Below are 57,671 nucleotides of genomic sequence, written 5' to 3'. Positions count from 1 at the left end.
ACATAAGGCGTGCGGATTCTAACGTTACCGCCAGCAGCAGCAGCATGACTGGCATCACAAGGCCAAACTCGACAAGGATTGCACCGTCGTCATTCTTGGCGAAGTGTTTGAACGAAAATTTGCGCCTAAAAATCATGAACAAACGCCCTTATCGATACAGCTGTACGACGTCGCGGAAGATGCCACCGAAGCCATTGCCACCGTTTCCAACACCCGAAACATCCGGAAACCCTACGATCTCACCGTGAATGTCGAAACTTGGTGGCGAGCTTCCATCGTCGCCCACTGGTTCCGTCAGGAAGACGGCGACAAACTTTGTAACGGGAACCCCGGTCGTCGAACCGGAAACAGGGTTTTGTGCGCAATCAATGCCGGCTGCGGTTACAACGCGCCGTGCCGGATTATTCGACATATGGCTTGAACACATTGGGCGGCCGGTCTCGGCAAGCGAAGGATCGAGTATGGCGTTTGCGTTGGGCGCTGAGTAAGGGTTTGTATTTCCGTAAGCAATTTCCCGCAGATACATTCCGTATCGAGTGCCCGCGAATACTGAGTTTGACGCAGACAATTCGGGCAGGTGAGCATCTGTGCCAATGCCGTCCGCTAAACCATCAGCCAAATCGTGGTTTTTGTTTAAGTAACCGGTCCGGTCCCAGTTCCCATCGCCGAAACGGTTGTTTCCACCACAGGTACCTGCCGCCATACAAAGGTCCCGTCCAAGGCCAATTGTGTCAGGCGTTGGTTGCTCGTTACCTTGTATGCAAGATCCACCACTGTCCTTTTCAATGCCCTTGATTACGTTTGGTGCAGGAGCGAAATCAATGTTGTTTTTCTCGCCGTTGAGGACCGACCGGTATATGTCAAACCGCACGTTGAACGCGGCGTTTGTGATGCCGACTTTCTGTCCCGGTTCCGTGTTCAGTCCGTTCGTGAGAACACATTGTGTGATCTGGCTCTGAGCCGCGATGAGGCAAGCCAGTTTGTTGCCACCTTCGTCTGCACACACTCCCGACGAGTCCTGAAAGTTCGCCAAATCGATAAACCCAAAGTTGCCAGGCCCCCAGGCAGTATCTTTACCACCGCTACGAAGCAGAATTTGGTCGCCGACAGTCAAAGTGGATTCCCAATTCGGAGGAAGGCAGAACATCAGAGGTGAAACATCGCACGCGGCTTTCGAATATCCAGCTACTGCCTCGGCAGAAACGCTTGCCGCCGAAAAGCCGCTTCCACCAAGCATCTTGTCCAAAGCAGAAGCAAGGCTCATGCTAAGCGACTTTGGTGTTAACACGACTTGCGCGAACTTTGCTTTTCGCGGATTGGTGGTCAGATCGGCACCAAGGGGCGTAAGATCTGAAGCTGGAAGTGCTGAATGAAATGTCAATGTATAGTCTGACGAACCTGAAAGGGTGGCACTCCCGTTCGCAAATGTTTGACTATCGCTTACCAGATTTGCCGCAGCGTTTGTGGCCCGCGAAATTGCATCTGGTTGTCCGTCCAACTCAGCCGCTGCAGCCAACGAAACATTGTCAGCAAACGATTGAAGTTCCGCGTGGGTGGAGCTCAATCGGCCAACATCCAGGGTGATCGCAAAGAAGCCAAGGAAGGCAACAAAGGCGGTTCCCCATAGGATTGCAACCGTGCCATGATCATCTTTGGCAAAATCGGATATGATAGCACTTGCTCGCATGACGGTACTTATTGACTGGGTGCCTGGCTGATTTTTACCGGCCGGGTGCGAGGTTTGACCCGCGGTGTCGCGGACGCTGGTGTAAGACGAACATCCTTTTGGGTGTTGGGCTCCAGTTCCGTAGCAGGATCCGCCTCTATGTTTTCTTCAGTCTCATCGCGCTGTCTTTGAATAGTCACAACTTCGGTCTCGGTGCCCCGGCGCAATTTTACAGTGGGTTGGGCTTCAACCTTTTCCACTGGTCCTTCTTCTTGCAAAAGATCGCGCAGGCGAACCATTTCCATGGGCTCGTCTTCAACACTGTCCAGAGTTCTTAGTGTGAGGCTCAGCGTTCCAGCTTTTTGTGCTAAAGCTAGGCGTTGCCCTTGCTGAGGTGTCACCTCAACTGTTATCGTTCGGGCGATCTCAGGCTGGTCACTGAGCTCTTCAGACTGCTGATCTACGCCAATAACCCGGATGTTCTGTAAAATGGTTACTGCGCGTAGTTCCTGCTTCGCACCTTGTGTCAAAACGATGTCGACATGATCTCCCGGGGTAACAAACCCACCTACGGCAGTTACAGCATCGACTTCGATCGCCATTGCGCGTGTGTTTTCGCCCAGCTTCTGAACTAAGGTGACTTTTTCTCCAAAGTTTGAAACCTTTGAAAGAAGCATTACCTCGCCGGGGTAGAACCGACCCTTGGCTCGACGCAGTTGGCGACGATTGTCGGGAACAAGGACATCAATGTCCGTGAAAACTCCGGCCGGAAGGGCTTCACGCGGCCAGGGGTGAAGCGTCACGTGATGAGATTCAATCGTTTGACCAAAGGCGATTTCCGACCGGGCTACATAAATTTCAACCAGGTCTGCATCAGACGATACTCCAGCGGTGTTGGTCTTGAACTGAATATGATCCTTCGCCAGGTAAACGGAACCGGAAGCTATCGCTATTCCAAACAGTGTAGAAATGACTGGTCTGATACGCATATCTCTCTCCAAAAGTTACGCTGTAAATACGGAACTTCGGTTTCCTGTCTTGCGAAATTCCTGGCGGTCAACTCTGCGCCGCCACATTGTTGTGAGGCGCAGAGTTCTGTTATTTTCTGAACGATTTTCGTTCAGCAGGTTGCGCTGCCCAAGGCGGCGCAGGCACCGGTCACATTTGTATTGGTAGTAGTGCCCAAGTACGAGAATGCTCCGACTGCAATCGATGCGACCACCAAAAGAGCTAGGCCGTATTCGACAATCGCCGCGCCACTTTCATTCTTGGCAAAATTCTTCATAAACTTGATCATCATTTCCCCCAAAAGGTTAACTTGGTTTCACCGCTGCATGGAATTGCAACGTAAGCTTGGCAAAATGCATTAGCTTGGAATCAGAATATCGATTGAGAAGTAGGTAGCCTTCATTCAAAGATATAAAAAATACAATCAAGAAAAGTTAAAGTTATAAAAACTTCAACTCAAGGATGATAATGATTAACCGAAAATTAACGAGTAATTAATGTATGAGGGAATCGTTTGGTTCGTAAACAATTGGGTGGATGATGCTGGAACTGTGAACTGATTGAGTGCCAATTTTGCAGCTTTTGATTTTTTCAGATGAGCTCATTTTTTTGAGAGGGGAAAATAATAAAATACATTAAATTAGATAGTTATAAGTGATTTTTCCTTATTCGACTGGAGGGGTGGTTACGTCGATTTTGTTAAATCGTTTGATGAAGCACCACCAGTGGAACAAGTTTGAGACCATAGTTCGGAAGTGTTCTGTTCGACGTAATATTGTCTAACCTGGTTGTGAGTTATGAGTGTCAGTTTTTTTAAGAGTGCTCATGCGAAGAAAAGCTTTGACTTCGTAATGGAGTGGACAAAGGCCGTAAACAATAATGGATCTCTTTTGAAGGCAGCAAAAATGTTGATGCATTTGTTAAATGCTGATGCACTATTGGTTGTTAGAGCTTCGAAAAATGAGCGGAAAATAAAACATATTGCGCGTTGCTGTATCCAGCAGGGAAAAATATGGCCTTCGCAGCCTCAAACTCAAGCGGAGTTGATTTTTGGGGCAATCATTTCAACAGCAAAGCAAGGGTCAGTCTGGAAATTGACGGACACTATGCTGTCCGGCACCGAGCCGAAGTCACGCTATGAGTATCATAAGCCTGAAGGATTGGTTGAAGTCATTGTAATTCCGCTTGAGAAATACGAAACACATATCGACTTCATAGAACTGCATTACAGTGTCAGCCCGTTGTGCTCGGATCTCGATTTATTAGCGATTTTGACTTCCACACTTTCAAATGGGTGGAGAAACCGCTTGCCGGGTATGATTTCAGCCCGAACTGAGCGTCCCAGAAGCCATCGGCTTGTCGGCGGAAGTGGCGACGAAAATGTTCCCATCCTTGATCCTCAAAATCCAGCGGCTCTTAGTAGGAGCGAGTTCCGGGTGTGTGCGATGCTGAGGGAAGGAATGACCGTAAAGTTTATCTCTGAAAATCTTTCGGTGGGCCCGGCTACTGTTCGTTCACACCTTAGCTCAATATTCTCGAAAACAGGTGCTTCCAACCAAGTCGAACTTCTCCATCTTCTCAATCGAACCTTCGAGGCTCGAGGAGGTTCGTGTCAGAAGAACATTGCTTGAGCGGGTTAGGGGTGTTGCGAAGCTTTTGCTCATGACCAGACCTGCCTTTTTCAAATACTTTAAAACCAGGCCCGAGATCATCTGCCTTGCGGTGATGCTGTACATCCGTTTGGTTCTGTTGCAAAATTTCTTGCTGAGTGCAGGTACCGCGCTGCCCCTGCGGGTTAAGCAGCCAATTCCGCAAATTGACGGAACGGACAGATTCCAGGCGTGAACTGACCTTTGCGGATCATGTGCGACACTTCGATCCCTGCAATAGTTGCGGATGCAGATGCAAAGGACTTGAAGCCGAGCATCGGGCGTGTTCGTCTTTTGATGAAACGATGGTCCTGTTCTACGATGTTGTTCAGATATTTCTGCCTGACCATCTCTATCGGGATGGGGCAACCAAACCCTTTCAACATCTTGTTTATGGCCTTGATGCCAGCCGCGTTAGCTCCGCTTTTGTCGATGACAATCTTTCTCGGAAGGCCGTTTACCTCCAGCATCCGGCCGAAGAATTTGGTGGCGGCGGGTTTGTTTCGACGCTGGGAAAGCATAAAATCAAGCGTCTTGCCGTGCTTGTCGACGGCCCGATAGAGATAGACCCAATTGCCTTTCACCTTGATGTAAGTCTCGTCCATTCTCCAGGAGCGGTCGCACGGTCCCTTTCGACGACGCGCCGCTTCAGCGATTGCGCCTGCATACCGTGACACCCAGCGGTTCAGCGTAGTGTGATCCACCGCAACGCCTCGCTCATGCATGATTTCTTCCAGATCACGATATGACACGCCATACCGAACATAGAAGAAGACCGCGAACAGGATGACGTCCCTTGGATATTGTGCGCCTTTGAACGAGATCATGAACCAGCTTTCGACCATAAATTAGAGCGAGCTATTCGCTCCCTACATCCATGACCGTCAATGGTCAAAACTTTGCAACAGAACCCCGGGACGCGGCTACTGAAATACGCACAACGGATTTCGTCCTGTTTTCTTGGAGATACCGGCCTCGAGAAACTCAAGGTCAACAGGAAACTTGGAGAAGTGGCGAACTGAAGACCGCGCCACAGCAGATTGTAACGACGGCAGACGCCCCACATCCCGCCACAAACGGGTCGCACAAACCTTCTGCGATATTCAGTTCAAGCCAAGACGGACTGACTTAACAGCAGTCACTCCCTTTGACCTTCAAGCCCAGGACAATCTCTTTGACGCACACGCCATCGATATCCTGTTTGATTCCCAGACAATCGGCCAATTTTTGGGCCTGGTCGGTACAGTCGTCAGGTTTGCCACCGGCGCGTGAACCTGGGCGCTTGTCTTTCAAATCGTTGAAGGGACGTTTGATCGATGGGTCCAGCCGATAGGTCATTCCGCCGACCGAATTGTCATCATGCAGGACTTCAATTCGTATGTCGCGGTCTTTAATCGCCTCGATTTCGTCGGCGGTAAAGTTATTGCCGGGATGTAGCTTCAGGAATACCTCGCGCCGTTCACCGGACTTGAGAACCACCCCTTCGCGAAGACCCTCGATCTCCAGACGCCAGCCCAGTTTGCGCAGTATACGGGGAAGGGTGATGTCAAAAGTAAACCGCCCGCGAGCAGGGTTGGGGTTGCCGACAAAGAAGCTGATCCCACTCAAACCAGCCATTAGCCCATCCTCGCCGCCTCCGCCGGGTACGAGATTCACGTTGCGCTGAGCGACGTTATTGTCATTGGGGACAAGCCGCCATTCGGGGATTGTTTCGCCTGCGGTAAAATTGTCGATATTGGCTGGATCGCCATCCGAACTGACAACCATCAGAACACAATCATGACCGTGCGTATTTACGTTAGGCGTCCACTCGAAGGGGCCAACCAGAACTTCTTCGGAGTCATTCGGATCTAATGTACCGACAGGCAATTGCGCTGTGGTTAGCGGATCGAAATCCGCTGGCCAATTCAATCCGGCACCCGGTTTGGTGTGGAATCCCCGAACAACGACATTTTGTGCTTGCGAGGTGCCCCGGTTCTTGACCTTGCAATACATGTAGTTTGTCTCACCAAGAGCGGCCTCTTGGTGGCTGTGGATGCCATCGGGATCGCGCCGGTTCCAAACGTTGGGACACGCCCAATGGACACGCTGGAATTCGTATCCACCGGCCCGACCGTCATCGATATACACATCAAATTCAGGCGGATCACCTGCAGTGGTTACACTACCGCTGGTGGCATTTGTGATCAGCGGTGTTTGGTATTCACCCTGTTGTTCAAAAACCCACCGGACGACCTTGGAATAAGCACCGCCGAAGACTCCTTCTGACGTCCAGTTCAGCTGATCGGTTGTCATCATCTGGGCGGCGAAATCTCTCGCGTAGTCGGGGTCAGTCGCAGGCGTCAGATCACCAATCGCGCGGATGATCAGGTACATCGCCATACGCGATGCGAACTGGCGGCGACCCAGATTTGGATGATCTCCGCCAATTGAGCGATAGAAGTTGAAGAGCGTGGTCAACAGTATTTCTTCTGACCCGTAGCCTGAATTGTCGCGCGATCCACCCCAGGCCCAACCGGCCGCCACATCCCTATCGGCGCGGCGGTCCAGCGACGGGTGCCACGGCACGTAGGTAAAGCGCAAATCGCCCGGTTTGTTGACGGGTGTTCCATCAACGCCCCAGCATTGACTGTCGGGATCGAAATAAATCAGAGACAGCGAGTCACCGGCGCTGTGCGTGAAATTCATATTGGCGCTATCGACCGCTTCATAGAGAATGCCATGGCCGAGAACTTCATGCAGGTGAACCCGAGGATCGCAGGCGCGGCCCAAAGGATTGGCGGTATCCGTTGTGTCCATCAAGCCATAGCCGACATGATCAATCCCCCCCATACCATCACCGACACAATGGGCATTTACGTTATTGAAACAGCGAATATCGACGGGGACCGGGAAATTGGTGTTGGCCATATAAGTGGTCACATTGAAACCGAGGTCCTCAATAGTCCGGAATATCCGGTCGACGTGGAAATACCCGCTGGTCGAAGCAAAATTGTTGGTACGCACATCGTAATCGAAATCCGTGCCGCTGCTTTCCACGGGCGGCGCAATATTCGCACCCTCTTCCTGACCGACAAAGGCCCAGGTTCCGGACAGGTTCTGATTGCCCCCGCTTGGCGCATCCAGATTTTGCAAGACCACATCGTCGCGATGAGGATTGAGCGTCATCGAGTCTGACGTGCTGTCCAACGACGTGTCTCCGGTTTTGGTAATCGGGTCGTTTTCAAAAACCAGACCATCCACACCTGCGAAGAAGGGCTCAACATAAAGAATAGCGTTTGTTTCAAGTTCTACGAGAACGCGCCAGATATGCTTGTGACTGCCATGCATCAACGCAAGGGTCACCTCGGCCACGACGTAGTCCTTTCCATGCTGAATCGAGTCCGGCACAGCCGGAAGCTTGAACGGCAGATGCATATGACCGTGCACTTCGCCGCCACCTTGCGGGTCCTCAAGCACGTGAGTGTCCTGATCAGGGTGCTGATGCGCATCCATGCTCAGGCGTCGTTTCGCGTCGTAGCGATAAATCCAGAATCTGCCCCTGATAATCCGAGATCGAGACACAGCGGCCGCTTCGCCGTCATCTGAAGGTTTCAGGAACTTCGTGAGGAACTTGGCCTCATCCGGCGCGCTTTCGGCTTCTGCCTCTTTGGCTTCAACTGCCCGAAGTGAGAGATCCTGGTTCGCCTTGATGGCGCGCTGGCCGAGACTTCGCTGATTGGCAGACAAAAGTGCTTTTCGTGCGGCATTCAGGACCCGAGTTGACGGTAGGGTGACATCAACATCGCGCAAGCTCGTATCAACGGATGCCACAACACGGTTAGGCCCCTGTTTTACTGTCACTTTCATGCCTTTTCGCCAGACGGGTAAATTGTGTACAGTCTGATAAAAGCCGAAGACCCCGGCGTCGAAATGGTGTTTTTCCTCACCCAGACGGTATTCTTCGCCCTGCTCTACCGGATCGACATAGCTTACTTTGGTTCTGGCGTTGTCCAATCGTCTGGTTGGAACTTCATACGTATCTGCAAAGCTCCGCAGATAGGCGATCGCGGTATCAAGCGCACCTCCGGTGCGATTTGGGCTTTCCCAATACTCGTCCGAGTGTCGGATCGCACGGACCTTGGCCTTGGCATCAGCTTGAATATGTGCGCGAAGGTCGGAACTGTAGAATTCCTTCATGACTTGGTGCTCCCTTTACCGGTTGATTTGGGCTTCCTTCTGCTCTTTCTTTTGGGTCGTTCGATAATGCGAATAGAAACCGTAATGCCACCGACGATGGTGCCGTCCGCGTTACGCTGCACCAGATCGACATCCATTCGGTCTCCGGGTCGAGTTGTCTTGGGGGCAACTAGGCGCAACCGGGTGCGGATGACTTCACCCGGGCGCAGACCAAGTTCGATCCCACTGGCGTCATGGTCAGAAAAGGCAACCGCAGACGCGCCGTCTTTTGTTTCGATCAAACGTGCCGTCAGCGGTGCCAGTGGGCGTTGAAACACCGGCTGACGCCCACCTGCAGGTTGTTTCGCCCGCATGTCAAGTTGAGAGCCAGGGGCAAGATCAAGGATCATGTCATCCCCATCGTTTGAGGCGACCCCCAGAATCTCAACACGGGACTGGTCGATGAACCGAAGCGACACGGGAGAAGGGCGTCTTTTCACAATCGGGTCTCTTTGGATCTTCCTGGCACGCATTGCTGCATTGGCCAAAGCACGTGGCACATGACCTGACAGATGTGCTCCCAGCTTGGGGCCCCTTCTGGATTGCCAGAACTCCAGTATCGTGAACTGATCCCGCAGCACGGCACGAGCGCCGATGGCCACCATCATTTCAGCTTCGCCGCCCGCTTCCATTTCAATGATCGTCAGGTTTTTCTGGGCAAGGTTGTTTGAATCCCAGACATGCGCAGGGGTCGCGATCGCGTCGCCGTTAATGATCGCTGCAGATGTCCAGCATGCATGCGTGCCCTCAGCCGGCACCTGATCCGCGGGCCAAACCACCTTTGCGACAGTGCTTTCACCGGGATCAACCTGTGCGCCGGTCAACGCTGTGTAAGGCCAATAGTCATCCGGATATACGAACTGAGTACCCGCCCACTCCTGAACTTTGTGCCATATCAATACGTTGCGCGCGATGCCGACTCCGCGGTTGTGAACTCTTGCCATGAACCAGTTGTCTTGCCCCGCGATTGGGTTCTGATGGCTGAATGCATCATCGTTCTGGTTGCGGACCCACAGATCGGGCGAGTTCCAGAATGCGCCACTGGAGGGTTCATCCCCGTCATCTCCGGTATTATCGCGCATGAAGACATCGATAGCCAGCGGCGGAAACAAATCGAGCAATTCATCCAGCGTTTCGATGCACTCACCCGAAGCAGATGTGCATGAAGTTCCGAAAGGCTTGTGAATGGCGCGCCAGCCCAGCGTTCGAGCAGCCTCGATGTGATCAAGTGTTTCGGTCACAAAAACCGTCTGGCTACTGGCCGATGTATGCCCGGCTTTGGTCAACGCGGTTTGGAATATCTGTGCATCAGGTTTGTAGATCGGTGGACTAAATTCTGAGCTAATGGTGATCACGTCGAAGCGAAACTCCTCCAGACCATAATCCGTAAGCTTCAAACGGACATCAGCGATAGTCGTCCCCGGGGACTGATCAGACAAAAGGCCGATACGATAACCGCGCAGCCAAAGTGCTTCGATTGTTACAACGGCATCAGCGAACGGTGTCTTGTCGCCGGTTGGGCCAAAAACCAGTGTGTTGCCGAGATCGAAATAGATTACCGGAGCGGGCATTACTTGGTCCCCCTTTTTAGCTGGTTGTTCAGGATGATCGTAAAGCCACCTTGCATGCGGCCTCGGTCATTGAACTGCACGACATTAAAGTGTTGGGGTTTGCCTTTGGTGTTTGGCATTCGAAAGCAAAGTTCGAACCCCAGGACCTCACCCTTGTCCAATGCAATGTCAAAGCCACTCCGGTGACCGGGATCGAAAGCAATGGCCAACTGCCCACGCGGATCTTTGATCAAGTGTATTTGCGTGGGCCCCTGGTGGTCATTGCCCTGATGATCTCCAACAATCAGGCATGATCCGTCTGCCGCGCGTATCTGCACGGTATCTGACAAGTCAAATCTTCTGGACGCCAGATGAAGGGCAATTGGTCGCTGCTTCTTTCGGCGCGACGACTTTCGATCCTTTGCACTGGAAAGCAGCATTTTGATCCGAGCCGGGTCTTTGTGCGTTATCAATACCTCCAGTTCGGGAAAGGCGCGCGGACGATGCAGTTCAATGCGGGCAATCTGGCTTGTTGGGCTGTGGCGACTACCGATCCGAAACGGGCGGTGTTCCCATTCATCCGGGTGTTCGTCAACGACGGTCATGTTTCTCTGTGCGAGAGTGTCCTCTTCCCAGACATGGCGACCCGGAACAGGTCTGTCGTCAGCACACCAAACCATGGCGAGAAGACAGCCATGCGTACCCTCTGGAGGAATATCAGACGCGGGCCATTTGGTGCAGACAATCTGGCTTGCACCCGGGGCAAGATCAAATCCGACAGCCGCGCCTGTCAGTGGAAGCCAGTCACCGGGATATTCGAACTGTGTTCCAGCCCAGACCTGCATTTTCCAACCCACCACAAAAGAGCGCGCTGTCGCCGAACCTCGATTGGTGACGCGCGCGTAAAGCCAGTTGTCCTGACCCGCCTCTGGGGGTTGCTGGGTTGTGCCGCCGTCAGGGGAATTGCGGACCCAGACATCGGGTGAGCGCCAAAACATACCCGTATATGGCTCTGCTCCGGTGTCATCTATTGCATCTCGCAAATGGAGATTGGCAGAACCTGGTAGGTCCGTGTTCCCGCCGTAAACAAACCGATCAAAAATATCAGCTATCGCGAAGCTGCCGGATCGCCGGATCAGTTCGGCTTCAACCAACGGAGTCGAGAAATGGCGTCTTTCGCGTGTATTATAAATGGCGGCCATATGGCTTTGCAAAGGCGCTATACCAATCTCGGCTGCGATGCCCGAAAACACGTCCGATCCATGCCCGTAGGCTGCGCCATTGGTGTTTCGGCGCCATGGATCATTCTGCCACATGGCGACCGGCGGGTCGGTCATGTCCAGCGGCGCGGCATCCGGTGTAGTGGTCATATAGGTGGTCCAAGCTTCGTCCAGCCACCCATCCTCTCCTGTGGCCGGGATCAGACCACGAGCCCACCAGCTGTGAAACACTTCATGCTCCAAAGCCCCGATACGGCTTGTCGTCGCGCCATCATACTCCATCGAGTGGCTATTGAAGGACGTTAGGTAAGCCACATAGCGGTCGCCGTGCATGTAAGGGCCGACTTCCCCGTCCATGTCCGTCAGAAAAGACGCCAAAGCCATTTCGGAAGAGTTGAGATTCAGATCAGCGTCAGTTGCTCGTTTTGTCAGCTCAAGCGCGACTGGCCCACCAGATAGATTGACCGTTCCGATCTGCTGAGTGATCTCGCTATCCGCTTCGATCATCAACATGTGAGAACACGGCGCGAAATGTGCCGGAAAGGCGACCGTCCATGTGTTCGACCCATTTTGGGTGATGGAACCATTGGAAATCAGCGTGTGAGCTGCCGCGCCGGTCAATGCAATATCCAGCGTGACAGGAAACTGGTCAAACAGCAGGTTCGAAGGTAGCCAACTTTCCAGATACCTGGCCGGGTTCAAGTCAGACAGATGGAAGTCAAACGAAAGTGCGCCAGAAGGCAACCAAATGACATCGCGCGCATTGGGCGATTGCGGTTCTTGAAGGGCGTAAGCGAGTGTCAGGACGTGGCTGCTGCCGGCCATCAGATTGCGATTGATGATGCGGAGCGCGTGATCGTTGCCCGGACCAAAATCGTGGTGCGCCAGATCACTTACCGCGATGGAACTGCCATTAAAAGTGGCCGCCTGAATGGTTTGGCGAATATCGAAAATCGGGAACCCGCTATGGGGACCGACATCAAACTCCATCACCGCCGAAGCCGTTGCCGTCTGCGTTGTCGCGTCAAATTCAAACGATCCGGTTACGTTCGTAATCCGAATGGGAACGGCATTGAACCCATCTACAAGTTTGGGCACCGGAACATGCAAAAGTGCCGTCATCGGAACTCCTGAAATACGAGCGATTCCGAACTCCGAAAGCCGATTGACCTATTTTGCAGGTGTGCAGCGGTAATTGATGCACAAAGCGAAATCGCAATTGATAAATATGCTTTACCTTACGTCAATTTTGCGAATTCTGGAAGACAAAAGTACCGACAGCTTTTTTGCGACCGGCTGGGGATGATTGCTCGACGGTTCTGTCGCAAACTTTGTTCCCACCTGTCAGGTCAAGCTTAGTTTTGGTAGCGCATGCTCCAAATTACAGGAGCAGACCGTGACAATCTCATTCAAGGGTGCACACTTTCCGAAAGAAGTGATCTTGTATGCTGTTTTCTTCTATCTCCGATACGGTGTGTCTTACCGGGATCTGGAAGAAATCATGGCGGAACGTGGCGTTGAACTGGATCATGCAACACTGAACCGTTGGGTGAGTCGATATGCCGGTCTTGTAGCTGATGCTTCACGGTACAAAAAGCGCCCTGCCGACCGTTCATGGCGCATGGATGAGACCTATGTGAAGGTGAAGGGTGAGTGGGTTTATCTCTATCGCGCTATCGACAAACACGGAAAGACCCTTGATTTCATGCTATCCAAGCGCCGGAACAAAGCGGCTGCGACCAAGTTCTTCGCTCGTGCGCTTGAGGCGAACGGTTTGCCACGGAAAATTGTCATCGACAAAAGCGGTGCAAACACAGCTGGCATCAAAGCAATAAACAAGATGTTGAAAGGCTTTGGTTGCCCGGTACCGATTGAGATGGTCAGACGGAAGTACCTCAACAACATCATTGAGCAAGACCATCGCTTCATCAAACGTCGGATCAGGCCCATGCTGGGTTTCAAGTCTTTCGATTCAGCTGCATCTGCCCTGGCTGGCATCGAACTGGTCAACATGATCCGCAAAGGTCAATTCACGCCCGGACTCCATCCGTTTCAGCAGTTTGTTCAACTGGCAGGATAACCAACCCACCTGCGCCATCTCCCCAGCCTTCAATGAAAATTGCGACAGAACCGGTGTTCTGATTAGCCCAATTTCACTGAGATTTGAGGAGTGCGCTTGCATGTTTTAAATATCTGAACAATCTGCGAGTAGGTTTGTGGTCGTTTACAGATCACTTGAGAAATGCCGATCCATCTTAATGAACCCGCATTAGAGATCAGGAGGCCAGATGGTGCAGTCACACGATCCCGAGCAGCCCGTTGCCCTGTCGCAGGACCCGCACAAGCTTCGGGACAGCGGCGAAAAGAACCTGGAAACTGCGATTGGGCGCGAGATCAAGGCCCTGCGTGTGCAACAGGGCACAACGATTGCTGAATTGGCGGCACTGACCGGTCTGTCCATCAGCATGTTGTCCAAGATTGAAAACGGCGCGACATCCGCGTCGCTGACGACGCTGCAGTTGCTGGCAAACGCGCTTAGCACTCCGATCACTTCATTCTTTCGTCGGTATGAGGAAACGCGCAATGCCGTACATACCAAGGCTGGTGAAGGGGTCGAAACCGACAGGGCCGGTACACGAGCCGGGCATCAATACAATCTTCTAGGCCATTTGGGGGCCAATGCCAGTGGCGTGGTTGTCGAACCCTACCTGATCACGCTGACAGAAGAATCGGACAGGTTCCCAACCTTTCAGCACGACGGAATCGAAATGTTGTACATGCTCGAAGGTGAGGTGGATTACCGTCATGGTGACGATATCTATTCGCTGAAACCGGGAGACACGCTGTTTTTCGACGCAGACGCGGCGCACGGGCCCGAGGTTTTGGTGAAACTTCCTGCCAAATACCTTTCCATCATCTCTTATCCGCAAACGAGTTGATGCGTCTTGCATCGTCCCGACAAGCCCGAGGTGCGTCTTTCGGACCCGCTGTGTCGTGCTTGTGGTTTAGGCACAAATATTTTCCCAACAGGAAAAAATATTTCTTGAAGTTGTTTTTTGATTTTTGGCCTGCTAGCGTTCCTCACGGCGAAATTTCAGAGGGCAAAAGCCATGTGCGGAATTGTTGGCCTTTTTTTGAAAGACAGGGCATTAGAGCCTGAGTTGGGTTCAATGCTGACGGACATGCTGGTCACGATGACGGACCGTGGCCCGGACAGTGCAGGTATCGCGATATATGGGGCAGAGGCGGACGGCGCAGTCAAGCTGACCGTGCAATCCGACACGCCAGAGGCGGATTTTGCGACCCTTGCCGTGGATCTTGGGGCCGCCATTGGTGCCGAAGTGACCCTGCGCGCAAATTCCACGCACGCGGTTCTGGAGCTGGCCGGTGACAAGGCTGACCAAGCTCGCCAAGCGGTGCGAGAATTACGTCCGGGTTTGCGGGTGATGTCGGATGGCGCGGCCATCGAGATTTACAAAGAGGTTGGCTTGCCCCGCGATGTGGCCGACCGGTTCAGCCTGTCCGCCATGAGCGGCAGCCACGGAATAGGTCACACCCGCATGGCCACCGAATCCGCCGTGACCACCGAAGGCGCACACCCGTTTAACACCGGGTCGGATCAGTGCTTGGTCCACAATGGCTCTTTGTCTAACCACAATGTGCTGCGCCGGAAGCTGAAACGCGAGGGTGTTCGGGTTGAATCCATGAATGACACCGAGGTTGGTGCAGCTTATCTGACGTGGAAAATGCAGAACGGTTCAACGCTGGGTGAGGCGCTGGAGAGCAGTCTTAAGGACCTCGATGGCTTCTTCACCTTTGTTGTGGGCACCAAAGATGGGTTCGGGGTAGTGCGCGATCCCATTGCCTGCAAGCCCGCAGTGATGGCCGAAACCGATAAATACGTGGCTTTTGGTAGCGAATACCGCGCGTTGGTCAATCTGCCCGGTATCGAAGACGCCCGCGTCTGGGAGCCCGAGCCCGCCACTGTCTATTTCTGGAGCCACTGAGATGCAGACCTATGATGTTGCAGAAAACGGCCTGCGGGGTTTGAACGCAGCCCTTCAGGCGCAAAGCGACGAAACGAACCAAACCAGTTGGGAAGTGCAGAATCCAAAAGGCAGCCACGCGATTGCCGTGGGTTTGGACGCACCGATTGAAGTGACCGTCAAAGGCTCGACCGGGTACTATTGCGCAGGGATGAACCAACAGGCGACCATCCGGGTTGAGGGCTCGGTTGGGCCGGGAGTGGCCGAAAACATGATGTCTGGCACCGTTGTCGTGGAAGGCGACGCCAGCCAATATGCGGGCGCGACCGGGCATGGTGGGCTTCTGGTGATCAAAGGCAATGCCAGCTCGCGCTGCGGGATTTCGATGAAAGGCATCGACATCGTTGTGCATGGCAATATCGGCCATATGTCCGCGTTCATGGCACAAGCAGGCAATTTGGTTGTGTGCGGCGATGCAGGCGATGCGCTTGGAGACTCGCTGTACGAAGCACGGCTGTTTGTGCGTGGCTCGGTCAAGAGCCTGGGCGCGGATTGCATCGAGAAAGAGATACGGCCGGAACATCTGGAGCTGCTGGCCGATCTGCTGGAGCGTGCCGGGGCCAACGCCCGGCCGGAGGAGTTCAAGCGCTATGGCTCGGCCCGTCAGCTTTACAACTTCGACGTCGACAACACAGCGGCCTACTGAGGACACGGGAATGAAAGAGACTAAGAACAGCATCCCCCGTACCATGCCGATCCAGTCGGCGACTTTCAGCAACCCGATCAACGCGGAAATCCGCAGGGCAGCGGCCACCGGCATCTATGACATTCGTGGTGGTGGGGCGAAACGCAAGGTGCCGCATTTTGATGACCTGCTGTTTCTGGGGGCGTCCGTCTCGCGTTATCCGCTGGAAGGGTACCGTGAGCGGTGCGATACCTCGGTGACGCTCGGTACACGCTTTGCCAAGAATCCGATCCAGCTGGATATCCCGATCACGATCGCGGGTATGAGCTTTGGGGCATTGTCCGGCCCGGCAAAAGAGGCTCTGGGTCGGGGTGCTTCGATGGCTGGGACGTCAACGACCACCGGTGACGGTGGCATGACACCCGAAGAGCGCGGGCATTCTTCGAAGCTGGTCTATCAGTACCTGCCGTCGCGCTATGGTATGAACCCCGACGATCTGCGCAAGGCCGATGCGATCGAGATTGTCGTGGGGCAGGGGGCGAAACCCGGCGGTGGCGGCATGCTGCTGGGTCAGAAGATCAGCGACAGGGTGGCTGAGATGCGCACGCTGCCCAAGGGCATCGACCAGCGCTCGGCCTGTCGTCACCCGGACTGGACCGGGCCGGATGATCTGGAGATCAAGATCCTCGAACTGCGTGAGATAACCGGCTGGCAGGTGCCGATCTATGTGAAGGTTGGCGCAACGCGGCCCTATTATGATACCGCGCTGGCGGTGAAAGCCGGGGCCGATGTCGTGGTGATGGACGGGATGCAGGGCGGCACCGCTGCCACGCAGGATGTGTTCATCGAACATGTCGGCATTCCGACGCTGGCCTGTATCCGCCCTGCTGTTCAGGCGTTGCAGGACCTGGGTGTGCACCGCGAGGTGCAACTGGTGATCTCGGGCGGTATCCGCACCGGGGCCGATGTGGCCAAGGCGATGGCCTTGGGCGCGGATGCGGTGGCCATTGGCACGGCGGCTCTGATCGCGTTGGGTGACAACGATCCGAAATGGGAATCCGAGTACCAGAAGCTGGGCACCACCACCGGGGCCTATGACGACTGGCACGAAGGGCAGGACCCGGCGGGCATCACCACGCAGGACCCGGAGCTTGCCGCGCGGCTTGATCCGGTCGAGGCCGGTCGTCGCCTGCGCAACTATCTGAAGGTGATGACCTTGGAGGCGCAGACCATCGCACGCGCCTGCGGTCACAATCACCTGCATAATCTGGAGCCCGAGGACCTCTGCGCCTTGACGATGGAGGCGGCTGCGATGGCCAAAGTGCCGTTGGCGGGCACCGACTGGTATCCGGGCAAAGCCGTGTTCTGAATTGCAAACAATACGAAGGCGCGACCCAAAAGGGCGGCGCCTTTCTTCTTTGAACCAACTGGGAAAGGGAAGGTGACCATGACAACAGATCTGGCAGCTTTCGCCAAGGAAAAAGGCGTCAAGTATTTCATGATTTCGTTCACCGATCTGTTCGGTGGGCAGCGGGCCAAACTGGTCCCCGCGCAGGCGATTGCCGAAATGCAAGAGGAAGGGGCGGGTTTCGCGGGCTTTGCCACCTATCTCGACATGACTCCGGCGCACCCCGACATGCTGGCTGTGCCTGACCCGTCTTCGGTCATCCAACTGCCTTGGAAACCCGAGGTCGCCTGGGTTGCCGCGAACTGTGTGATGGAAGGCGAAGACGTTGCCCAGGCCCCGCGCAACGTGTTGCGTCGCCTGATCGACGAAGCCGCCGCCGAGGGTATGCATGTGAAAACCGGTATCGAGGCAGAATTCTTCCTACTGACCCCGGATGGTGAACAGATCAGCGACCCGTTCGATACCGCCGAAAAGCCCTGTTACGACCAACAGGCGGTGATGCGCCGCTATGATGTGGTGCGCGAGATCTGCGACTACATGCTCGATCTCGGCTGGGGCCCGTATCAGAACGACCACGAAGACGCCAACGGCCAATTCGAAATGAACTGGGAGTTTGACGATGCGCTGGGCACGGCTGACAAGCATTCCTTCTTCAAGTTCATGACAAAATCGGTGGCTGAAAAGCACGGCTTCCGCGCCACTTTTATGCCCAAGCCGGTCGAAGGGCTGACGGGCAATGGCTGCCACGCCCATATCTCGGTTTGGGATGCGCCCGGTGCAGATGCCACAACCAATGTGTTTGCCGGTAAAGGTGACGGTCCAACGGGCGAGGTTGGCCTGAGCGAGAAGGGCAAGCATTTCCTCGGCGGGATCATGAAGCACGCCAGTGCGCTGGCGGCGATCACCAACCCGACCGTGAACTCCTACAAACGCATCAACGCGCCGCGCACGATGTCGGGTGCTACGTGGGCTCCGAATACAGTCACATGGACGGGCAACAACCGCACCCATATGGTCCGCGTTCCCGGGCCGGGCCGGTTTGAGCTACGCCTGGCCGATGGCGCGACCAACCCCTATCTGCTGCAGGCGGTGATCATTGCGGCAGGTCTGTCGGGTATTCGGTCAAAGGCCGATCCGGGCCGTCGCTATGACATCGACATGTATGCGGAAGGCCACACCGTGGACGATGCACCGAAACTGCCGCTGAACATGCTGGATGCGCTGCGTGAATATGACAGGGATGGCGCATTGAAAGAGGCGATGGGCCTGGAATTCTCCGCTGCCTACCTGAAAATGAAACATCAGGAGTGGAACTCTTTCGTCAGTCATTTCTCACGCTGGGAAAAAGAGCACACGTTGGATGTCTAGGGGCAGGCTCTGAGGATTTTGTCTACGCATGACCAGATCAACCAGATCTTCCGCCCCCGCCGTTGTCAACTCACCGCAACTTCATACCGCCACGCCCGTTCCGATGCGTTCAGCCTATTGGCCGACTACACCGATGAAATGGTGGCGTAAACCAGCCTCCGCCAAAGAAGCACAATCTGCCGCCAACAACTTGGCAATACCCTCTAAACTGACTAACTGTAGAATAGAGAAAGAGATTAAAAGATCGATATTTTCCGCCGCATTTTGGGTGTCATTACCGCCATAGCGATGCTGACCGGCTTTGCAGGCGCCGTTCATGCCGACACGGACTATGATGTCATCTCTTGTCCGCTTCAACTCACGTGGGACGGCGAGGTAGAGGGCGAGACCTTTGAATGCGGGATCGTCGCCGTTCCGGAGAGCCACTACGACCCGTATGGGCGGCAGTTGGAACTGCTCTTCCTGCGGCTCAACGCCACGACGCTGGCGCCGCGCTCTGATCCTTTGATCTATCTGTCTGGTGGGCCGGGCAGCTCTGCTTTGCACGAAGTGACGACCATCAAGCGCATCTTTGACAATATGGGCCCGGTGCGCGAGCGTCGTGACGTGATCTTTTTTGATCAGCGTGGCACCGGTCACTCTAACCTGCTGACCTGCGGCCCTGTTTCCGCCGCCATCAGCGTGATCGGCGAAACGATGGACTTGCCGGGCGCGACGCTTGAGGACCTTGCTGCACTCAAGGAACAAGGCGGCGTTGACCTTTACTTGATCAACGCCCTTTGCGCGGCCGCCTACAAGGCGGAAGGTGTGGATGTCGGCCGCTATAACTCGGTCGAAAGTTCCCATGACATTTCGGCACTTGCAACGGCTTTGGGATATGAGGGCGACTACAACCTGTACGGCACAAGCTACGGCACGCGGCTGTCCTTGAATGCCCTGCGAGAGACTCCTGAGCGGATCCGGTCCGTGATTTTGGATGGCGTCGCCGGCCCCGAGATTTCCGGCACCGCGCAAACCTCCACCAAAGTGCGCCATAGCTACGATACGATTTTTGAGGCCTGCAGCGCGGATGCGTTCTGCTCGGCTAAATACCCGGATATTCGCAACCGCTTTATTGCCGTGCTGGAAAACCTTGCGACAGAGCCTTTTGTGTTCGATCCGCCGCTTGTCGGTAATCCAATTGTACGGGGCCGCTTTCCGGTTCTTGATGAGATCACGCCAGAGTTTTTTGCCGATTTTGCGGCGCTCAACAACGGTATTCAGGGCGGCGGCTATGGCGCATTGCTCCCCGCGCTAGTTGTGGCGCTGGAGAATGGCGATGATGCCTATTTCCGCAAGGTGCTAGGCGGGGAGGCTCCGGAATTGACCCCGGCACCGACGCCCGCAACCATTGAAACCGCCTTTGAGGCCGATGACGGTTTCGCGGCCCCGACGCTCGAAATTCTGCACTCGATCGCCAATAACATGCCGACCCCGGGCGAAAGTAGCCTTGCGGTCGAATGGACGGTCGTCGTCGTCAATCACTTTATTGACGAATTGCGTCAGGGCGTGGACCAATCCACCATCATCGAAGATATGTTTGATTTTGGCATGCTGCGGGCAAACCGCGCCGATGCGGCGACGCTCAAGGCCTTTGCAGACACGCATCTCAGCCCCGAGCGTGCCCGTATCGCAAATGCGCTTGCGGATGCCATGACCACGAATGATCTGCGCAAAACAATGTGGGAAATCGAAGACATCGCACAGGAAATGAGCGGCTACGGAGAGCGCTCCGGCAACCCTGGAATGGCGGTGGCGATTCTCTATGGCATGAATTGTATGGAAGAGATCAATTTCACACCCTTGAGCTACGTGGAAGAGTTGATCGCCACAACCCCGTACCCCGGCGTGATCTTGCGTGACCTGCGCGATTACCGGCTGACCCAAGCCATCTGCGAGTTCTGGCCAAAGCCGTTCGAAGAGGCGGAGATCCACGCTCCGGTGGAAAGCGATACCCCCGCTTTGGTCATGACTCAGGGGATGGATACGCAAACGGCGGTTGTCTTTGGAGAGCAGGCGGCAAGCAGATTGCCGAACTCCTTCTACGCGGAATTTGTCAGCGAAGGTCACGTGATCCTGGGCCGTAGCCTCGACAGTTGTCCCAGTGATATCACCGCAGTTTTCCTCGACGATCCATCGTCAGAGCCGGATATGAGTTGCGCGAGCGGAGCCAATTACCAACTTCGTTTCGAAGGGCTGGAAGCCTTGTTCGCGCAAGAGTGAGACAGGTGTTGATCAGGTCACTTCGGTAGGAGGTGGCCCGTCTAGGTCAAACCTAATGTCCTGTCGGGATCAGTTGAGCACGACAGGATGATTGACTGAAGTCGCGACACGCGCTGGAGCCGCAAGTTTGTGAGACAGCGCATACTTACCTGCGGAGATCGTGCGAAGCCAATTGCAAAAAGGCGGTCGCTCGTCAGTTGACGGCAAGCGTCCCGAACCAGATTGGCATTGGCCGCTTTGTCCCTCGCTGGGTTGTCGGATTAAGCCGCGGCGAATTTACAGTTTGGTTTAGGTCCAAGCCACTCTCTCGAACTGCTGCTTCGGTGACATGTGCTGCGTCGCAACGACAGGCTTGCTTCATGGGCGAGAGAATGCTGCGCGAAGCGCGAAAATCGAATGGCGGTTTTGTCCGCAGAGCGGTCACTAAGACGGAACGCAGCGAACGGCTGCTCTGAGCCCAAAACGACAGATTCTGCACTCAGCACCAACATCCGCTTTTGGTTAGCCAACAAAAATTTTAGACACTCTTATTTTGCCATCTGCCGTTTAGAGAGATGGATTCTAGCTTTTGTGAACTTAACCTGTTTCTCGGCTGTAGCGTTGGCCAGAGTACCAGGCCTACGGCGATTTTTTGGAGGATACAGCGCGCGCCGCGGCGTCAGCAAGTTTGGTGGCGGCGTCCACAACTTCCGTCATTGGCGATTTAACAGGTGCGCCAAGATCAACTAAATCTGGAGACAAAGCGCCAAATACCTCAGCTATGTTTTCAGGCATCCGCTCCTTAAGCCCTTCGCCTGGTGCGCGAGCCAATGCTAGACCATCAGCACGAGCATCGTAGTAGGCGCTGAGGCGCAAGAAGTAGCGGTAGAGGTTGATGAGAATGCGTACTGCAAAGAAGATGAGCGCGAGGATAAGCAGGCGGGCCAATGCAATAAAGAGGAATTCCGAAGTAAAGTTCGAGACAAGTGCTGCCGGCCCATCACTTCCGGATCCTCGTTCCTCCAGTCTCGATGTGATTGGTCCTAAAGCAGCTTCAATATTCGAAGAAGTTTCGCTTAGGTCAGCATGGCGCCTCAAGCGGTCCAGCAATTCCTGTTTATCGGGCCAGACTCTCATTTTTAAGGTCGATGCTTCTTCTAGAAAAGCGACAAGAGCATCTTCATCTGTAAGTACATCGTTCGGAAGTAAACTTGTCTCCGATACAAAGAAACGTAGAAAGTTGGACTGACTTTCTCGCGCTGCTAGGAGCAAGCGATCCCCGACGAGGAAAGCTTGCCAACTGCGTATCGGCCCAACATTCAAGCGTTGGGGCAAATAAGTCGTTTGCCAGCCGCCATTCTGCCACCTCCAAATTCGAACAGAGCGCTCCCCTGCCAGCGTTGTCCCTTCAACCAATAGCATTCCCGCTTTCGTAGCCGCGGCCAGATAGAGCCGAGGCACCTGCGACCAAGCGTCGGGAAAAGGGGTAGCTGGAGGATCTTGCACACCAAAATCAGTCCACTTGATGATCGAACGATTATTGTCATCAAAACGCAAAAAAGATTGACCAGGGTACAGAGGTACGTCTGCGACTACCCGTGCGAAAGGTCCTTCGCCATCTTGGCCAACATGTAAGGCGTGCGGAAAAGAGTTCCCTTCGTCTCGCAACCACAAGATGGCGGAACCATCTTTAAGGAGAGCAGTTTGCCACCTTGGTTCACGAGTGTTGAATGCACTACTTTCCCTACTTGCCCGAGCTACCAAGTCTTGAAACGCCGACCCAGTTTGGCTTAAATCAAGATCTACTTCAGTGACTTCACTCAAGTCTGAACTGAGAAACGAAAATTTTACAGCTGAACTGTCTCGAGTATATTCTATCAGAAAGGCAAATTCACCGACGCTAATCATTTTCCCATCAGTCGAGCCGACGTCATTTTCGCTCCAACTGTCTTCGCCTTCATTCCAAACCAAGCGTCTCAGTTGTCCATCGGATACGCCAACAACCGCTATTGAACCGCCTGTCAGTGTGCGGAACACACCGTGCGAAATGGGGTCAGTTATGTTTGGGAGACTGAGCGCACTGCCTTCTCGAAAGTCGATAAGACCCAATTCTGTGTTTGTGCTAGAGTGGCAATTGCGAGCTTGCAAGTACAACGAGTCCCTCGCAGATTTCATTCTGAAATAGCTGCCTCCTCCTGGACATCTTTCGTCGAACGGGTCGTCAATCTCCACCTGATTTTTACCCAATTGGTCAAGCACTAAATAGCCGCCGCCAAAACTGTCCCCTAAAACAAATCTGTTGTCTCTAACCGAGATTCTCTCACGGTCGGCGGAGTCAACAGAACCAATATTTTGCCAAGTTGAGCCACCGTCCGGGGACATCCATATCGTTGCGACGGAAGCATTTTTGTGGAACGAAAACAATCGATCGCCATTTTTCAGAACTCTCCCAAAGGACTCAAGAGTTGCAGTATCAGTCACCCCCGCCTTACGTACTTCGGCATAGCAAGCGCCCAATTGTGTTAGGCAAGCGTACATTTTAGATCGCATCGCTTCAATACCGATTTCTAGTTGATTAAGCTCCTCGACGATCGGCGTTTGTATTGCTTCAATGTCCTCGGCAATCTCTGATAGCACAGCGCTTTGTGCTGTCGTCACATCGCCGAGGAATTGAAACACAACAACGCTTGCCGCTGCCACACCGCCCAAAATACCAGTGAGGAATATCCATGAGTACCTGCGACATCGACGGGCACGCTTTCGCAGAGCCACTTCGATAGCCGAAACAGAGTTTAAATTCTCAATGTCCGACTGCATAAAAATCGATTTCAGAAACCCTTTGGGCTGCGTTTCATCCGGCTCGGTCGGCATTCTAGAACCACTTTTTTGCTAACCCCAGCAGTGTGTTTGTCAGTTCTTTTTGTGTCAAGAATTTGGATGTGCGTTTCTGTCGTTTGCTGAACAGAATTCACTTTCCACTGGCGGCTTCGTCTCGCACCCAGTCAGGCATAGTATGACTGTTCTGTTGCTATGGCGGGCACCTGATTGGCGGCACCGGCAATTGGTTCATCTGTGCAATGGCTTCCAGGGCTAACAGGCAGTATCCCGGAGCAATGCATGGTCGTTTGATGTAATGGTTTACTAAGTGACCCACACTGGACCGATAGTTACCTAGCTTGCTCTTACAACGAGCCGAATTTCTTCATGAGAAAGCGGCCCTTGGACTTCGCAATACGAAGGTCGGTTCTGTCCGCAAAGGAGCCATTCTCTCTGCAGTACATTAATGACTGCGATGCGGGACAAACCTGTCTTACAGTGTTTTACGCGAACGTTCGCTTTCCGCGCTTTGCGGAATCCGTTAACAAACCAACAGGACGGATAAACAGTCTCCTTTGCCCAACAAATGGTTGACCAATGATAACCTAAGCCGTCCGTTCAATCTTGGACGTAGAAGCATGCCTAGCGGCGCGCGCACGGTGCCGCTCATATAGTGCTCCCGATCATAGATCGAGCTTCAAGCTACCGGCTTGCCAAGTCGAAAACGTTTTCGTCCTGCTCACCAATCATTTGCTTCGGCTTTGCAATGCTAAAGCTCTCGACTTGATTCCGGCTGTCAAACACGTCCGACCTGATCAAAGTATGGGTCTTTCGATCTCCGTCGATGGTCTTCTCCAAACGGACCAACAGACGGTATTTGCTGCCTTCCGCCATCAGGTCGGGGAAGATCTCGAACCCTTTGTAAGAGAGCGGGTCCGGCTTGGACTTCTCAACGCCGTCGAAGAGTTTTGAGTAGAGAGACAACGGGCGGCTCCTTTCAGCCGGCTCTAGTCGGCGACTAGTGCCACTAAATGCCGGGCTGAAGAGCATTTCACGGTCAATTCGTTGGTTGCCCGATGTGAAAGCACTCACTTTACAAGGTCAAAATGTCCCTGTCAGCAGTGAAGAACCAACCCAAAAGAGTGACGTCTGACACTACGCTGGTGTCGCAACAATCCTAGCGGCGTATCAGCTTCCCAGACACACTGATTTGACCTCTCGCAAATGCAATCCGAGCATCAGTAAGGTCGGCCAGAGTAGATAGGTTTGGATTTCAACGTTCTCTCCAAAGGTCAGCAGGAGAACTGTGAGCAACAGCCCGAGCGGCAGCCTCCCGCGTTCCGACTTTATGGCGTCCAGGGTGACGATTGCTAAATGACCGAGGAAAGGAACGAGAAACGCGGCAAATCCGGTCAGCCCTTTCACGAATAGCAATCCGTACCAGGTGTGATGGCTGCCGATCGGCATGTACTCAACAAGATGCGCACCGGGTCTGACTGTGCCGTGCCCGAAAACCATCGCATCCGATTGCCAGCGCTCATACGCTATACGCTGCAGAGTTTCGCGTACGCGGGTACTATCGGCGCGCGCGGATTTGAACCTGTAAAGGGCTCGGTTGCCGAATTCGACAAAGACTGCGCCCCAAACGGCTACGGTGGTGGTGACTGCAGACAATAGAATCCACCCCAAGCTGCGGGCGACAATTGGCAAGAGGCGGGGTGACAGCGAGCAGATCACCAATCCGACCATACCCATTCGGGACTTGGACATAAGGATCATCAGAACTCCGGCAGCCAAGCCGATAACCTTCCAGCTGTCGTGCTTTTCTTCCAGGGCAAATAGGACCATGCAGACACCCAACAAGGCTGCGAATGGCGACCAGGGCGCAAAGAACTGCCACCGCGGCGTGCCGCTGGCGGGGTCGATTGTATACAGGTAGACCGAGAAATATTCAGGTCCCGGGCCGCCCACTGCTTTAAGGGGAGATGTAAACAGCAGATGCGGCAGACCGGCATAGGGGGCGGCAATGAGCAACGGCAGAAGGCACAAGGTCCAAAGGCCCACCACACATTGCCCTCTGACCAAAACCTCGCGCCGTATTGGCAAAACCGCCCCTGCTAGGATAAACAACGGGATCAGCGCCCAACCCTTTGCCCATCCGATACTCGATTTGATCGTTTTGGTGGTGCCAAGGTTCCAGTCCGCGTGGCCTGCCCAAAGTGAGACCAGCATCACCAGCATGCCAACGCTCCAGATCCAGACCAGAGCAGGTACAGGGCCCGTTGCACGCATATCCAAACGGATCACCGGGCCGAGATAAAGTGACACCCCGGCTATCGTAGCCAACATCCAACCTAGCACCGGACCGACAACATACAGCGCGCCAAGCCCGTAGAACGGCCATGTCCAGATCAGCGAACACCAGACGATCTTTTCGGCTGGCGTTTGAGGGGCAACACGCGTCAAACTGCGGCCTCTTTCTGGTCTTTCAGCAGCTTTGAGATCAGCGGGTTTCGGATCCATGCCAGAACCAAACCCATCAGCAGCATAAGGCTTGCAACGATCCCGGCGGCAATCGAGATCTTCTTGTTCGGCGAAGACGGGCGAGTCGGCAGAGACGGGTTCTCCAGAACTTGGATCAAGGGATAGGAGGCATAGACATCGGTCTTTTTCGACTCGGACCGCGCGATGGCAGAGGCGAACACGGCTTCTGCCACGGCGAAATCTCTCTGCCGGTCCTCCAATTCAGCGGCGATGGGGGCGAGGTCTGACAGGCGTAGGGTTTCCAAACGAACTTGCGCGCGCTGTGTCGCGACATGCTCTTCCAATCCGGCGCGCAAGGCATCTTCGCGCACCAACTCGCTGAGCAACTGCGCCCGTTGCCCTTCCGGCGCGCGATCCAGTCCACCGAGCTGCTCGACCTCAAGACCAGTCACCTGCGCCGCGCGTTTTAAAGCAACCGAACGCGCCCCTTCATATTCCTTTTGGGCATTCACATAGATTGGGTGGCGCGATCCGTAGGTCGCGTCGGCTTGCGCCAGCTTTGCAGCCCCCACCGACACATCCGCAAGCAACGATAGGTACTGCGCATCAGCATAGAGTTTCAGCGTTGCCGCCGCTGCGTCAGAGGGCAGATTCAACGCGACTTGAAGCGCGCCGACACGTTCCGATTGGCGTGCCAGCTCGCTCTCCTGCGTTCGCAGCTCCTGCTTTGCACGGTCATTAGCGGCGACCTGCTCTTGGTATTGCGCGACTGATATCAGACCGCTTTGCGATTGCAGCTGTTTGATCTCGGCGCGCGTGGCCTGAATTGCGCTCGTGTAGTCTTCGATCGCGCCGGTATTGCTGGCCTCACGGGTGGCAATTTCATCGGCGCGCAGGGCGTCAATCTCAGCGAAAAAGGCGGCCACCAAGGCGTCTCCATATTGTTGAGCGTCTGCCGGAGAGGCCGCCTGAAGCTCGATACGGATCAGGCTGGTTTGATCGACCAGTTGCACCCGCGGCTTTCCAAACGCGTCCCGGTCAGCCTCTATCGTCTTGGCTGCCGCGTCGAGTATACGGTCGGCCGACAACAAACGTTTATACGTCTCGGTCGGGCTGATTGACCCGTTGGCAAAGGCGGAATTCGCGTATGAGGATGCCTGACCGATATTGGCCAGATTGACCGATGCCGAAGCGCCAGATCCTGGCAGGATTAATGATGCGTGAGAGGTGTATTTGACAGGCGCGGTCGCCAAATAGCCGCTGATCGGGGCCCAGATGCAACTCGCCCCAAGAAGGTATAATGCCACGTAACGAGGCAGGCGGCCTACGTCGCTAAGGTGCCCGCCCTTTAAAATGCGGCGCCACCCGAGCGTTCTGAAATTGGATCGGGAAATGCGCACCCAATGCAGAAATTGCATGTCGCGCGTGGACTCAGAGGAGTTCGAAATCTGTTGCGGCATGGAAAAACCCTTTCTTACAAGGGTGATACACCGCATCTGATTGATGATCATTCGCTCAGCAGGCTAGGGGCCGAGGGGATTGGGAGCGTCCCCTATCCCTTCGGATAGTTAGGCCCAGAACAACCCAGCCTCGCGCGCGGCCAGGGCGGCCTGCGTTCGATTGCTGACACCAACTTTTCGGTACAAAGTCTTCATATGCAGTTTGATCGTCGGCTCTGACAGATCCAGATCACGAGCGATTTCCTTGTTGGATTTGCCCTCAGTCAGCCCTTTCAGAACTTGCCGCTCACGCTCTGTCAGTTTTTGAGCCATGGGGTGGGAGTCTTCCGGCTGCTCTGCGTTCATGAAACCCGCAGGAAGGTATTGTTCCCCCATCGCCATAAAGCGGATCGCGTTGACCAGAGATTTAGCCGGTAAAGTTTTTGGGACGAAACCGGCGGCACCAAGCTTTAGCGCGCGTTGCGCCAGATCACGCGAGGTGTCGCCGGTAAACAGGGCCACATGCTGGGCACCGTCCAAAGCGATGCAGGTTTCAAGTCCGGCCAACCCGTTCATGCCGGGCATGTTCAGGTCCAGAAGAACCAGATCAAAGGCTCCGTCGTTCTCAATCAAGGTTTTCGCGGCTGGGAAATCCGGCGCGGTCTCCACCTCGATCCCGCCTGCTGCATCTATGAAGGCAACGAGCGTATCCAAAATAAGGTCGTGGTCGTCAGCAATAAGAACTTTCATCTCAAATCTCCGTCTGGCCCCAACCACACCCAAATGCGTTAGTAAAACATTGAACCCATGGCATGAAGCCTTCCTGACGGACAGGTGAATATCCAATCGGATAGGTCAGCGGGCCGTTTTCACCACGCTATGTGCTGCGGGGTCGTTTGAATAGACCTATTCTCCGATCCCTCTCCGGATGCTCGCCTTTCGGTTGCAGGGTCTCATTGGCAGTCTGAAGCCACAGATTGTCATGTTGATCGGAGAGTTCCATGCAGTTCCTGTCAGTCCAAGATATGCATAAAGGCGCGCAGCCAACACCCATACCAACTTTGGAAAAGCCTGAGATTTTGGGTCTGCCAGTTGTGAACGCCCGATCCGGACAGGTGATCTCAAAACTGCTGGATGGGACCCACCGGACTGTGTTTTTCCTGAATGCACATTGCGCAAATATAAGGGCCCGCAACCATACATATCGAGCAGCTTTGGCCCGGGCAGATATGATCCTACCTGACGGAATTGGGGTGGAGGTCGCGGCAAAGTTGCAAGGTGTCCAGCTGGCCGAGAATCTGAACGGCACTGATTTTGTGCCCAAGCTGCTGAAACGGGCCGCGCGTCTTGGGCAGTCGGTCTACCTGTTGGGGGGACGTCCCGGAACAGCTCAGGCAGCGGCGGCGCGGTTGCAGCACATGATCCCCGATTTGGCCGTGGCTGGCACGCGCGATGGATTTGAAGAGGCCGTGCGGGTTGATGAGGCGATCGACGATATCAACCAATCTGGCGCAGACATCCTGTTGGTCGCAATGGGCGTCCCACTGCAGGAGCTGTGGATAACGCGGAACCGCCACCGGCTTGACCCTCGCATCGTGCTGGGCGTGGGGGCTTTGTTCGACTTCCTGGCCGGCAATGTACGTCGGGCACCGCGCATCGTTCGGCACGCCCGAATGGAGTGGGCATGGCGGTTGGCGATGGAGCCCCGCCGCATGGCCCGCAGATATCTAATGGGCAATTTCGAATTCCTCGGGCGTGCCGCGCACAATTCTGTCCCCAAGGTCTCAGCATGTCGCCTGCTGGACCTCACTTTGGCGGTGGTCGCGCTGTCTCTTCTGGCCCTGCCCATGGCCGCAATCGCCGCATTGGTGCGATTGGACAGTCGCGGCCCCGCCTTTTTTCGGCAGACACGTATCGGTCGAAACGGGGTGCCCTTCGCGATGTACAAGTTCCGCTCGATGACGCAAGACGCAGAAGCGCGGCGTGCGGATCTGCTCAACCATTCGGATCGTGAGGGCGTGTGCTTCAAAGTCAAAAATGATCCACGCATCACTCGCGTTGGGAAGGTTCTGCGTCGGTTCTCTCTGGATGAACTGCCGCAAATCTTCAACGTGCTGAAAGGGGATATGTCGCTGGTCGGACCGCGCCCGGCTTTGCCCGAAGAGGTTGCCGCATATCCTGACCAAGCGCTGGAGCGCCTGCAGGTTCGTCCCGGTATCACTGGCCTGTGGCAGGTTTCGGGCCGCGCGGGCATCGGCTTCGACCGCATGATCGAACTGGATACAGCCTATGTTCGCTCCCGCTCGCCCCTTCTGAACCTCTTCCTCATCGCATTGACCGCACGTGCCGTCGTGTCGGGGCGCGGCGCTTACTGATCAACCCTAGGAGCATTAATATGACACGTATTCGCAAAGCTGTTTTCCCGGTCGCGGGTCTGGGCACAAGGTTTCTGCCCGCCACCAAATCGGTGACCAAGGAGATGTTGCCGCTGATCGACCGCCCTTTGATCCAATATGCAGTGGACGAGGCCCGTGCCGCAGGGATTGATGAATTCATCTTCATCACCTCAACCGGCCAATCCGCGCTGGAGACGTATTTCGGGCGGAACTCGGGGCTTGAGCGCAAACTCAAGGATGGCGGCAAAACCACCCTGCTGAACCGTTTGCGCAGCACGAACCTTGAGGATGAGACATACAGCTTTATCCAACAAGAGAGCCCGCGCGGTCTGGGCCACGCAGTCTCTCTGGCGCGAGACTTTGTAGGTGATGAACCCTTCGCGGTGATCCTGCCGGATGATGTGATCCACGCGCAGCGCCTAGTCCTGGTGCAAATGGTCCAGAACTTTGAAGGCAGCCACATGATCGCGACCGAAGAGGTTCCATTCGACCGGATCAGTGCCTACGGCGTGGTCGATATCGAGCATAGCAAAGGGCAGGTGCAACATCTGAAAGGGTTGGTTGAAAAGCCATCCGCCGATGAGGCACCGTCCGAGTTTGGCATTGTCGGGCGGTATCTTCTTCACCCGTCGATCTTCGATCAGCTGGAAGGTTTGGCACCTGGCGCAGGCAACGAAATCCAACTGACCGATGCGATCGCGGCCGATATCAAAAGGACCGGATGCCACGGCTTCGCCTTTCAGGGAGAGCGTTTCGATTGTGGATCGGTCGCCGGATACCTTGAGGCAACCACCGTTTTTGCGTTGGAACGTGCCGAGCTGCGGGACGGGTTCAAATCCATGTTGCGTCAGCGCATGAACCTCCTGTCTGCTGCTGCATGAGACCGAGGCACCTATCCGTTCGGATAGGTGCGTATCCCCATGCCCATCTGTCGCTGTGGACCTCTTTCTGGTTTCTTACGGTCAAAGAAATGGAGACTAAAATGCGTCTGTTTTTTGCGATCCTCACAGCGGCGTTCACCTTTTGCCTGACGTTTGCGCACGCCGAAGACTTGGCGGCTCCGTCAGGAGAGGTAATTCTGACCATTTCAGGCAACATCGCGCAGACCAGGCCCGACGGGGCGGCGCAGTTCGATATGGAAATGTTGCAGGCGCTGCCGCAACGCAGCTTTGAAACCTCGACGATCTGGACTGAAGGCGAGACCAGCTTTGTCGGTGTTCCCCTGTCTGTCTTGCTGGAACGGATCGGAGCAGAAGGCGAGACAATCCGGGCAACGGGGATCAACGACTACGCGGTTGAGATCCCTGTGGAGTCGATCTCGGAACAGGACCCGATTGTCGCCTATGAGATGGACGGCGCGGCGATGTCACGGCGGCAGAAAGGTCCGCTATGGATCGTATATCCATACGACAGTGACACCAAGTACCAGACCGAGGTGATTTACTCTCGCAGCATTTGGCAACTCGACAGGTTGGAAATCGTTAAATAGCGTGGGGTTACAATACAGTATGAAGTGGGCGATGCGGGCCAGACATTGACAAGAAATTTCCAAAACCACTCGCGTCGCCGGTGGGCTTTCGGGCTCATCGGCATCGCCGTTCTGGGTGCCCTAGCTTTGGTCGTGTTGCTGTCCGTCAAGGTAATATCCGATCTGCGCGACCGGCAGTCGGCCCGGACAGACAACGTGCAATGGACGCTGACACAGGTCGAGGTCGAGTTCCTGTTCTACCTCAACGCGCTAGAGGCTGGTGTATCGGATGCAGAGGCAAGCACTGAAAACCTGGACCTTATCCGCCGCCGTTTCGATCTTTTTTACAGCCGTATCGATATTCTGAACACCTCGCGTCTGTTTGAAACGCTGCGAAGTGACCCGAAATTCACTGAACCTCTGAGTAACGTCTCCGCCTACCTGGAGGCCTCAGTGCCTACAATCGACGCTGGGGATCATGGGCTCATTGCGGGGCTGCCGGATCTCTATGACGGCGCGCAGGGGATCGCTCCAAAGGTGCGAGAGCTTTCGGTCTCGGCGATCTCGTACTTTGCAAGCCAGTCGGATCATCGCCGTGAGGAAACCGCGCTCAGCCTGTTTCAACTGGCCGTTTTGTCCGGTGGGTTGTTTTTGACGCTGACTGCGGTCAGCTCCTACCTCTTGGTGGTCAACCGCAAAGCTGATCGGCGGGGGCAGGCGATTCAGCAGGCAAACCAACGCATGAATACAATCCTGTCGACCTCATTGGATGCCGTGATCGTGGTGAACGCCGCCGGCACGGTGCTGGAGTTCAACGCGGCTGCACAATCGATTTTCGGGTATTCCGAGGCAGAGGCCAAAGGGCATTCGATCGGTGAATTGATTGTGCCTTCGCATCTACGCGAGGCCCACAACCAAGGCATGGAGCGGATGCAGAGCGGAGGCGACCGTCACGTCGTTGGCAAGGGTCGCGTCCAACTTGAGGCGATGCGCAAGAATGGGGATGTCTTTCCCGTTGAACTCGCGTTGCAATCCGCCCAGGCCGGGGATGAGGAAATCGTCATCGGTTTCGTCCGCGATATCTCACAAAGCGTTGCGGATCAAAAAGAGCTTGTCTCGGCCCGCGACCGTGCGCTTGCCGGGGAAAAGGCCAAGTCGGATTTTCTGACTGTTATGAGCCATGAGATCAGAACCCCGTTGAACGGGCTGCTGGGCAACCTCACCCTTCTCAAGAATACGCGCACGACCAAACAGCAGTCTCAGTTTGTCCGCAACATGGAGATCTCGGGCCAGGTTCTGCAAAGCCATGTGGATGCGGTGCTGGATATTGCTCGGTTCGAGGCCGGCAAGCTGTCAGTCGCGCACGAGCCAACCGACCTGAACGCGATGCTGCAGGACCTAGTGGATGGTCAAAGCGGCAATGCGGCCTCGCGCGGCAACTCAATCTCTTGGCAATGGGTGGGTGGAGCCTATCCGCATGTCGCGACTGATGCGCAAAGGTTGCGGCAAATTCTGCTGAACCTCGTGGGTAATGCGATCAAGTTTACCGAAAATGGCCGTGTCTCTATTGAGGTCGAAAGATGTGAACCTGAAGATCAGGGTAAGGCACATGTATACGAAGTGCGTGTGATCGATACCGGGGCTGGCATCGCCGATGATGAGATCGACGCCATTTTTGATGACTTCTACACCAGCGATCCCTCTATCGGTCGCACGGTCGGAGGAACCGGGCTTGGCTTGGGAATTGCCCGTAGGTTCGCGCTGACCATGGGCGGTGAGGTCGGGGCGGAAAGCACATTGGGCGAAGGCAGTGTTTTCTGGCTGCGGATACCGTTGCAGCCGTCGGCGCGCGACCAACTGCTAGAAGCTGCTCAGATCAATACCGAGACCGTTCGCCCTCTGAACTTGTTGGTGGTCGAAGACAACGAGATCAACCTCGAGGTCATCTGCAACATGCTGGCGCTGGACGGTCATTGTGTAACGACAGCGGAAAATGGGCAGGTCGGCGTCGACAAGGCCAGCAGTCAGCGGTTCGACGCGATCCTGATGGATATCAGCATGCCGGTGATGGATGGACCAACCGCTGCACGCCATATTCGTGGAGGTCAGGGGCAGTCGACCGATGTGCCGATTATCGCTGTGTCGGCCAATGTCCTGCCAGATGCGGTTGAGACCATTCGCGCCGCCGGTATGACGGCTTTCATTGGAAAACCGATTTCGCTGAATGCCCTGCGCAGGGCGCTTTCGGTGGTCACGCGCACCGACGGGCAGATTTCGGAGCATGCGCAGCCAGATCCGTTAGCGGAGTTGAAAGGCAGCCTCGGCCCTGAAGTCTTTGCCCGCCTGCATGCCAAGTTCATTGCCGAAGGGGATGAATTGGTTGAACAGCTAGAAACCGGGGCATTTGACCAGACAGATTTAAATCAAATAGCTCAGGCCTGTCACAAACTGGCTGGGAGTGCAGCAACCTTCGGCGTGGAAGAGTTTCGAGAGGCGTTGGTTGCGGTAGAGACTGCAGCCAAAGAACACAAAGACATCACGAACAAACTCGCTGCAGTCTCCACTGCTTGGGAGCGGGCGAAATCATCGCCCGCTTGGGATTGACTTAGGGCGCCAGCAGCGCCGCTGCGCCGACGATGCCAACCGCGCGGGCGACCTCGGTCAGGCCGGTAACCTTACTGTCGTAGCACGCAATCGCATCTCCTGGCAGAACATAGGGGTCATAGTCATCGCGATCCCCACGTCGCAGCAGCTTTTCGATATTGCGTTCAATAACGATCGAGTTCCCGGTCATCGGGTTGCGGGTGAACAGGACCGCGCTGCGATTGGCATTGGTGGTCTTGGCCCCACCGACGCAATTGGTATCGACTACGGCCTGCAGGTAGCGCGTGCCATAGGGTACCTCACGCACGTCTCTTCCAATGGCCGACTCTGCGTTGCCGGTGGCAGGTTGCGTGAGGTTGGACATATAAAGCGTTACGCCGGGCGGGCTGATCGGGCTGGGACGCATCAAATCATCCTGGAAACACCCTCGGCTGTTGATCACGATCTGATCCCCGGTCAGCAGCATGATGTCGGTCGGATCCGAGCCTTCGAACACCCCGCGCAGGTCCATCCGGTAGATCGTGCCCTGCCGGTGCAGCTCAACTGCTGATAGATCCGCATCCGGGCGCACACCTCCGGAAGCGCGAATGGCGACCGAGAGGTTGCGCGCCTCGGTCGAGGCACCCAGCACGCCCTGACGCCCTCGATCCAGTGCGTCGCCGGGGATGCCTCCGATCTCGACCGAATGGGGTTCAAACACCGCGCCTTTCACGCCGACAGTGACCGAGGCGAAATCGCTGATGCGCGCCGTGACGCGCGGGGTACTGTCGTAGAACTGTGCGGCTACCAGAACCCGGGCCACGTCCCGCTCGACCTGCTCGGTCGTTCTGCCCTGCGCGCGCACCGGCGGCAGGTACGGCAGCTTCAGGTCGCCATCGCGGGACACAACATAGGTGTCGCTGAGAAGCTCATCCCCGTCGATGGTGATCTGCACCATATCATTGCGCGAAAGTTTCTCGCCCAGCAAAGGGCTAAGCGCGGGTTTAGACCATTTGGCAAAGGCGTCTGTGCCCTGATCCCCGGTCGGAGGCATACAGGCGCGCCCGTTCAAGTGTTCCGCTTGCAGCAAGGGCGCAATTGCCCGGCGCCGTGATGGGGCACGGTACTGGGCCTGATAGCTTTCGCCTTTTGCGACGGGTTCGATGTTGCGCGGGGTCTTCATGCTGCTGCAACCCGATAGAGCAATCGCGCTGACGGCCCCTAAAACCAAAACTTTGAAATGTCGTGTCATTTTGAACTCTCCTGAACTGCGTCCACAGCTACAGCAGTGTCTTGATGTGCGTCAGACCGGCATCGGGATTGCCGTTTATCCCATTCGGATAGGTCGCTCGCCCGATGGTCCGCCCAGCTGTCCTCCCGCGTCTGGGACAGGGATGCCGCCACCAATTAGAACTGATCCCGACACTGTTTTGGACATTTGGCGACATGACTCAGCGATTGGCACATACCAGTTTCTTGCGGCATCTGCTGGCCTATGCTGCGTCCGAAGTGGTTGCAAAGGCGTCGCGTCTTGTGGTCGTTGTCGTCGTGGCCCGCAACCTCAGCCCCGAGGCGATCGGTCTGGCTGCTGCTGCACTAGCGGCCGGGGATATCTTAAAGGCGCTGACCGAGAACGGCGTGGGGCAGAGGATTATCCTAGCCCCGCAGGCCGAGCTGCAACAGCGCTGCAACACCGCGCATCGTATTTTCTGGGTCTGGTGCGGGGCGCTGTTTGTGCTGCAACTGGCTATCGCTGCGTTTCTCTACGCGATGGGGCACGAGACGTTGGCGCTGCTTCTTGCCATTCTGGCCGGAGAGTACCTGTTCATGCCTGCCGGTCTGGTACAGGCCGCGCTTGCGATGCGTGAGGGCAAGCTGCAACAGACCGCCGCCATTGCCGGAGGGCAGGTGGTTGGAGCGAATGTCATGGCGGCGCTACTGGCGCTGCTCTGGGCCTCTCCGCTGGCCTTGGTGCTGCCCCGATTGCTGGCTGCTCCGATCTGGTTGGTCCTGATGCGCCGCCTGCGTCCCTGGACATCTGACACCAAACAAGGGTTTGCCGCCCTTCGCCCCTTTGTTGGCTTCGGTTGGGCCGTTCTGGGGGTCGAGATCGTCAAAGTTCTGCGCCTGCAGGCCGACAAGCTTGTCGTCGGCGCGATGCTGGGGGCTGAGAGCCTTGGCATCTACTTCATGGCGTTCAACGCTGGGCTCGGCTTGGCGACATCGTTCACGCAGGCCTTTTCAGTTGTTCTTTTCCCACATCTTTGCGCAGCCCCAAACAAAACCAAGGCGCTGCATCAAGGGCTCGGCACGTCCCTCCTGGTGCTGAGCCCGCTGGTTTTACTGCAAGCTGCGCTTGCGCCGGTCTTTGTGCCGCTGCTGCTGGGGGCCGAGTGGCAGCAGATTTCGCCGGTGGTCTCGATCTTGTGCCTTGCCGCATTGCCAAGCGTCATCTGGTCGGCCATGGCCGGTTGGCTGCGGTCCGAAAACCGCGCGATTACCGAGTTGCGGGTCAGCGCGGTCTTGGCTTTCGCACTGATCCTCAACACCGCGATCATGGCCCCATTCGGGCTTATGCCAGTGGCGATCGGATACCTGCTGACCAGTGCTGTCCTGATGCTAACGGCATCTTGGGTGCTGCTGCCTCGGGATCACAAAACAACAGAAAGGTTCGGCTTCCAATGACCCGCTTTACCATCATTGTGCCGTTTCACGCCGATGTGGATACAATTGCCGACACGCTGAGCAGCATTCGCGCACAAAGCTTCACAGAATGGGAGGCGATCTGCGTCGGCGACCGTCCCTCAAACGCGTGCCTGTCCGTCGTGCTGGATCACATCGCGCAAGACCAACGTATCCGGGTCGCGAGCAGCCCCTTGGATGGCCCAAGTGCCGCCCGCAACTATGGGGCCGAGCTGGCCAAAGGGGACATACTGGCGTTTTGTGATGCGGACGATCTGTGGCACAAGGATAAGCTGGCGCAGCTAGACGAAGCCTTCCAACCCGCCTCGACGGATGCGGTCTTTGGGCAGATCCGGTTCTTCGCCCATCAACCCGGAGATTCTCAGACATGCTCGACCGTTCCTAACGCACCCCTGGCCATTCCGGAGCTGTTGGCTGAGAACCCGGTCTGCACCATGTCCAATCTTTCGATCCGCCGTGAGGTCTTCAACGCCGTCGGCGGGTTGGACACGAGAACCGTGCATAACGAAGACTTGGAACTGCTGATCCGCCTCGCAGGCGAAGGGTTCACCATCAAAGGGGTCGATCAGTTTCAGGTCTGGTATCGCACCAGCGTCAGGGGCTTGTCGTCGGACTTGCACGCAATGCGCGCTGGGCGGGCCTACGCGGTCAAAACAGCCGCATCATATGGCGTGTTCCCGTCCCGATCGTCCGAGGCCGTCTACCTGCGCTATCTCGCACGCCGGGCGCTGCGGTTAGGGCATCAGGGTCAGGCGCTGTCTTACACACGCAAAGGCTTGAGCCTGCATACGCGCAGTTTCCTGCTGCCCCTACGCCGAGGTCTGCCCACCGCCGCAGGGGCCACGCTGGCCCCGATCCTACCGCAAGCAATCAAAAGCGCGTTGTTTTCTTAAGAATTCTGAAGGAGATCACCATGCCCACAGCATCCATCGTCGTACCCGCCTACAATGCCGCAGCAACCTTGGCCGAAACGCTCGCCTCACTGCAGGCGCAAACCTATGACGATTTCGAAATCATCATCGTTGACGATGGATCGCAGGACGCGACCTCCGAGATTGCTCGCGCGCACCAAGGCGACACACGCGTACGACTTGTCGGGCAAGCCAATCGTGGGCTGGCGGGGGCAAGAAATACTGGCATCGCTGCCGCGCGGGGGAAATTAGTCGGCTTTTGCGACGCCGACGATCTGTGGATGCCCGAGAAGCTGGCGGCTCATGTTCACCATCTCAAGGCCGAACCGGATGTGGGGGTTAGTTACTCCGGCAGTGCCTTGATCGACGAAGCGGGGTGCATGATGGGGATCAAACAAGCACCCCGCCTGAAGAATGTGACCGCAGCACATGTTCTGAACCGCAACCCGATCGGCAACGGATCGGCGGCCGTTATTCGAAAGACAGTGCTGGAGGCTTTGGCCTACCGCCCGAGCTTTGAAACCGAGCGGGATTGGGTCTTCGATGAGACCTTCCGGCAGTCAGAAGATATCGAATGCTGGATGCGGCTGATGTTGAAGACCGATTGGCAGATCGAAGGTGTTCCGGGGCTGCTGACCCACTACCGGATCAATGCAGGCGGGCTTTCGGCGGCTTTAGATCGCCAGTTAGAGGCGTGGGAGAGGATGGTCGCGAAGCTGCGCCCGCTGAACCCTGAATTCTTTGCCCAGCACGAACCCGCGTCCCGTGCTTATCAGCTGCGCTATCTGGCGCGGCGGGCTATCACCAACCTCGATCGGGACAAAGCTTGGGAGTTGTTTGCATGCAGCGTCCAGGAAAGCCTCCGCCCGGTGTTTGAGGAACCTATGAAAACGTTCAGCACTTTCGCCGCAGCCCTTGTGTTGAAAACGTTTGGACCCGGCCCGATCACCCGGCTTGGACAAATGAAATCCAAACTGCAATCGATCTGAGAGAGGCGTCATCATGGAACAGAAAAAGATACTCCACCTGGTGGACGACACGACAGCGGGCGGCGTGATGCGGATGCTCGACCATCTTTTGGTGCAATCAGATCTGTCCGAAACGGTCGATCAAAAGGTGTTGAAGGTCAAACGGACTGCATTTTCTTGGGGAAAACTGAATGCGGATGTCATCGTGTCCCACGTCGTACCAAGCTGGAGAAGCTTACCCGCGTTCTCGGCGCTTCGCGCAATGCATCTGGACACTCGACTGGTCCATGTCGAACACAGTTACACCCGGGCATTCACCACTCTGAATGTCCCGCACAAACGTCGGTTCTTTGCAATGCTGAGGGTGATCTATTCCTTCTTCGATCAGGTGGTCGCGGTCAGCCATTCGCAGTCGGGCTGGATGAAGGAAAGACGCCTGGCCGCCTCGGAAAAGCTGACCGTCATTCCTCCGACCGTTGATCTTGAGCAGTTGTCGCGCAACACAATGCCTCCCAAGTCAAAGACCACAATTGGTGCCATCGGGCGGCTCGAGCAGCAGAAAGGCTTCGACATCCTGATCCAAGGCTTTCGGTTAACCCGAACGCCGGGCGCGCGTTTGTTGATCTTTGGCGAAGGCAGTCAGCGTTTATACCTTGAGAAACTGGCAGAGGGTGACCCGCGCATAGAATTTCGGGGCCACGCCGAGGACCCTGCAGAGGCCTATCAAGCCATCGATATCGTTGCGATTCCGTCGCGTTGGGAGGCTTACGGACTTGTGCTGGACGAAGCGCTTGCCGCGAAGCGCAATGTGATCGCCAGTAAAGTCGATGGGTTACAAGACCGTGAAGGAGATACGAGAGTTTCATTCTGCAACCTTGACCCTTATGATTGGCGACTTGCGATCAATAATTTTCTGCTTTCCAACACTATTGAGAAAAGCAGCTGAATCAAAATTTGACACTGGATCTTTTGCGTTTTTGCCGAGCCATTCGCGGCAAAATCAATTGTGATTTCAAAGAAATTGCTTGAGGCTAGCTTTGCGTTTTGTGCGCGAACCTGCTTAGCGCAGTAAATCTTGGTGCCCTCTGTGGACTGCGAGCGGTTATTGCCTTGTGCCAAGTGGACGGCAGCTATGTCCGCAGAGCGGACATTCATGCAAGCTGTAGCGAATGGCTGTTTCGAGCCCACTTTGACCGATGCTGCGTGATGCCCTAGTTACAGCAACGCACAGGAAGCGGACTTTGCAAAGCGCGTTGGTCAACATATTTCAGCGGTTCACTCACAGACTAGTTTCAATTAGCGGCCCGCCGTTGCAAACATTTGTCGCAACTACAAAATCTGGTTGTTTGTGAGCTAAAGCATTGATCCCAAAAGGCCGATCCTGTTGGAAGGGTGAATTCCCTTAGTTCGAGTTCTCAGATAATACGTACTGATGGATATTGTCGTCACTACGACCATCGTTACTGCCCTTTTTGTTGTAATCGGCGTGGCGGAGCCACTGGCCGCTCGATTGCGTTTGCCCTTCAGCGTTATTCTCGCCATCCTGGGGATAGTGATCGGGCTTGGCGCGACATTCTTTCTCAACACAGACCTGACTGATGCGCTGAACCCGGGGGCGCAGGCAATAATTGATCTGCCGATCCGCTCCAACGTGTTCCTCTATGTTTTCCTGCCAACGTTGCTCTTCCAGGCGACGCTCGGCATGAATCTACGCAGGATGCTGGATGACTGGATGCCCATCCTGATGATGGCCGTTGTGGCGGTGATTGTGGCTACCCTCTCTATTGGGTATGCGCTCAGTTGGGTAAGTGCTTTACCGCTGGTCGCCTGCCTGTTGATTGGATCTATCGTTTCGACAACTGATCCCTCGGCAGTCGTCAGCATTTTTAGGTCTATCTCTGCACCACGCAGGTTGTCGCGAATAATCGAGGGTGAAAGCCTCCTGAACGATGCTGCCGCGATTGCTCTTTTCGGGCTATTCATGAGCTTTGTGATGCTCGGGAGACCTGATCCATCACTAAGTGAAGCCGTGGGGCAGTTTCCGCTGTTGATCGCCGGTGGAGCGCTAACTGGTTGGCTTATGGCTCGTATGGCGATTTGGATGATGGCTTTCGTAGACCGTTGGGACAAGGCGCAAATTTCAATTTCTGTCGCGCTACCGTACCTCGCCTATATCGTTGCGGAACAAAGCGTCGGGGCTTCGGGTGTTATCGCTGTGGTGGTTACAGGACTAACGCTCAACCTCACCGGCCCCGGTCGTTTGTCACCGATCGCATGGACAAATCTGCAAGAAGTATGGGATCTCCTGGCGCACTGGGCCGGAGCGCTGATCTTTATTCTTGCGGCATTGTTGATACCGAGGCTTTTGGAAGGGGTGCAGCCGTCTGACTTTGGCCTGCTGGCAGTGGTGGTTCTTGCCGCAACACTGGCGCGAGCGGCGGTACTGTTCGGCTTGTTGCCCTTGCTCACGACAATCGGTCTGTCGCCAGTTGTGGAACGCCCCTATCGCACCGCAATGCTTTGGGGTGGGCTGCGGGGCGCCGTGACTTTGGCATTGGCACTAGCAGTCACCGAAAGCACTCAAGTACCGCTCGAAACAAAGCGTCTGGTCGGCATTTTGGCCACTGGCTTTACGCTGTTTACACTGATTGTCCAAGGGACAACTTTGCGAACGGTGATCACAAAGCTAGGGCTCGACGAACTCACTCCGCTTGATACGGCATTGTCGCGCCAGGTGGTCGCGGTCGCCTTGCAATCGGTCCGCGAGGATGTATCCCGCACCGCAGAAAACTACGACCTGACCCACCAAATTGTAAGAAACGAAGCCAAACAGTTTAGCGAACGCCTCGACGAGGCTGTAAAGGCCGCCGAGGACAGCGCGGAGATCCTTGATCGCGACCGGATCACGCTTGGCCTTATTGCGTTGGCCGGTGCAGAGCGGGATTCAGTTTTGGCCCGAATGCGAGAGCGCAGCATGTCATCCGTTCTCAGCGAAAAAATTCTGTCAGACGCGGATCGGCTCATTGAAGGCGCAAGGACCGGTGGGCGGATAGGCTATCAGCGCGCATCCAATCGATCTGTCGTCTATGGCAAGTCTTTTCGGATCGCCGTTTTCCTGCACAACCGCCTACGAATCTCGTTTCCGCTCACTCGTATAACAGCGGACAGGTTCGAAAGACTGCTCATGCAACGCCTGATCCTTCGGGATCTCGATGGGTTTGTCCGTGGTCGCATACGCCGGATCCACGGTCGCCGGGTTGCGGAGCTGCTAGACGACCTGTTGGAGCGCCGATCCGAGGCGGTTGAGACAGCGCTTGAAGGATTGCGGCTCCAATATCCAGGCTACGCGGAAAAGCTGGAGCGGCGGTTCATCCGAAGGACGGCATTGCGATTGGAGGAGCGAGAATATGCAGTCATGCGCGAGGACGGCCTGGTAGGCGAAGAGCTCTATTCAGTGTTGATGCAGGAAGTGGCTGCACGACGAGCTTTATCGGAAGGGCGTCCGGTACTGGACATCGCCCTAAAGGGGCGGGATCTGGTCAGGCAGTTTCCACTATTCTCTGATCTCGACAAAGCTTCATTGCGAAAACTCAGTAGAGCGCTTCGTACCCGTTATGCCAACGCGGGTGACACGATCCTTTCCAAAGATGAATTGACCCGGAGTGTGTTTTTCATCGCTTCTGGAGCAGTCGAAGTAGAGTTCGGCCGACACACCACGCGGTTAGGTCGTGGCGAAATGTTTGGGCAATTGGCCATGCTAATGAAACGGCCCCGTCGCGTGAGCGTGCGAGTGTTGGCACCCTCTACATTGCTTGTGCTTGACGAAGCACGTTTTCGGAGATTGCTCCGGCGTAGTAAAGCCATGCGGAACTCTGTCAAGAAGAGCGCCAGCAAACGCATGATCGACCCTGCGGTGTTGGACCTGGATGAGCATGATGGTTTTTCTGATCAAGGATAGCTGAAATGAAAATTCATCAATTGGACCGGAACCACTACAACGGTCTTTCCATTCCGCGGAAGCGTGATGTACGCTTTGGGCTGACTGCGGTCTTTTGGAGTTATAATACGAATGGCAGCAAAGTCCGCACAGCAGACGCTCACGAGTACTTTGCAAATGACCGCATCGAGCCCAGAGCAGACTAAGTGATTTTTAGCCTTAACCTAATGTCACTCATCCCTGAGGTGTGTACCAAATTGGTGATGTGTAGGCCCGCTCCTGTATCGAGCGCGGTGCTTCGTCTGGGATCTCCGTTCCGAAAACCTTGGCATCATATGTTGTCCACCGCGGTGTCAGTATTGCCAACACTCTGACGTAATAGAACGCGCTTTGCGTCGGGTCGTAGTCCGGGTCTTCCCAATATCCGGCGAGAATTGCCTGGCCGATGTCGTTTGTCCAAGACGCGTTTTCTACATCCACCGTATTGCCAACCGGGCCGTCACACGCCGCGTTTACAAGTTCACGCCCGCCACAAGCAACGTCGTAAACACGTTCCGATGTTGTGCCGTCACTGTTCAGCGAGCCTTTGACAATCTGAATGCGGTCGAGGTTGGCTCCATCGGGGTCACGGAGCGCACGGATGAGAAAGCGCGGAGACCGACCGTCACTATCCGCTGGCAAATCCGCCCCCATCGGGACGCCATTTTCATATCCATACGCGGCAAAATCCGCGCGCGGTAGGTCTGCTTCATCAAATTCGTACCCCGCAAAAACGCGAACACGCATGCGCGGACCCGTGGTTGCATAGACTTCTTTCCGAGCAAACGCATCCCAAATGGCCTCGCGGGTGTTTTCCCTTGCCCAAACGGCCGCCAAACCCGACGCCGAAGTCTGCCATGCATATTGAGCGACACTCTCGTCACCTCCAATACCGCCGACGACCTCTTCAAATCGGATCGGGTCAGCAGTAGGTTCAACAGCTGCGACTTTCCCGAAGAAATTGTCCTCGCCAACCGTGGACAGCGATGTATGAGCATCGGTTGAGCCGATCACGCCAAACTTGAAAGGGTTTGTCCCAGTTTGCGCCTCGTATCCAAGTCCGCGGCGCAATGCGGCCCGTGCATACTCGCGCGGAAGCATCTCCGGTGTCTTGGGCTCTGGTCCAAGTTGTCCTTTGTCCCACGTTTCGAAGTCGGCAAATTCATCGTCTGGTGACAGCATGGGATGTGCTTCGCCGTCACCTTTCATTTGCGTGATTTCGTAGATCGGTTCCCACTTGGCTCGCTGTTTGAAATACTCAACATCGAACGGTTCACCGGACAAGCGCACTTCGTCGAACATCAACCCGTTGGACAAGTTGCCATTGTGCGGGATCGCAAGCAGCTTTTGGCCTGTTGTCTCTTCAGCTTGTTCCATCCATGCCCAAAGGTCTTCGGGGTCGAAGCTATCAAAGTTCGAGAACGGGATGATCTTGTCAGCGCCCTCTTTACCACCGTTAAATATGACATTCCTGTGCAGGTTGTTCCGCTGTGGGTTTGAGGTCCACTCGAACCCGATAAGCGCAGTAAACAAACCCGGTTGATTGTGTGCCTCAGCGGCGGAGGTAATGTTGCTCCACGCTGTTTGGTAAATCTCCTGATAATCCGCCAATGGGTCTGTGCCAGTGGACTTGGCTTGGCTCCAAATCGACCATGCGCCAACGGGATCACCGGCCTCGACAGCCGCGTTCAGTTGCCGGCCAAACTCCGTGGAGAGCAGCGTGGCATCTTTAGCTGCTAACAGCGGCGCGAGACCCAAGTTCTCAGCGTGATCGGCAACGACCAGAAAATCTAGTGGTCGGCGCAACCTAGCTTCGACGCCAGTGCTAGATGTCACCACCTCGCCTTTGGCGAAACGATACGCTGCATCAGGGTCAAGTATATTGCCGATCATACCAGCATCAGCGGAGTAAGAGGTATGCAAGTGAGTATCGCCGAAAAAGACCTGGTTTGGAAAGTCTTGTTGTGGGTAAGGGGAATACTCTCTGTCGCCAGGTTGAGCGTTTGGGACGTCCTCGGCCTGCGCACCAGCCGCAAGCGCGATAGTCAGAATAGATGCTAAACGGAACATTTCCTAACCTCTTATTTTATTCAGAGTTTACATCGTTCAATACAAGTAACTATTCCGCATAGTCTGAACTATGTTCGCCCAGCATAGCTGCCGCTAAAGAAAACTCTACTAACGATGGCTGCGAGCCCAAAGCACTGTTCACGCAATAACTAAAGCACACGACTGTACCGAAGTCTCAAATCAAAATGGTCTTCTAAGTTGGTTTGCTAGAGAACGTCGAGGTTCCATCAATTTTGGCAGTTCGACGACGCGCAATCTCCTGTCGAATTAAATCTATGTGCAAACGTGCATCATATGCTCCCTGGCGGTATGCGAGCGGCAGATTCAGATTTGTAAGGGCCGTATCTACTTCTTCGATATCTTTGGCGACCTCCTCTACTTCAGTTGAGGTCTGTGCCCTGCTGAGTTCTTCCTCAAGCGCAGCAATGCGCTGATAAAAACGCCAGACGCGGCGCTTTTGAAACCACACGTAACCGGCCGGGACGATCCGCAGAAACGGTACTACGAACAATAAAGGCAACAGCAATAACAATACGCTGCCAAACTGCGCTGCGATCCAATATGGCAAGACGCCGTGCAAAAAGTTTGGTCCAGAGTTTATGAGCTCTGTGGCAATTTTGTTTAATGGCACAGGCGGCGAAGCCGTGTTTGGATACTCGCGCGCACTTTGCAAAATATTAGGTTCGCCATGAATGTTCTTTGCTGCATTCACTAACCTATCGGTTACCGCAGGGTGCAGATCGTATGCGGCTATAAGTGAAGCTCGCAATGCTAAGATCTTAACATCCTCTGGTGGTCTCGGAGGGTCGAGTGTGATTGATCCTGCTGGTACAGTTACCGAATTCGCTCCTGAAAGTTTCAATGCAAGGGCGTCGACCAAAGCCATAGGGACGAAAATGATTTCTGGATCAAAGATTGCATCCATAAGGTAAGGTGCATCGAGTGGAGCGACAAACAACGCTGCATCCGCTTCGTTGGCATATAACGCCTTTATCGCATCATTGCCCCCAACATTGACGAGGTCTATGCCGACATTTTGCAACCCGGCGGCTTCAATTAGCGCTAAAGCGGCGGCGCGAGTACCGGACGCCTTGGTTCCTGCAGCTAAGCGAATGTCTCCCCATTCTCCTGCATTGGCCCCGACTGGACTCGACTTTCCGCGGAACACCACCATGGGTTCAAGAAAAATGGCGCCCAAAGACTGTAAGTTCTCGTCCTGAGGTATTTCCAGGCCACCCTGAACAAATGCGGCATCCACTTCGCCAGAAACAAGTTTCTGAATGTTCTCAACCGACCCCTCGGTTTCAACTAAAATTACCTGAATGCCGTCACGTGCAAGTTCTGCTTTGTAGAGTTGTCCAACTTGCCAATATCCGCCGCCGCTTATGCCAGCAGCCAGCTTAATACTGTTGGGCGGTTTCAAGCCAAAGATCAGAAAAACAAGCAACCCGATAAACACAATCGGAAAGAGAATGAAAAGAGCTAAGCGCATTTATTCTCACATTCATATGATCGGAACCGATAATTCGTTCTCATTTGATAGCAGTCTTTTTGCCAACGAGAAACCGATCACAGTGGGTAGCACTCGAAAGTTCGAGTTCTTAGGTTCAAGTATCCCCGAAGATTAAGTTGGTAGCGCAAAAAACCAAGAACGCTTGAACGAGGTTAAAATCAAAAACTGGCCGTCTAAGCAACGGTTTATCCTATCGTAAACCAGAGTTTTGTTTTGTCTTTTTTGTCGGCAATGCCCCGCATCTCGGAAATTGCAAAGTCTTGTTGCGAGTGTCCGGTTTGGGCTGTCTGTGGTCCTTCGGTGAAAGCGGGCCAATGGCGGCAAAGTCCGCAATGCAGACTGTCAGCTGAATCGAGCGAATGACCGCACCGAGCCCAAAGCGGTCAGTCAAAAAAGCAAGAATGACGGGCATTCTACTAAGTATTTGGTGAATACCAGATCGGCGACGTATATGCGCGCTCTTGTCCGATCAATGTCGCTTCTTCGGGAATGTCAGCGCCTAGACGCACTTTGTCGTAAACGACCCAGCGCGGCGTCGGGATTTCAATGACGCGAGCGTAGTAAAACGCGTGCTCGGACGAATCAAAATCTGGGTCTGTCCAGACCGTTCCTAGCTCTGAAGCGCCGATGGTGTTGATATAGTTTGCTGCTTCCAGATCGACCGTATTACCTACAGCCGGCAGTTTACCGTTAGCGTCCAGTTCACGTTCATCCGACCATGCCACATCATAGACTTTTTCGGACAAGTTCCCGTCGCTGTCCATCCAGCCTTTAATGATCTGGATGCGATCAAGATTGGCTCCGATGGGATCGCGCAATGCATAGACCATGAAGGTTGGCGCATCGGACGTTGCCGGGCGCAGATCACCACCCATAGGAACACCCTTTTCGTATCCAACAAAGGCTGGAGCGCGAGACCTCATGTCATCCTCGTCGAACTCCCATCCCCCAAAGAACCGCACGGCCATGCGCGGACCTGTTGTGGCATAAACCTCACGGCGCACCATGGCATCCCACAGACTGGTCCGCGTGTTCTCTTCGGCCCAGACACCTGTGTAGCCTGACGCCACCAATGACCAACCTGGGAAAACGCCATTTTCTGTTTCGGTGAACGGATGCGACGCGCGGGTCAACGATGGCTCGGCATTTGTCGCTTTACCAAAGTAATTGTCGCTGTCAGCGGTTGCCAGCGATGTATGGCTGTCCGTCGCCCCGGACAAGCCAAATTTGTATGGGTTTACGCCCGTGCGCGCCTCGATGGCGAACCCCTGCTTAAATGCCTCACGCGCATATTCGCCTGCAAGCATATCTGGCGTCTTAGCTTCAGTTAGATCGAGGTTGCCCGCATCCCATGTTTCGTAATTCGCAAACTCGTCATCGGGACTAAGTGCGGGGTGCGCCTCGCCGTCTCCCTTGATCTGGGTGATTTCGTAGAGCGGTTCCCATCTCATCCGCGCCATTGCATAGGCTTCGTCCACGGGTTCGCCATTGTAACGTGTTTCAGATGGGAACATGATGCCGTTTGACAGGTTTCCGTTGTGCGCGAGTGCAAAAGCTTGTCCACCCGTATCGGCCTCATAGGCCTGCAACCATTTGTACAAGTCCATCGGGTCTGTAGAGCCGATGGGCGTCTGCGTGGTCATAGGTTGGACTTGTTTGACCCTGTCTGCATTGTCACGAAAAATGATATTGCGGTGCATGTTGTTGCCCCGGATCAGCGATGTCCACTCAAAGCCGTGGAAAGCCGTGAAGTCTCCCGGATCGTTGAACGATTCCACAGTAGCGATCATGTCTTCCCAGACAGAGGCATAGATGGGCGATCCGGGAGAATAATCTGCGATCAAGTCCGGATCCATGTTCCCTTGAGAGAACGTAGTGATCAGGTCCAGAGCTGCTGCAGCAGACGCCTCACCGCCTTCTTGCAGACCTTTTGCCCAGCGGGAGCCCTGTTCTGATTCCATAATGTTGGGAGAACCTTTAGCCAGATCGGTGATCATGCCCATTCCATCCGAGTGTTCCGTTGTCACGATCCAGTCTAGCGGTCGCGCCAGCCTAACAGGCTGCCCTGTGGCCGAGACGACCTCTTCGCCGCGCGCAAACCGAAGCATTGTGTCAAGATCGGTCGTGTTCCCGAAAAGACCTGCATCCATTGAAAGACCGGTGTGAATATGAGTGTCGCCCCAAAATACGCGCGATGGAAAGCTGCGTTGAGCATTGGGTGAATAGGCTTTGCCGGGGTAAAGGTCTTGAAGGGACTGTTCAGAGGGTAAGAACTGCGCGTTGGCTGCGCTCGAAACTACAAATATGGAAGAGAACAAAGCGGAATTTAGGAACCTGAGCATAGTAAACCTCCCAAGACTTGCTGAAATCAAAACGCGTTTCTTCACGAAAGCCGCACATTCAGACCTGATGATAATACGTCATTATTACCATGTCTTCGAAATTCCGCGTTGTCCGCAACCCGGTCATAGCCGTGTTTTCTGCAAGTGTCTGCTCTGGGTCAAAAGCAGCCGTTGACGCTGTGACCTGTTTATAGGTCCAGAGCCAAGAACGATCCGTTCGCCCTATTTCTGAGGACCCCTACAGGAAGTCCGGTCTTCCCAACCCAATGCATCCAGAGCGTCAGGCAACCCGCCTGACCACCAACCCGTTTCCAAGGGTGGTCGCCAGTAGATCAATCGATCTGACGGGATGCGCATCAATCGATGAAAAGGAAATCAACTATGACAGACTTGAATAATGCGCTCGGCTGGAGCGATCCGATCCCTTGGGGTCAGGACCGCCCCGCCGACGCCATACCCAACGACATCAAACCCGGTATGTGGGTGCGGTCGGACATGATCGTGCGGCCAAATATGACCCACTGGCTGACCAAGCCCGGAAACCCATATCCACCGCCGTATGTAAGTGACTTCATGTGGGAGGTGATCGACGGCGAGAGCTTCAAGCTAGAAGTAGCCGAGCCTTACGCCACCCACCGGGTCGCCTCGTACTACCGCATCTGGGCCGGTGAACTTCCCAGCGAAACCGAGAACAAGACTGAAGCACCGAGTGATGAAGAAGAGTTGCTTCCGAGATTGCTTGAGAATTACGCCGAAAAGGAGAAAGCAAATGCATCTGCCTGATAGCGAACGTGAGATCATCGACCCGGCGCAGGCTGAACATGATGCCGTGATTACAGCCTTTGTCGAACAGAACCCAACGGACTTGCAGCGCAGGCGCGACGACCTTGCTGCCATCCAGCAAAGCCACCGATGGCTCATGTTTACAACAAGGCTTGTCACGCGGTCGGAAGTGGCGCAGAGATCGATGACGATCCGAGGCTGGTGTCTGATCGACAATGGCGGGTGACGTTGAAGCTGGCTGCAACCTTCATCCAGCGCAACGGACAGATGTCACCGGCGCAGGTTCGACATGAATGGGCGCTCTTGATGGCGGAGCAGGACGGGATGCACTACTCGCCGCCTGAACTGTTGATCGTCTACGAGGACCTGCCCGTTGCCAAGCAACTGGAAGAGCAGGCCGTTGTGCAGGCGATGAGAGCCGCGATGTCGCCTCCCCAGATAGTTGAGGATCACACCCGACTATCGGACGCTCAACTGTTGTATCGGGTCCACAGCGCTGACGACCAGATTGCTGCCGTGGAATTGGCACGACGACGTGTGCTTAGGCAAATCGGCCAAATGGGCGTGAATTGATTACTTGGTGTGGGATTGTAGAAATCCATCAAAAACTCACACACGGTAAGTATTTGATTTTATTGGTCGGAGTGAGAGGATTCGAACCTCCGACCCCTGCCTCCCGAAGACAGTGCTCTACCAGGCTGAGCTACACTCCGACCGTGGCGGGTGATCTATACCCGGCGGTTCCGATGCGCAAGAGGATTTTGGGGCTTGGACGTGGGAAATCGTTGGCGGAACAGGGCACGGCAATTTGATAATCGGAGTCAGCCGAGTGGATCCGTTTTGTACAGGCGAATTTTTGTGCCGCCATGGTCGACCACCGGGCCTGGCGCCAATAGTGGAAGACGGGTTGACCTAGCCAAGGAAGCGGAACTGGTCACTATTCCAACCCGCCACCCCTGAAATCGGCTCATCAGGGCTTTGCCCATTGCACCATAGACCGAGCGCAGCCGCTTTTCGTCTCCGATCCGTGCACCATAAGGCGGGTTCACAATTACCAGCCCCTTTGGGCCTTCCGGCGGTTTCATGTCACTAACCGACTTCAAATGAAACTGTGTCGCTTGGCTCACCTGCGCTCGCTTGGCGTTTGCTGTGGCAGCTTCAATCGCACCTGCATTTCTGTCCGAGCCGCAGAAGGTTAGCCCAGTTTCCTTGCTGGTGATGCAGTCTCTCATTGATTTCCAATGGTCGCGATCAAAACTGGCAAGGTCTTCAAAAGCAAAACTGCGCGACCGGCCGGGCAGCAAGCCCAGGGCGATTTCGGCGGCCTCGATCACAAACGTGCCTGACCCGCACATCGGATCAAGGACAGGTTCGTTACCGGTGTAGCCGCAGTCGTGCAGAAACATGGCGGCCATTGTTTCCCGCATCGGCGCTTTGGCTATCGCTTCCTTATGCCCGCGCTTGTGCAAAAGCTCGCCTGAGCTGTCGATCGACAATGTGCACATGTCTTTTTCGATTCGCAGAAGGACCCTTAGGCTGGCTTCAGATGAGATCGGAGCCCCCAATGTCTCGGATATCGCGCGTTCGATCCTTTGTCGGGCGGCTCCGGCATGGTAAATCCGGGATTTGCGGCTTGTTGCCTCGACCTTGATCGGAACGTCCGGGCGCAGGAACTCTTTCCACGGAAATTTGCGGGCCCGTTTGTCCAGCTGAGCCAGATGCACCGCCGGGAAGTTCCCCAACCGCACAAGAACCTTGTTCGCACCCCTCAAGGTCAGGTTGGCCCGCCAGACTTCGGACCAAGATCCTCGGCACGTTACGCCGCCTCGAACCTCTTTCGCCTGGGCGAATCCGTTCGACTGCGCCTCGGCGCATAAGGGACCTTCGAGGCCCGGTGTCGCAATCAGAAAGATGTCGAGGTCTGCGTTTTGTTCCATTTTGGTTGCTTACACCGGAACCTTCGCGGGTGCGACACGCTTTTTTTGGCGCCCGAAATGTGTCACTTTGCCGAGTAAATAGCGGGAAAGTGCGGTTTCAAGATAACTTTTGGCGGTAACAGGTTTGCGTTTAGAAGCGTCCCCGCGTAAAGGGTCCGTGATCGGAATTATGCCTGCGGAATTTGGACCCATTTTGTCGCTTTCGCGACAAGTGGTATGAATTTCCGCGTTATTGCATGGCCCCAACTGGCGTCAGCAATGCAGGCGCAGCAATGAAGGCTTGGAAGAACGTAGCGACATGCAAACTTTCAAACTTAAAAAAGGGTTGGATCTGCCGGTTGAAGGCGCTCCTGACCAGACCATCCATCCGGGGCCGGACTACAAGACCGTCGGCGTTTTGGGTGGAGATTATATCGGCCTGAAGCCCAAGATGTTGGTGCAAGAGGGTGAGGAGGTTCAACGGGGTGCACCGTTGTTCTGCCACAAGGACGCACCAGAGGCGATGATGGTTGCGCCGGTAAGCGGTAAGGTGGTTGCCATCAACCGAGGTGCCCGCCGTGTCCTGCAAAGCGTTGTGATCGAAGTGTCGGATGCAAATGACAACGGCGTCGATTTTTCGAACGTTGGCGATGCAAACAGCGCAGAAGGTGTGACCGCCAAACTGTGTGCAGCCGGCCTGTGGACCGCGTTTCGCACCCGGCCCTATTCGAAGATGCCGCAGCCGGGCAGCGCGCCGACGGCAATCTTTGTAACTGCCATGGACAGTGATCCGCTGGCCCCAGATGCCGCGTCGATCATCGCTGAAGCGCCCGAGGCGTTCAACTCGGGTCTGGCAGCGATCACCAAACTGACCGAAGGAAAAACCTTTCTGTGCCAGAAGGACGGCGATGCGATCCCCGGAGCAGATGTTCCCGGCGTAGAATCGGCGGCGTTTTCTGGTCCGCACCCGTCTGGTCTGGCGGGTACCCATATCCATTTTCTCGAGCCTCTGGTTGGTGAAAAGCAGGTCTGGACCATCAGCTATCAGGATGTCATTGCAATCGGCCGCCTAATGCAAACCGGTCATCTGGATCCCAATATTGTGATTGCTTTGACCGGACCCGGGGCGCGTCAGCCGCGTCTGGTACGCACCGTTATGGGTGCATCCACGGATGACCTGACCCGTGATGAGGTGAACGTGGACGGCACGCCGCGTATCATCTCGGGTTCAATCCTGTCTGGTCAGCAAGCGGATGGACCGACAGCCTATCTGGGTCGATTTGCGCGCCAGATCAGCATCATACGTGAAGATCACGATCAAATTCCGATGGGCTGGATTCGTCCAATGCCATCGAAGTTTTCTGTTCAGCCCGTTTTGGGTTCTGCGTTTGCCAAGAAGCTGTACGCTTTTACATCCAACCTGAATGGTGGACGTCGCGCGATGGTGCCAACCGGTGTGTTCGAGGAACTGATGCCGCAGGATTACCTGCCCACACAGTTACTGCGCGCTTTGTTGGTGATGGATACCGACACCGCCCAAGCCTTGGGCGCATTGGAGCTGGATGAAGAGGACCTAGGCCTTGTGGGCTTTGCCTGTCCAGCGAAATATGAATACGGGCTGGCGCTGCGCGACTGCCTGAGCAAGATTGAAAAGGAGGGCTGATCCAAATGGGTTTGCGCAGCTTCTTCGATCGGATCGAGCCGAACTTTACCAAGGGCGGCAAGTACGAAAAGTATTTCCCCATCTACGAGATGGTCGAAAGCTTTATCTACACTCCGAAAACTGTGACCACCGTTGCCCCTCATGCGCGGTCTTACGTGGATATGAAGCGGATCATGACCTATGTCGTGATCGCGACGATCCCGTGTATCCTGTGGGGAATGTACAATACCGGCTATCAGGCCAATTCAGCTATAGCCACGCTTGGGCCTGATTCCGCAACTGGATGGCGGATCGCCATTCTGCAGATGTTTGGCATCTCGCTGAACCCGGAAAGCATTTTTGCCAATGTCATGCACGGGCTGATGTATTTCCTACCGATCTATATCGTCACGCTGGTCGCCGGTGGTATTTTCGAGGTCATCTTCGCAACCGTGCGCGGGCACGAGGTGAACGAGGGTTTCCTTGTCACATCAATGCTCTACACGCTGATCATGCCCGCGACCACGCCACTTTGGCAGGTCGCATTGGGGATTATCTTCGGTGTCGTGATCGGTAAGGAAGTGTTTGGTGGGACAGGCAAGAACTTCCTCAACCCGGCGCTGGTTGGCCGGGCTTTCTTGTACTTCGCTTATCCTGCGCAGATGTCGGGCGATGCGGTTTGGACCCCGGTTGATGGGTTCTCGGGTGCAACTGCACTGGCGGTTTCGGCGGCTGACGGCGTTCAGGCGCTGGCGGCTGAAGGCATCACCTGGTCAAACGCGTTCTTCGGACAGATCCAGGGCAGCTTTGGTGAGACATCGACCTTGGCGTGTATGATCGGTCTGGCCTTCCTGCTGACGACGAAGATTGCCAATTACCGGCTGATTGTGGGCTGTCTGGCCGGAACTATCGGCTTTACCCTGCTGCTGAACCTCATTGGCTCGGACACCAACCCAATGTTCGCGATGCCATGGTACTGGCACATCGTTCTGGGCGGTTACGCGTTTGGTCTGGCCTTTATGGTGACCGAACCGGTTTCGGCCAGCCACACCAACGTAGGTCGCTATATCTATGGCGCTCTGATCGGTGTCATGGTTGTGATGATCCGCGTGATCAATCCGGCTTTCCCCGAAGGCATGATGCTGGCAATCCTGTTCGGGAACGTTTTTGCACCGCTGATCGATTACTTCGTCGTTCAGGCCAACATTAAACGGAGGGCGCGTCGCCATGTCTGATACGCATTCCCAAGAACCGAAGGGCGCGATTGCCAAGTTTCTGGCGGCCTCGCCGGACTCGGTTGGCAAAACGATCTTCATCGCCGTCGCCGTTTGTCTTGTCGCCTCGATGGTCGTTTCCGCCGCAGCCGTTAGCCTGCGCCCGGTACAGGAAACCAACCGACTGAAGGACAAACAGGTCAACGTTCTGCAAGTTGCGGGCGTTTTTGAACCCGGCATCGATGTGACCGAAGCGTTTGCCGCTTTTGAACCGCATGTGCTGGAACTGTCCACCGGTGACTTCGTCGATGATCGGTTCGACCCGACCACCTTCGACGACATCGCTGCTGCCAGCGACCCTGAGTTGAGCGTTGCGCTGGACGATGATCCCGCGGGCATTGGTCGCAAGTCGAAATACCGCGTGATTTACCTACTGCGTGATGATGCAGGTGATCTGGACAAGGTGATCCTGCCGCTGCACGGCTATGGTCTATGGTCCACGCTTTATGGCTTTATTGCGCTGGAGAATAACGGCAACGATATCTACGGCCTGCAATTCTATCAGCACGGCGAAACCCCCGGCCTTGGGGCCGAGGTGGATAACCCGCGCTGGAAAGCGTTGTGGAATGGCAAGAAGTTGCGCGATGACAATGGTGATCTGCAAATCACGGTGTCCAAATCGCAACCTGCGGCCGGTCCCGATTTCTATATCGATGCTCTGGCAGGGGCGACCCTGACCTCGGTTGGTGTCGATAACCTGGTGAAATTCTGGATGGGTGACGCGGGCTATGCTCCGTTCCTGGCCAAGCTGCAAGCAGGAGAGTTCTAATGTCTCAGACCAAGAAAGAGATGCTGGTCGACCCGCTTGTCGACAACAACCCGATCACCTTGCAGGTGCTGGGCATCTGTTCGGCGCTGGCGGTGACCTCGTCGCTGCAGGTGTCGATGGTGATGGCGCTGGCGGTGATCTTCGTGACCTCGTTCTCGTCTTTCTTCATCTCTTGCCTGCGCAACCAGATTCCCGGTTCGATCCGGATCATCGTACAGATGGTGATCATCGCCTCGCTGGTGATCCTCGTGGACCAGATCCTGAAAGCCTATGCTTTCGAGATCTCGAAAACCCTGTCGGTCTTCGTCGGTCTGATCATCACCAACTGTATCGTGATGGGCCGCGCCGAGGCGTTTGCGATGAAGAACCCGCCCGTTGCGTCCTTTATCGACGGCATGGGCAACGGCATGGGCTATGGTCTGATCCTGCTGCTGGTCGGCTTCATTCGTGAGTTGTTCGGCGCCGGGTCGCTGTTCGGCGTTACCATTCTGGAGACTGTCAACAACGGTGGCTGGTACGTGCCCAACGGCATGCTGCTGCTGCCCCCGTCGGCGTTCTTCATCATCGGTCTGATCATCTGGGCCTTCCGCACATGGAAGCCGAACCAGGTGGAAGAGCGTGAATACAAAATTCAGCAGGTAGAGGCCCACTAATGGAAGGTCTGATCTCACTGGCCGTAAAGGCCATCTTTGTCGAAAACCTTGCGCTCAGCTTCTTCCTGGGGATGTGTACCTTCATCGCCGTTTCCAAGAAGATTTCAACCGCGCTGGGTCTGGGTATTTCGGTTATGGTCGTGCAGGCCATCACCGTGCCCGCGAACAATCTGTTGCTGAACTACTTGCTGAAACCGGGCGCACTTGCCTGGGCTGGCTTCCCGGATGTGGACCTGACCTTCCTTGGCCTGATCTCGTATATCGGCGTGATCGCGGCGATGGTTCAGATCCTCGAGATGGTTTTGGACAAGTACTTCCCGCCGCTTTACAACGCGCTGGGGATTTTCCTGCCGCTGATCACAGTGAACTGCGCCATTCTGGGTGGGTCTTTGTTCATGGTCGAGCGTGACTACAACTTTGCCGAGGCGGCAACCTATGGCCTGTCTTCGGGCTTTGGTTGGGCGTTGGCGATCACTGCGATGGCGGGTGTTCGCGAAAAGCTGAAATATTCGGACATTCCCGACGGCCTACAGGGTCTGGGCATCACCTTCATCACCGCAGGATTGATGGCCATGGCCTTCATGTCCTTCTCGGGCGTGAAACTGTAAGGAGGCGTCAATGGAAACCTTTACCCTAGGCGTAGCTCTTTTCACCGTCATCGTTCTGGCACTGGTGGCCGTCATCATGGCCGCCCGGTCCAAGCTGGTGTCGACCGGCAACGTGAACATCACAATCAATGGCGAGAAAACCATTTCCGTACCAGCTGGCGGCAAATTGCTGCAAACGCTGGCGGCCGAAAAGCTTTTTGTTCCTTCGGCTTGCGGGGGTGGTGGCACCTGTGCGCAATGTCGGGTGCGCGTGCATTCGGGTGGTGGGTCGATCCTGCCCACTGAGGAAAGCCATATCACCAAACGCGAAGCCTCGTGCGGTGACCGACTGTCCTGTCAGGTGGCCGTGAAGCAGGATATGGACATCGAAGTCCCCGAAGAGGTCTTTGGCGTCAAGAAATGGGAATGCACGGTGCGTTCGAATGAGAACGTGGCAACCTTCATCAAGGCGCTGACGCTGGATCTGCCGGAAGGCGAGGACGTGAACTTCCGCGCGGGTGGCTACATTCAGATTGAAGCCCCTGCGCACGCGTTGAAATACACTGATTTCGACGTGGAAGAGGAATATCGCGAAGACTGGGACCGCTTCAATCTTTGGCAGTACGAGTCGGTTGTCGCGGAACCGATCGAGCGCGCCTATTCGATGGCCAACTACCCGGACGAGAAGGGCATGATCATGCTGAACGTCCGCGTAGCTTCACCGCCTCCGGGCTCGGAAGGTATCCCTCCGGGTCAGATGTCATCTTACATCTTCAACTTGAAGCCGGGTGACAAGGTCACAATCTCGGGTCCGTTTGGCGAGTTCTTCGCGCGCGAGACCCAAAAAGAGATGGTGTTCATCGGTGGTGGTGCGGGCATGGCCCCCATGCGCAGCCACATTTTTGACCAGCTCAAACGTCTGGAAAATCGCGATCGCAAGATCAGCTTCTGGTACGGCGCGCGGTCGAAGAAAGAGATGTTCTTTGTCGAAGATTTCGACCAACTGGCCGAAGAGTTCGACAATTTCGATTGGCATGTCGCGCTTTCGGATGCGCAGCCCGAGGATGACTGGAAAGGCTATACCGGTTTCATCCATAACGTCCTGTTCGAAGAATACCTCAAGAACCATCCCGCGCCAGAAGACTGTGAATTCTACATGTGTGGCCCGCCCATCATGAACCAGTCGGTCATCAACATGCTGCTGGACCTGGGCGTGGACCGAGAAGACATCATGCTCGACGATTTTGGCGGGTAAGAAAACAAGAACCGGCGCTTCAAGCGCCGGTTTTTTCGTTTTGGCCGTCACACGACGCTATTTTCCGTAATAATCCCGATACCAGGAAACGAACTGGGCTATGCCGTCTTTCAGGTCCGTCTG

The 57,671-nt window shown here is 55.2% G+C and carries 45 protein-coding genes, 1 tRNA gene and 2 pseudogenes (2 of these 48 only partly in view); 27 read left to right on the top strand and 21 right to left on the bottom strand.

The features are described 5' to 3' along the window. The 5 genes and pseudogenes from GS646_RS20445 to GS646_RS20430 all read right to left on the bottom strand — a co-directional run. Window positions 1-136: the start of a TadE/TadG family type IV pilus assembly protein gene (locus tag GS646_RS20445; RefSeq protein ID WP_171647106.1), read on the bottom strand. Its footprint begins 362 nt before the window's first position; only the first 136 of its 498 coding nucleotides appear in the window; it begins with the start codon at window positions 134-136; the stop codon falls past the left edge of the window. A gap of 12 nt (window positions 137-148) precedes the next feature. Then, complete coding sequence (locus GS646_RS20440) at window positions 149-1,264, bottom strand: hypothetical protein (protein ID WP_253746489.1); 1,116 nt, start codon at window positions 1,262-1,264, stop codon at window positions 149-151. 249 nt (window positions 1,265-1,513) lie between these two features. Beyond that, window positions 1,514-1,687 (bottom strand): annotated as a pseudogene (locus GS646_RS23020) (TadE/TadG family type IV pilus assembly protein); the annotation flags it as partial. An 8-nt stretch (window positions 1,688-1,695) separates the two neighbouring features. Then, complete coding sequence (gene cpaB, locus GS646_RS20435) at window positions 1,696-2,655, bottom strand: Flp pilus assembly protein CpaB (protein ID WP_171647110.1); 960 nt, start codon at window positions 2,653-2,655, stop codon at window positions 1,696-1,698. Between the two features lie 131 nt (window positions 2,656-2,786). Further along, window positions 2,787-2,963: a Flp family type IVb pilin gene (locus tag GS646_RS20430; protein ID WP_171647112.1), complete on the bottom strand. Its 177-nt coding sequence runs from the start codon at window positions 2,961-2,963 to the stop codon at window positions 2,787-2,789. Between the two features lie 508 nt (window positions 2,964-3,471). Between GS646_RS20430 and GS646_RS20425 the strand changes: the two genes are divergently transcribed. Then, the gene (locus tag GS646_RS20425; protein ID WP_171647114.1) at window positions 3,472-4,305 is read left to right on the top strand and encodes a helix-turn-helix transcriptional regulator; all 834 of its coding nucleotides are present in this window, start codon (window positions 3,472-3,474) and stop codon (window positions 4,303-4,305) included. Between the two features lie 164 nt (window positions 4,306-4,469). On the opposite strand, the gene GS646_RS20420 is transcribed toward GS646_RS20425, so the two are convergent. From GS646_RS20420 to GS646_RS20405, 4 genes are all read right to left on the bottom strand, one after another. Continuing rightward, window positions 4,470-5,150: an IS6 family transposase gene (locus GS646_RS20420; RefSeq protein WP_171647318.1), complete on the bottom strand. Its 681-nt coding sequence runs from the start codon at window positions 5,148-5,150 to the stop codon at window positions 4,470-4,472. Between the two features lie 301 nt (window positions 5,151-5,451). Further along, complete coding sequence (locus GS646_RS20415) at window positions 5,452-8,502, bottom strand: hypothetical protein (RefSeq protein ID WP_171647116.1); 3,051 nt, start codon at window positions 8,500-8,502, stop codon at window positions 5,452-5,454. Next, complete coding sequence (locus GS646_RS20410) at window positions 8,499-10,112, bottom strand: HAD family hydrolase (protein WP_171647118.1); 1,614 nt, start codon at window positions 10,110-10,112, stop codon at window positions 8,499-8,501. The genes GS646_RS20415 and GS646_RS20410 overlap by 4 nt, the downstream gene beginning before the upstream one ends. Further along, window positions 10,112-12,433, bottom strand: coding sequence for a hypothetical protein (locus GS646_RS20405; protein ID WP_171647120.1), 2,322 nt, complete (start codon window positions 12,431-12,433; stop codon window positions 10,112-10,114). The genes GS646_RS20410 and GS646_RS20405 overlap by 1 nt, the downstream gene beginning before the upstream one ends. A gap of 274 nt (window positions 12,434-12,707) precedes the next feature. Between GS646_RS20405 and GS646_RS20400 the strand changes: the two genes are divergently transcribed. The 8 genes and pseudogenes from GS646_RS20400 (at window position 12,708) to GS646_RS20370 (ending at window position 21,020) form a co-directional block, all read left to right on the top strand. Next, the gene (locus GS646_RS20400) at window positions 12,708-13,391 is read left to right on the top strand and encodes an IS6 family transposase (RefSeq protein ID WP_171647122.1); all 684 of its coding nucleotides are present in this window, start codon (window positions 12,708-12,710) and stop codon (window positions 13,389-13,391) included. 208 nt (window positions 13,392-13,599) lie between these two features. Beyond that, a complete protein-coding gene (locus GS646_RS20395; protein WP_171647124.1) occupies window positions 13,600-14,250 on the top strand; it encodes a helix-turn-helix domain-containing protein in 651 nt (216 codons plus the stop codon). 171 nt (window positions 14,251-14,421) lie between these two features. Then, window positions 14,422-15,318: a glutamine amidotransferase family protein gene (locus GS646_RS20390; RefSeq protein WP_171647126.1), complete on the top strand. Its 897-nt coding sequence runs from the start codon at window positions 14,422-14,424 to the stop codon at window positions 15,316-15,318. 1 nt (window position 15,319) lies between these two features. Further along, complete coding sequence (locus GS646_RS20385) at window positions 15,320-16,003, top strand: GXGXG domain-containing protein (protein WP_171647128.1); 684 nt, start codon at window positions 15,320-15,322, stop codon at window positions 16,001-16,003. 10 nt (window positions 16,004-16,013) lie between these two features. Continuing rightward, complete coding sequence (locus GS646_RS20380) at window positions 16,014-17,351, top strand: FMN-binding glutamate synthase family protein (protein WP_171647130.1); 1,338 nt, start codon at window positions 16,014-16,016, stop codon at window positions 17,349-17,351. A gap of 78 nt (window positions 17,352-17,429) precedes the next feature. Further along, a complete protein-coding gene (gene glnT / locus GS646_RS20375; RefSeq protein ID WP_171647132.1) occupies window positions 17,430-18,758 on the top strand; it encodes a type III glutamate--ammonia ligase in 1,329 nt (442 codons plus the stop codon). Between the two features lie 3 nt (window positions 18,759-18,761). Further along, window positions 18,762-18,908: pseudogene (locus tag GS646_RS23015) on the top strand (IS6 family transposase); the annotation flags it as partial. 114 nt (window positions 18,909-19,022) lie between these two features. Then, the gene (locus GS646_RS20370; RefSeq protein ID WP_171647134.1) at window positions 19,023-21,020 is read left to right on the top strand and encodes an alpha/beta fold hydrolase; all 1,998 of its coding nucleotides are present in this window, start codon (window positions 19,023-19,025) and stop codon (window positions 21,018-21,020) included. A gap of 618 nt (window positions 21,021-21,638) precedes the next feature. On the opposite strand, the gene GS646_RS20365 is transcribed toward GS646_RS20370, so the two are convergent. The 5 genes from GS646_RS20365 to GS646_RS20345 all read right to left on the bottom strand — a co-directional run bounded on the left by GS646_RS20365 (window position 21,639) and on the right by GS646_RS20345 (window position 28,489). Continuing rightward, complete coding sequence (locus GS646_RS20365) at window positions 21,639-23,870, bottom strand: hypothetical protein (protein WP_171647136.1); 2,232 nt, start codon at window positions 23,868-23,870, stop codon at window positions 21,639-21,641. Between the two features lie 648 nt (window positions 23,871-24,518). Continuing rightward, a complete protein-coding gene (locus tag GS646_RS20360; protein WP_171185306.1) occupies window positions 24,519-24,800 on the bottom strand; it encodes an HlyU family transcriptional regulator in 282 nt (93 codons plus the stop codon). Between the two features lie 204 nt (window positions 24,801-25,004). Next, window positions 25,005-26,282: an O-antigen ligase domain-containing protein gene (locus tag GS646_RS20355; protein WP_171185308.1), complete on the bottom strand. Its 1,278-nt coding sequence runs from the start codon at window positions 26,280-26,282 to the stop codon at window positions 25,005-25,007. Then, entirely contained in the window at window positions 26,279-27,760 is a 1,482-nt protein-coding gene (locus tag GS646_RS20350; RefSeq protein ID WP_171647138.1) for a hypothetical protein, read from the bottom strand. The genes GS646_RS20355 and GS646_RS20350 overlap by 4 nt, the downstream gene beginning before the upstream one ends. A 108-nt stretch (window positions 27,761-27,868) precedes the next feature. Further along, entirely contained in the window at window positions 27,869-28,489 is a 621-nt protein-coding gene (locus GS646_RS20345) for a response regulator transcription factor (RefSeq protein ID WP_171647140.1), read from the bottom strand. Between the two features lie 251 nt (window positions 28,490-28,740). Here GS646_RS20345 and GS646_RS20340 point away from each other — a divergent pair, with 251 nt between their 5' ends. From GS646_RS20340 to GS646_RS20325, 4 genes are all read left to right on the top strand, one after another. Continuing rightward, the gene (locus tag GS646_RS20340; RefSeq protein WP_253746461.1) at window positions 28,741-30,114 is read left to right on the top strand and encodes a WecB/TagA/CpsF family glycosyltransferase; all 1,374 of its coding nucleotides are present in this window, start codon (window positions 28,741-28,743) and stop codon (window positions 30,112-30,114) included. Between the two features lie 20 nt (window positions 30,115-30,134). Continuing rightward, window positions 30,135-31,016, top strand: a complete 882-nt coding sequence (locus tag GS646_RS20335) for a UTP--glucose-1-phosphate uridylyltransferase (RefSeq protein WP_171185313.1) — start codon at window positions 30,135-30,137, stop codon at window positions 31,014-31,016. A gap of 101 nt (window positions 31,017-31,117) precedes the next feature. Beyond that, window positions 31,118-31,624, top strand: coding sequence for a molybdopterin-dependent oxidoreductase (locus GS646_RS20330; protein WP_171185316.1), 507 nt, complete (start codon window positions 31,118-31,120; stop codon window positions 31,622-31,624). A gap of 45 nt (window positions 31,625-31,669) precedes the next feature. Beyond that, a complete protein-coding gene (locus tag GS646_RS20325) occupies window positions 31,670-34,207 on the top strand; it encodes an ATP-binding protein (RefSeq protein ID WP_171647142.1) in 2,538 nt (845 codons plus the stop codon). Between the two features lies 1 nt (window position 34,208). Here the strand turns inward: GS646_RS20325 and GS646_RS20320 are convergent, their stop codons facing one another. Further along, a complete protein-coding gene (locus GS646_RS20320) occupies window positions 34,209-35,438 on the bottom strand; it encodes a polysaccharide biosynthesis/export family protein (protein WP_171091468.1) in 1,230 nt (409 codons plus the stop codon). A gap of 194 nt (window positions 35,439-35,632) precedes the next feature. Here GS646_RS20320 and GS646_RS20315 point away from each other — a divergent pair, with 194 nt between their 5' ends. The 5 genes from GS646_RS20315 (at window position 35,633) to GS646_RS20295 (ending at window position 42,726) form a co-directional block, all read left to right on the top strand. Next, a complete protein-coding gene (locus GS646_RS20315) occupies window positions 35,633-36,871 on the top strand; it encodes an oligosaccharide flippase family protein (protein WP_171647145.1) in 1,239 nt (412 codons plus the stop codon). Next, complete coding sequence (locus GS646_RS20310) at window positions 36,868-37,782, top strand: glycosyltransferase family A protein (RefSeq protein ID WP_171647147.1); 915 nt, start codon at window positions 36,868-36,870, stop codon at window positions 37,780-37,782. Before GS646_RS20315 ends, GS646_RS20310 begins: the two co-directional genes overlap by 4 nt. Before the next feature lie 20 nt (window positions 37,783-37,802). Then, the gene (locus GS646_RS20305) at window positions 37,803-38,789 is read left to right on the top strand and encodes a glycosyltransferase family 2 protein (RefSeq protein ID WP_171185323.1); all 987 of its coding nucleotides are present in this window, start codon (window positions 37,803-37,805) and stop codon (window positions 38,787-38,789) included. Window positions 38,790-38,802: 13 nt separating this feature from the next. Next, the gene (locus GS646_RS20300) at window positions 38,803-39,714 is read left to right on the top strand and encodes a glycosyltransferase family 4 protein (RefSeq protein ID WP_171185325.1); all 912 of its coding nucleotides are present in this window, start codon (window positions 38,803-38,805) and stop codon (window positions 39,712-39,714) included. Window positions 39,715-40,200: 486 nt separating this feature from the next. Then, window positions 40,201-42,726: a cation:proton antiporter gene (locus GS646_RS20295; RefSeq protein WP_171185327.1), complete on the top strand. Its 2,526-nt coding sequence runs from the start codon at window positions 40,201-40,203 to the stop codon at window positions 42,724-42,726. 213 nt (window positions 42,727-42,939) lie between these two features. Here GS646_RS20295 and GS646_RS20290 read toward each other — a convergent pair whose 3' ends face one another. The 3 genes from GS646_RS20290 to GS646_RS20280 form a co-directional block, all read right to left on the bottom strand. Continuing rightward, on the bottom strand, window positions 42,940-44,814 hold the full coding sequence (locus tag GS646_RS20290; protein ID WP_171647149.1) for a DUF3604 domain-containing protein: 1,875 nt from the start codon (window positions 44,812-44,814) through the stop codon (window positions 42,940-42,942). A gap of 193 nt (window positions 44,815-45,007) precedes the next feature. After that, window positions 45,008-46,306, bottom strand: coding sequence for a TAXI family TRAP transporter solute-binding subunit (locus tag GS646_RS20285; RefSeq protein WP_171647151.1), 1,299 nt, complete (start codon window positions 46,304-46,306; stop codon window positions 45,008-45,010). A gap of 437 nt (window positions 46,307-46,743) precedes the next feature. Further along, the gene (locus GS646_RS20280; RefSeq protein WP_171185332.1) at window positions 46,744-48,669 is read right to left on the bottom strand and encodes a DUF3604 domain-containing protein; all 1,926 of its coding nucleotides are present in this window, start codon (window positions 48,667-48,669) and stop codon (window positions 46,744-46,746) included. Window positions 48,670-49,050: 381 nt separating this feature from the next. On the opposite strand from GS646_RS20280, the gene GS646_RS20275 reads away from it, so the two are divergent. The 3 genes from GS646_RS20275 to GS646_RS20265 are packed head-to-tail and all read left to right on the top strand — an operon-like array spanning window position 49,051 to window position 50,025. Then, window positions 49,051-49,452 carry a hypothetical protein gene (locus GS646_RS20275; protein WP_171185335.1) on the top strand — a complete coding sequence of 134 codons (402 nt, stop codon included), beginning with the start codon at window positions 49,051-49,053 and terminating at the stop codon, window positions 49,450-49,452. Further along, window positions 49,439-49,678, top strand: coding sequence for a hypothetical protein (locus GS646_RS20270; RefSeq protein ID WP_171185337.1), 240 nt, complete (start codon window positions 49,439-49,441; stop codon window positions 49,676-49,678). The genes GS646_RS20275 and GS646_RS20270 overlap by 14 nt, the downstream gene beginning before the upstream one ends. Then, complete coding sequence (locus tag GS646_RS20265; RefSeq protein ID WP_171185339.1) at window positions 49,654-50,025, top strand: hypothetical protein; 372 nt, start codon at window positions 49,654-49,656, stop codon at window positions 50,023-50,025. The genes GS646_RS20270 and GS646_RS20265 overlap by 25 nt, the downstream gene beginning before the upstream one ends. 63 nt (window positions 50,026-50,088) lie before the next feature. On the opposite strand, the gene GS646_RS20260 is transcribed toward GS646_RS20265, so the two are convergent. Together GS646_RS20260 and GS646_RS20255 are read right to left on the bottom strand one after the other, a co-directional pair. Next, a tRNA-Pro gene (locus tag GS646_RS20260) sits at window positions 50,089-50,165 on the bottom strand. 108 nt (window positions 50,166-50,273) lie between these two features. Then, window positions 50,274-51,389, bottom strand: a complete 1,116-nt coding sequence (locus tag GS646_RS20255; RefSeq protein ID WP_171185340.1) for a class I SAM-dependent RNA methyltransferase — start codon at window positions 51,387-51,389, stop codon at window positions 50,274-50,276. A 298-nt stretch (window positions 51,390-51,687) separates the two neighbouring features. Here GS646_RS20255 and GS646_RS20250 point away from each other — a divergent pair, with 298 nt between their 5' ends. Genes GS646_RS20250 through nqrF form a run of 6 tightly spaced genes read left to right on the top strand, consistent with a single transcriptional unit; the run spans window position 51,688 to window position 57,548 of the window. After that, on the top strand, window positions 51,688-53,031 hold the full coding sequence (locus tag GS646_RS20250; protein WP_171647155.1) for a Na(+)-translocating NADH-quinone reductase subunit A: 1,344 nt from the start codon (window positions 51,688-51,690) through the stop codon (window positions 53,029-53,031). Between the two features lie 5 nt (window positions 53,032-53,036). After that, a complete protein-coding gene (locus GS646_RS20245) occupies window positions 53,037-54,245 on the top strand; it encodes an NADH:ubiquinone reductase (Na(+)-transporting) subunit B (RefSeq protein WP_171185345.1) in 1,209 nt (402 codons plus the stop codon). After that, on the top strand, window positions 54,238-55,053 hold the full coding sequence (locus GS646_RS20240; protein WP_171185346.1) for a Na(+)-translocating NADH-quinone reductase subunit C: 816 nt from the start codon (window positions 54,238-54,240) through the stop codon (window positions 55,051-55,053). The genes GS646_RS20245 and GS646_RS20240 overlap by 8 nt, the downstream gene beginning before the upstream one ends. Then, the gene (locus GS646_RS20235) at window positions 55,053-55,706 is read left to right on the top strand and encodes an NADH:ubiquinone reductase (Na(+)-transporting) subunit D (protein WP_152460184.1); all 654 of its coding nucleotides are present in this window, start codon (window positions 55,053-55,055) and stop codon (window positions 55,704-55,706) included. Before GS646_RS20240 ends, GS646_RS20235 begins: the two co-directional genes overlap by 1 nt. Continuing rightward, window positions 55,706-56,314: an NADH:ubiquinone reductase (Na(+)-transporting) subunit E gene (gene nqrE / locus GS646_RS20230; RefSeq protein WP_050603817.1), complete on the top strand. Its 609-nt coding sequence runs from the start codon at window positions 55,706-55,708 to the stop codon at window positions 56,312-56,314. The genes GS646_RS20235 and nqrE overlap by 1 nt, the downstream gene beginning before the upstream one ends. 10 nt (window positions 56,315-56,324) lie before the next feature. Continuing rightward, complete coding sequence (nqrF, locus tag GS646_RS20225; RefSeq protein ID WP_171094931.1) at window positions 56,325-57,548, top strand: NADH:ubiquinone reductase (Na(+)-transporting) subunit F; 1,224 nt, start codon at window positions 56,325-56,327, stop codon at window positions 57,546-57,548. A gap of 57 nt (window positions 57,549-57,605) precedes the next feature. Here the strand turns inward: nqrF and GS646_RS20220 are convergent, their stop codons facing one another. Then, window positions 57,606-57,671 carry the final stretch of an NAD-dependent epimerase/dehydratase family protein gene (locus GS646_RS20220; protein WP_171185348.1) on the bottom strand. It continues 948 nt past the right edge of the window, so the window shows 66 of its 1,014 coding nt (coding positions 949-1,014); its start codon lies off the right edge, out of view; its stop codon occupies window positions 57,606-57,608.

This window comes from Ruegeria sp. HKCCD4315, assembly GCF_013112245.1.
Taxonomy (GTDB): Bacteria; Pseudomonadota; Alphaproteobacteria; order Rhodobacterales; family Rhodobacteraceae; genus Ruegeria.
Note: the sequence above shows the minus strand (reverse complement) of the source record. Positions and strands in the feature narration are given on the sequence as shown.

Coding starts and splice junctions, on each gene's coding strand:
- GS646_RS20340 (WP_253746461.1), top strand. CDS start 28,741: ATGCAGTTCCTGTCAGTCCAAGATATGCATAAAGGCGCGCAGCCAACA.
- GS646_RS20280 (WP_171185332.1), bottom strand. CDS start 48,669: ATGCTCAGGTTCCTAAATTCCGCTTTGTTCTCTTCCATATTTGTAGTT.
- GS646_RS20365 (WP_171647136.1), bottom strand. CDS start 23,870: ATGCCGACCGAGCCGGATGAAACGCAGCCCAAAGGGTTTCTGAAATCG.
- GS646_RS20315 (WP_171647145.1), top strand. CDS start 35,633: ATGACTCAGCGATTGGCACATACCAGTTTCTTGCGGCATCTGCTGGCC.
- GS646_RS20350 (WP_171647138.1), bottom strand. CDS start 27,760: ATGCCGCAACAGATTTCGAACTCCTCTGAGTCCACGCGCGACATGCAA.
- GS646_RS20390 (WP_171647126.1), top strand. CDS start 14,422: ATGTGCGGAATTGTTGGCCTTTTTTTGAAAGACAGGGCATTAGAGCCT.
- GS646_RS20405 (WP_171647120.1), bottom strand. CDS start 12,433: ATGACGGCACTTTTGCATGTTCCGGTGCCCAAACTTGTAGATGGGTTC.
- GS646_RS20395 (WP_171647124.1), top strand. CDS start 13,600: ATGGTGCAGTCACACGATCCCGAGCAGCCCGTTGCCCTGTCGCAGGAC.
- GS646_RS20415 (WP_171647116.1), bottom strand. CDS start 8,502: ATGAAGGAATTCTACAGTTCCGACCTTCGCGCACATATTCAAGCTGAT.
- GS646_RS20320 (WP_171091468.1), bottom strand. CDS start 35,438: ATGACACGACATTTCAAAGTTTTGGTTTTAGGGGCCGTCAGCGCGATT.
- GS646_RS20430 (WP_171647112.1), bottom strand. CDS start 2,963: ATGATCAAGTTTATGAAGAATTTTGCCAAGAATGAAAGTGGCGCGGCG.
- GS646_RS20235 (WP_152460184.1), top strand. CDS start 55,053: ATGTCTCAGACCAAGAAAGAGATGCTGGTCGACCCGCTTGTCGACAAC.
- GS646_RS20410 (WP_171647118.1), bottom strand. CDS start 10,112: ATGCCCGCTCCGGTAATCTATTTCGATCTCGGCAACACACTGGTTTTT.
- GS646_RS20255 (WP_171185340.1), bottom strand. CDS start 51,389: ATGGAACAAAACGCAGACCTCGACATCTTTCTGATTGCGACACCGGGC.
- GS646_RS20275 (WP_171185335.1), top strand. CDS start 49,051: ATGACAGACTTGAATAATGCGCTCGGCTGGAGCGATCCGATCCCTTGG.
- GS646_RS20385 (WP_171647128.1), top strand. CDS start 15,320: ATGCAGACCTATGATGTTGCAGAAAACGGCCTGCGGGGTTTGAACGCA.
- GS646_RS20285 (WP_171647151.1), bottom strand. CDS start 46,306: ATGCGCTTAGCTCTTTTCATTCTCTTTCCGATTGTGTTTATCGGGTTG.
- GS646_RS20425 (WP_171647114.1), top strand. CDS start 3,472: ATGAGTGTCAGTTTTTTTAAGAGTGCTCATGCGAAGAAAAGCTTTGAC.
- GS646_RS20440 (WP_253746489.1), bottom strand. CDS start 1,264: ATGAGCCTTGCTTCTGCTTTGGACAAGATGCTTGGTGGAAGCGGCTTT.
- nqrF (WP_171094931.1), top strand. CDS start 56,325: ATGGAAACCTTTACCCTAGGCGTAGCTCTTTTCACCGTCATCGTTCTG.
- GS646_RS20305 (WP_171185323.1), top strand. CDS start 37,803: ATGCCCACAGCATCCATCGTCGTACCCGCCTACAATGCCGCAGCAACC.
- GS646_RS20300 (WP_171185325.1), top strand. CDS start 38,803: ATGGAACAGAAAAAGATACTCCACCTGGTGGACGACACGACAGCGGGC.
- GS646_RS20250 (WP_171647155.1), top strand. CDS start 51,688: ATGCAAACTTTCAAACTTAAAAAAGGGTTGGATCTGCCGGTTGAAGGC.
- cpaB (WP_171647110.1), bottom strand. CDS start 2,655: ATGCGTATCAGACCAGTCATTTCTACACTGTTTGGAATAGCGATAGCT.
- GS646_RS20310 (WP_171647147.1), top strand. CDS start 36,868: ATGACCCGCTTTACCATCATTGTGCCGTTTCACGCCGATGTGGATACA.
- GS646_RS20420 (WP_171647318.1), bottom strand. CDS start 5,150: ATGATCTCGTTCAAAGGCGCACAATATCCAAGGGACGTCATCCTGTTC.
- GS646_RS20335 (WP_171185313.1), top strand. CDS start 30,135: ATGACACGTATTCGCAAAGCTGTTTTCCCGGTCGCGGGTCTGGGCACA.
- glnT (WP_171647132.1), top strand. CDS start 17,430: ATGACAACAGATCTGGCAGCTTTCGCCAAGGAAAAAGGCGTCAAGTAT.
- GS646_RS20345 (WP_171647140.1), bottom strand. CDS start 28,489: ATGAAAGTTCTTATTGCTGACGACCACGACCTTATTTTGGATACGCTC.
- GS646_RS20380 (WP_171647130.1), top strand. CDS start 16,014: ATGAAAGAGACTAAGAACAGCATCCCCCGTACCATGCCGATCCAGTCG.
- nqrE (WP_050603817.1), top strand. CDS start 55,706: ATGGAAGGTCTGATCTCACTGGCCGTAAAGGCCATCTTTGTCGAAAAC.
- GS646_RS20295 (WP_171185327.1), top strand. CDS start 40,201: ATGGATATTGTCGTCACTACGACCATCGTTACTGCCCTTTTTGTTGTA.
- GS646_RS20270 (WP_171185337.1), top strand. CDS start 49,439: ATGCATCTGCCTGATAGCGAACGTGAGATCATCGACCCGGCGCAGGCT.
- GS646_RS20240 (WP_171185346.1), top strand. CDS start 54,238: ATGTCTGATACGCATTCCCAAGAACCGAAGGGCGCGATTGCCAAGTTT.
- GS646_RS20330 (WP_171185316.1), top strand. CDS start 31,118: ATGCGTCTGTTTTTTGCGATCCTCACAGCGGCGTTCACCTTTTGCCTG.
- GS646_RS20290 (WP_171647149.1), bottom strand. CDS start 44,814: ATGTTCCGTTTAGCATCTATTCTGACTATCGCGCTTGCGGCTGGTGCG.
- GS646_RS20245 (WP_171185345.1), top strand. CDS start 53,037: ATGGGTTTGCGCAGCTTCTTCGATCGGATCGAGCCGAACTTTACCAAG.